Below are 57671 nucleotides of genomic sequence, written 5' to 3' on the forward strand. Positions count from 1 at the left end.
TGAGATTCCGTAAACTTGATTCTTTTCATATTACCAATTAAAATTAATAGTTTTTTCTAATAGCCTCGCTGCGCTCGGTCTAGAATTATACTTTTAACTGGTCTGAATTTTGGGAAGTGCACACTATTATTAAAAACATGCGTTAAAATTATATTAGGCAATTAAATTCTCTATGATGTTCCATGGGGACATGCATGATTTAGAATATTGTTAAAAACATGCGTTAAAATTATATTAGGCAATTAAATTCTCTATGATGTTCCTACGGGACATCTATGATTTAGACTATTGTTAAAAACATGCGCTAAAATTATATTAGGTAATTAAATTTCCTAAATGTCCCATGGGGACATTTCCTAGGTAGAAAAAAATATAGCATGTTTTTTATGTTCCGTTAGGAACATTTGGTGATTGCCGTAATTACAGCTCGCCGCTTAAGATCATCAATTTTGTTTTTAATATGGCGGCAACGCTCATCGAATCGGTAATTTTCCCATCTTGTACCATCTGAAAGGCTTCATCAAAAGGGAGTTTTTTAACAATGAGCTGTTCTGTTTCTTCAGGCATGGAAATACCCTCGATTAAATCGGTGGCAATGTAGATAATGCTCAATTCATCGCTTACTGAGTTAGAAAGGTGCATCCGTTGAATTTCTTTCCAGTTTTTGGCACTTAGGCCTGTTTCCTCCAGTAATTCTCGCCGCGCGCTGTCTAGTGTGGCTTCATGAAAAGGACCACCTCCTTCGGGAATTTCCCAACTGTAGGCTTTTATGGCATAACGGTACTGACCAACTAGCCAGGTATTGTAATTTTCATCCAAAGGAAGGATTCCAATAGCCCTGTTTTTAAAGTGAACAGTGCCGTAAATCCCTTTTCCACCCGATGGGTTAATTACCTGGTGTTCGGTTAAACGGATCCAGTTATTGTCATATTTAACCTCACTCTCTAACGTTTTCCAAGGATTGTTCTCTTCCATGCTGCAAGATAAGCAAATCTGATTTATCTTACTGCGGTTTTAAAGGTGCAGGTGGTGGCGGAATTTTATTTACCCTTATTTTGGTAAACCGGTAATTGAGGCTAAAAGTGAAATTCTGCGTATTATTGGTCGAGTAGTTTTCCAATCTAAAATTCTGACCTTCATTAAAAAAGGTATTGGTCCTGTTGCCGAAAACATCATTTACCGTTACCCGGAGGTTGAGCCTGTTGCTAAAAAATACCTTACGGGCAGAAAAATTAGAAGTCATAGAACCCTTATTTCTTCCCTGTGCATTGGTGTTATTGGCATAATTTAAGTTCGATTCGAAGGCCGTTTTCAGCGGTAACTGCATGGATAGGCCAACTGCGGCCCTAAAACTAAGCCCATCGCGGTTTAAAGAGCTGTTTAGCTTCGATTTGTAATTGCTCTGGATAACACTGAAATTCCCATTGGCCGATACTTTACTGGTTGGGCGGTAATTCCCGATTAAGATAAGCGATAGCGAATTATTGGTGCCCACATTATCAAAAGTACTTTCGGAGCGGGCTGTATTAGAGCCCGGAATTAAAATAACAGTACGATAACGTTCTATAACCCCTTGGCTGGTAGAATAAGATAGCCTCGGGTTAAAAGACCACTTCTGGCCAAAGGCGCCAAAATTAATATCGAACTGATGGGTGTAAGCAGGCGATAAATTCGGATTCCCGTACGAAATGTTCAAGGTATCTACGTTGTTTACCTGTGGATTTAAGGTGTTTTCTCTGGGGCGGTTAATACGGATGCTATAAGTAGCCCCAACATTGTATCTTTTGCGGTAAAACCGGTTCAAAGATAAATTGGGGAAAATACTCAAATAGGGTTTTACGTTGTAGTTTTCGCCTGTCGATAAATCAAAAGCCACATCGGTAAGTTCGGCCCTTATACCTGTCTTAACGCCCCAGCCTACATTTCTATAATTGTATGAAGCATAGGCTGCACCTATATTTTCGTTGTACAGAAACTGGTTGGATAGCTTAACGTTTTTAATAAACTGCTGCGTGGCAAAATTAAAATTCTCGATTAACAGATCGTTATCATTTTTCCGGTAGTTAAAAGCCAGACCAGCTTCAATCCGGTCGCGTTTTTTAAAAATGGGCTTTTCGTAATCTAAAGTTACATTTAAACCCCGGTTGCCGGTATTGTTGTTGTTTTGCTGCAGGGTAGGTTTAGAGGTGCTGGGCAGGGCATAAGTTGTGCTGTAATCGCGGAAATCGATATTCTTGCTGGTGTTAAAATTTAACCCGATAGATATTTTACCGCCACTGGTATCGGTCTGCAGGTCGTAGTCGGCGTTAAAAACAAAATTATTGCTGTTGCCCTTTCCGGTGTTGAGCTGATTCCGTAGTCGGCTTTCGATGCGGTTTTCGTTTAAATAATGCAGGTCGGTAGCCGAATTTGTATTTGAATTGTTGAGGTTGTAATTGCTAGATAGGCGTAAACTCTGTTTCGGACTGATGGTCCAATCTAAACCCAGCCTAAAATTCCCCCCATTATTGTGATTTTTATACGCGCCGTACTGATCGTAATAAAAAGTTGTATCGGGGAAAAAGTTTTCGCGGAAATTATGGCTATCGCCCCTGCTTACGTTGTAGCGGTAAGCTGCACTGCCATTCAGGGCATAAGATTTTCCACGGTAAGATGCATTTGCATTGGTATTTCCGTTGCCCTGTAAACCGCTCGAAATGCCAACATTGCCATTAAAACCCACTTTGAAACCCTTCTTCATTACGATGTTGATGATCCCTTCGCCATCGCCACTGTATTTGGAAGGTGGATTGGTGAGTACTTCAATTTTATCAATAGCATCGGATGGAAGTACGTTTAGCAGATCGGCAATATTCGAAGTCATGTAATCGGAAGGTTTACCATCAATAAAAATCCTGGTATTTCTTTTTCCGGCTATAGTGGCGTTCCCATCAATATCTACCTGTACCATGGGCACATTTTTTAGCACATCGGTTGCGGTGCTCCCTTCGGCCAAAAGGGTGGCACCAACGTTGTAGGTAACGCCATCTGCACCAAATTCGATAGGTGGTTTTTGAACGGTAATGGTAACTTCCTGGAGTGAATTTTGCTCTGAAGCCAGTTTTAACAGCCCCAGGTTTTTATCGTAATCCTTTTCGGTAATGGCTATCCCGTTTACCCTTAACGGAGCGTAACCAACAAAGCTTACCCTAATGCTATAATTGCCCGGTTTTAGGTTTTTGATACTGAAACGGCCATCTTCGTCGGTAGCAGAAGTAATGATGGGCTGCTCTGAGCCATCGGTATACACAGCTATTATTGCCGAAGGGATGGTTAATCCGCCGACTTCCTCAACCACTTTTCCGCTAATTGTACCTTTTTCTACAGCAAATATGCTGAGGGCGTTGAGTAAAATAAAAAAGGTAAAGCAAAGCTTAGGTAAAATTTTTTCCAATAGCTGATTAGTTAAAAAAAAAGGTGCTTAGAAATAATTTCTAAACACCTTGTATTGTTAAAATGATCCTTCATCAGGACGGTTATCCTGCTGATCGTCTTTCTTCTTTTTGGTACCGGTAAAAGTTGTTTTTCCGAAGCGGTAAGAGAAGGTTAAGTTCCCCATTGTTCCCTGCATCTGCCTTTCAAAATCAACAATAGTGGCTTTGTCTTCAGTTGTCATGCTCCATCTTCTGGTGTTAAAAACATCTCTAACATTGAAGCTTAAAGATGCTTTTTTATTAGGGAAATCGTATTTGGCACCGCCATCTATTCCATACATCGCATTGCGTTTTCCCTGTGCCATTACCTCTGGTGCCCTGTAATCGCCACGTACCTGCAGCGATACGTTTTTGGCAACCGTTAAGTTTCCGGTTAGGTTCGCATTCCAGCTAAAGCCACTGCTCGATGGAATATCAAATCTGGTATCGCCAGCAAATTTAGCCTGATACAAGTTTACGTTTGTGGTAAAATTTAAAGCTTTAATCAGATCAAAACGGCCAATTAACTCCAATCCGCTGTTAATCTGGTTGGTTAAGTTTTGTGGTGTAGAAGTAATAATGCCATTAACCGGGGTACTTCTAACCCTTTGTATTACATCGTTAGTTTGGCGGAAATATAAGCTCGAGGTTAAAGTTACCTTTTTCCAGTATTTGCTGTAACCCAATTCGAAAGAGTGTACATCCTCTGGTAACAGGTTCGGGTTACCGCCCCTGTAGTTTAGTGGGTCCGAAACATCTAAAAATGGATTGGTATCCCATGGGCGTGGACGGTTTACACGGCGGGTATAACTCAATTGAAGCTGGTTATCACCTTTTAGTTTCTGGGTTAAGAAAATACTTGGGTATAACCTTTTATAATGGATGTTTCCTTCACTTGGCGTTAAAACATTATTGGTATATCCTTCCAAATAGGTGTCAAGGCGGGCATCTTCAGCCCTTAATCCCAATTGGTATCCAAAATCTTTAATTTGATTCTGGTAATTGAAATAAAGTGCATGAACTTGGTCTTTACTGTCAAAATTATTAATCAGCTTGTTGTTGCGGATGTAAATAGAGGTGTTGGTTGGAATAGAATCTGCATATTGATCGTTGTTTCCTAAACGGATCTGGCTGCGGTAACCAACCTCAATTTTTCCAGCTTTACCAACGGGAAGCGCATAATCCGTTTGGATATTATAATTGGTATTGTCGCCGGTGTTAAAAACGCGCTGTAAGCTTAAGGTTTCATTAATCGGTACACCATTTCTATTGGTTGTAGTGGTAACATAGTTCTGATCGTTGTTGTTAGTACCATGCGAGTAACCAAAATTGAAAGTTAATTCTTCTTTAGGCTTTTTAAACTTTTGCACATAATCAAGGTTAAGGTCGTAACTCTTTCCATAACCGTCGTTTGTGTTCGTTCTGTTGCTTAACAGCACTGGCGATCCGGCAGCAGTTAATTGTTTAATATCAAGTTGTTCGTTCCGGTCATTATCCCTGGAGTTGAAGCCTCCTGATAAGCTGATTACACTTTTAGGGGCCAAATAATAATCTATACCTGCTTTGGCGTTGTGGCCTTTATCTAATGAAGAAGAAACGGTATTTTGGTTGGCAAAAGCGGTTTGGCCTACATTTGCTTTATAGGTAATATCCTGAAAACCCCCACCAATGCGGTTGCCATAACGGTAACCGTAATTGCCATAAATATTTACCTTGCTGTTTTGGAAACTTAAATTGGTGTTAGCGTTGTAGTTATCGCGGTTACCTGCGGTTAAAGCTACTGAACCATTAAAGCCAAGTTTGGTGTTTTTCTTTAACACAATGTTGATAATGCCCGATTGGCCCTCTGCATCGTATTTTGCAGATGGATTGGTAATTACCTCAACACTTTCTATGGAGCTGGCCGGGATAGACTGAAGGATCTGTGCTACGTTACCACCTGCAATTAAAGATGGTTTACCATCAATTAAAACCTTTACCCCGGTTGATCCGCGCAAACTCACATTGCCATCCATATCAGTAGAAACGGAAGGAACGTTCTGCAATAAATCGCCTGCAGAACCACCTTCGCTGATCAGACTTTGATCTACCGCGAAAATCTTTTTATCGATGCCCATCTGCATGGCTGCTTTTTGTCCGGTTACGGTAATTTCGCTCAGCACATTGCCTTTTGCGGCATTCATTTTAATTTCACCAAAATTTAAGGTGGTTGTTGCGGCCGTAATGGCTACATTATCCCTCACCATGGTTTGGTAACCTACAAAGCTTATTTTAAAGGTAAAAGTTCCGTTAGGGATATCGGCCATTACAAATGCGCCATTTACATCCGTTTGGGCTATTTTAGCATTTTTGCCTGTTGCTTTGTTAATTAAAACAGCAGTTGCAAACGGAATGGTTTCTTGTGTTTTGGCATCTTTTAGGATACCGCTAATTTTCGCTTTCCCGCCGGTTTGGGCAAAAAGACTAAATGATAGGCTTAAGAGTATTAAGATAATTTGTATTGTTCTTGTTTTGAAAAGTCTCATTAAATAATAAAGTTTCGTGTATTTTTATAAAGGGAGACAAAGTAACGGCAACTAAGTTTAATTAAGGAGCCGTAACTATTTTATTACAGCCATTTTATAGTAATATTTTTGTGGGCTAGCTTCCGGTTTACAGTTAACAATACCAGTTTTCAGTTTAGAGAAAAACAATAAACGAATATTACAATTGAACAATCTGCAAAATGTTACTTTTGTTCATCATGAAAAAAATATTAATTGTTGACGATCTGCACCCTGTATTTAAAGAACAGGCCATTGCGATGGGCTACGCGGTTGACGATGAACCACAGATTACACGTGAGCAAACATTAAATAGGATAAAAGATTATACCGGTATTGCGGTTAGGACAAAATTTAGGATAGATGCCGAGATTTTTGCTGCTGCCCCAAATTTAAAGTTTGTGGCCAGGGCTGGTGCCGGACTGGATAACATTGATGATAAAATTGCTTTTGAAAGAAACATAGCGCTGATTAATGCGCCAGAGGGAAACTGCGATGCCGTAGGTGAACATGCTACGGGCCTGCTTTTATCATTGATGAACAATTTCCGCAGGGCGGATATCGAAATCAGGAACGGGGTTTGGGACAGGGAAGGTAACCGAGGTTACGAATTGAAAGGTAAAAAAGTAGGTATTATAGGCTACGGTTTTATGGGGCAGGCCTTTGCCAAAAAACTCGCTGGCTTTGAAGTGGATGTAATGGCCTACGATAAATATAAAACCGGCTTTAGCGATGCTTTTGCACGTGAGGTGAGCATGGAAGAAATTGTAAAGCACAGCGATGTGCTGAGCTTGCATATTCCACTAACAGCCGAAACCAAACAGATGGTTGATGATGAATATTTCTTCCATTTTAAGAAACCGATTTTCTTTATCAATACGGCAAGGGGAGAAATAGTTAAGGTTAAAGCCGTTTTAAACGCAATTGAAAATGGTAAAATTTTGGGCGCCGGTTTAGATGTGCTGCAAACAGAAAAATTCCCAGCATTGGGTGAACAGGATTGGTATAATGAATTGAAACAGAACAATCAGGTAGTTTTGACCCCGCACGTGGGTGGTTGGACATTTGATTCGTACCGTAAAATATCTGAAGTTTTGGCTGAGAAGTTAAGCGGACTTACTTTTTAAAAGCTGTAAGGTCTGTAACCCAATAACTGGAAGCATTATAAATTAACCCTGTAGCAAAAAAACAGATGATATTTTGCCTCATTTCAATCATAATGTTTAAATTGAGTTACAAAATCTAACCAATTTTATCATGCCGAAAGATCATTTATATTCAACTACAGTTACTTGGACGGGCAATAAAGGCTCGGGTACAATGGATTACCGCTCGTACGACCGCGATTATGTAATCTCAGTAAAAGGTAAAGCAGATATTTCAGGTTCTTCTGATTCTGCCTTTCTTGGTGATAAATCTAAATACAACCCCGAAGATCTGCTGTTGGCGTCGATTTCCAGCTGCCACATGTTATGGTACCTGCATTTATGTTCCAAAAACGAAATTGTGGTAATTGATTATAAAGATGAAGCGGTAGGTACGATGGAGGAATCGGCTGATGGGAGCGGAAGGTTTAGAGAAGTAACATTGCATCCCCAGGTACTGATTGCGGATAAGGCGCATTATGAACTCGCTGCATCATTGCATCATGAGGCAAATAAGATGTGTTTTATCGCCAATTCGTTAAACTTTCCGGTTAAACACGAGGCGAGCTGTAAAGCAGAAAATGCTTAATTTTTACCGTCTTCGTTTATAATGAGGATGTGAGAAAGACGATTCTATCGCCATTGATCAAAAAAACAATCCTTTATAAAGTTAATTTTTCAGTTGGCAGTTATGGGTAACCGCCAACTGAAAATTGTGAACTGCCAACTATTTAGCCAACCAAAGGTTATCTTTTGGCGTGGCATCCATATAAATGCCGTTATCCAACGAAACCGATTTTATCTTTTTAGTGGCGTTAAGGGTTACATTAACTTCCTTTTGATTTGCTTTCCAAACTGCCGGGGTTTTGTGGATGGTATCCGTTTTGCCATCGGTATAGGTAACAATTACATCAAATGGGATTGCAAATCCGCCTACGTTTTTAATGCTTACCGTAGTTTTGCCTTTTGCCGGAGTAACCTTGGCAATGGCTAAATCAAGGTAATTGTTGGTGAAGAACCAGTTTTGGAAAAACCAGTTTAAGTTTTGACCTGCACCCGCATTCATGGAGTTGAAATAATCCCAAGGAATAGGGTGTTTGCCATTCCAGTTGCTCATATAGGTGTGCAGTGCTTTTTTAAACAGCTCATCGCCAAGCATATCTTTTAAGGCCAGGTAAGATAAAGATGCTTTTCCGTAAGAGTTGTTGCCGTAACCTGCACCAGAAACCTGGTCGGACATCGAAATTACCGGTTGATCTTCTTCTGTTGATTTATCGTTGATATACTGATTAACCCTAAAGTTTTTGTAAAATTTATCGGCAGCTTCTTTACCATGTTCGGCAATGCCGATTAAATATTCGAATGTGGTGGCCCAGCCCTCATCCATGTAAGCATAGCGTGTTTCGTTAATGCCCATGTAAAATGGAAAATAAGTATGCGCTACTTCATGATCCTGAACCAACTGTGCAAAAACCGGATCGCCAAACTGCGAATCGTTAACCATCATTGGGTATTCCATATCGGCAAAACCCTGAAAAGCAATGGTTTTTACGTAAGGATAAGGGATGCCAGGCCAGTTGTTAGAAAACCAGTCTAAGGCATTAAGGTTATATTTTACCGAATTTACAAAGTCTTTGCCGGTTGTTGGGTTATAAGCCGCCTGGGCACTGGCCCTGCGGTTGGTTTTTTTATCTACAATTACACTGGCACCATCCCATACATAATGGTTGCTTAACGCAAAAGTAACATCTGTAATGTGGTTTACGGCAAATTTCCAGGTGTTCCAATCTTTTTGCAGGGTTACCTTACCATCTTTCATTTCCTGCTCTGTAGCAATATGGATAACTTCATCGCCATTATAGGATTTTTTTAAACGGGCAGAAATTTCCGGCTGTAAAACTTCATCAGGATTTAAGAAATCGCCGGTGGCATACACTACATAGTTTTTGGGCGCTTTAATCGCAAATTCATAATCGTTAAAATCGTTGTAAAACTCGGCCCTATCGGTATGTGGAATGCGGTCCCAGCCATTATAATCGTCAAAAACCGAAATGCGCGGATAACTGTAGGCTACAAAAAAAGAATTGGGGTCAATCTGTCCCTCGCGGCCACTTTCTTTTGATAGAGGATAATCCCATTCTATTTTAACCGTAATTTTTGATTTGGGCGCCAAAGGTTTTTTCAGTTTTACATTTCCAACCGTTCCCCAGTTTTTGCTGTCTACCTTATAGGTTTCGCCATCAACAGAGAAAGCGCTGATATATAAGCCTGTACTCAAAAAATCTTCGCTTACCGCCCCACCCCTGGGCGAGGTTGGCTTGTGCAGGTTGTTTACAAAACGGATGACCAATGTTTTTAAAGTATCGCTACTGTTGTTGCTGTACAGGATTTCTTCCTTCCCGCTAACAACTTTGGTTTCGGCATCTACCTTAATATCCATGTTGTATTTGCCATGGTTCTGCCAATAATTAGGTCCGGGTTTTCCGCTGGCCGAGCGCGTTCCTTTAGCGTATGCTGCTTTGATGTTTCGGGGCATATAAAGCTCTTGAGCAGAAACCGTATAGCCACCTAAACCGATAAGTAGAACAATCGATAATAGCTTTTTCATTTTTTACGAATAATTTTAAGCTAAAATAGAATTAATGATCGGATTTTGAATGCGTGTAGGATTGAATGTTAATTTATGGTGGGAATTGCACATCATATCAATTGCTTGATATAAAAAAGGCATCCTGAACCTAAAATCAGTTAAATGTTAATCTTTTATTTGCTTTTGTAATTTCCACATTTTATCTTCGTTATAATTGAAGCAAGACTATGTAGCAAACCAACTATATAGTCTTGTTTGTTTTTTATAGCGTTTGATTAAAAATTAATAGAGCAATGACAGAGGTAACATACTATACCCAAGAGGGGTTAGATAAATTAAAAGAGGAAGTTCATTATTTAACTACCACCGGTCGTCAGCTTATATCTAAAGCAATTGCAGAAGCAAGGGATAAAGGTGATTTATCGGAGAATGCAGAGTACGACGCCGCAAAAGAGGCGCAGGGATTACATGAGGCAAAAATATCCAAATTAAAGAATACGTTGGCAAATGCACGTTTAATTGATGAGTCGAAATTAGATTTATCAAAAGTGCTGGCGTTATCTATCGTTAAAATAAAAAATGTTAAAAACGGTGCCACTATGACTTACCAGTTGGTGGCCGAGAGTGAAGCGGATTTGAAAACAGGAAAAATTTCTGTTAAATCGCCAATTGCACAGGGCCTCTTGGGCAAATCGGTAGGCGAATTTGCCGAAATTGAAGTGCCTGCAGGTAAGATGCAGTTTGAAGTGCTCGAAATATCGAGATAAGGTAAAAGGTGGAGGGTATAAGGCTTAAGGCATATCCTCCACCATAAAAACCCTAAGCCTTTACACCTTTAACCCTCCACCTTAATGACAATCTTTTCAAAAATCGTTGCAGGCGAAATCCCTGCACATGTTGTTGCCGAAACGGTAGAATATTTGGCTTTTTTAGATGTACAGCCTTTAACGGCCGGACATGTTCTGGTGATCCCTAAAATTGAGGTGGATTATATTTTCGATGCGGATGAAGACCTATACGTTGGACTCTGGATGTTTGCTAAAATTGTAGCCAAAGGATTGAAAGTGGCTTTCCCCTGCAAAAAAGTAGGCGTTTCGGTAATCGGACTGGAAGTGCCCCATGCACATATTCATTTAATACCAATGAACAATGTGAGCGATATGAACTTTAGCAAAGAAAAGCTTAAACCCACACAGGAAGAGCTGGCCGAAGCAGCAGAAAAAATTAAACAGGCTTTACTAGAAGTATAAAAAAAGGCCGGCTGTGACAACATCAGCCGACCATGCTTACCCCCCTAAACCCAATCGTTTTATTATGGCGCCGGAGCAACAGCTGTTGTTGTAGCAACATACGGCCAAACGGTACCAATACCACCTATGGTAATTCCCTTGTTATCACCTCTTTTTGCATCCGAAGCAAAATAATACAGCGGCCATCCTTTATACGTAAGTTGTTTTTTGCCGATTGCAGCTACAGTAATTACGCCAAGATCGGTTTTTGCAATAACAGAAGGTGCAATAAGCACTTCAGATTGATAAACAGGCCATATTCCTTCCTGCGTAGCACCCTTGGTATAATTGTTAACGCCATTTTTATCCGGGGCAAAGGCATAGAGAGTTCTGCCAAATGCATCAGTAAAATATTTGGTATTGCCGGTTCCTTCTACATAGGCGCTGGTGTAGCTTTTAGTATTTGCGCCAATCAGCTGTGCATTGGCCAGCATTAACGAATAATCGGGCTTGGCCACAAACCAGATTCCGCCAACACCATCGCCTTTGGTTTCGCCGGCAGCTGCATCACTGGCATAATAATAGAGTGGATAACCACGGTAAGTACTCTGTTTACGGCCATCGGCACGTGTAACCTCGCCAACTTCTGCTTTGTTCAGGTTTAAATCTGTACTGGCATCAGCAGAGTAGTACAATGGCCAAATGGCTTCGCAACCATTTACACAGGTTGGAGTTCCAGCAGCATCAGAAGCAAAAAAGTATAAGGTTTTTCCGTCTTTATCTGTAAGTACTACGCCAAATTTGGCATCGGTGCTCAACTGAATGCCTTTTTTTTCTGGTGTTGTGGGCTCATCGGCAGTGTTTTTTTTGCAAGCGGTAAATACCAGGGCCATACATACAACAGCCACCAGGTTTCTTTTTAAGTAGATTAGCATAAGATTTCGTTTTATTTTTAACTTTAATAAATGAATATGCTGCTATTACGCCGCTGTAGGCTAAATGGTTGCTTGTGGAAAATGGATTTTAGCGCAAACCAACGAAATAAAAATTTTTTCAAAAAAAATATATTTTTCAGGCAACCTTTTATCATTTGCTACCGTAATGTGCTTTGAAAGGAGAACTTGTGGCCGCTAATAGCGAAACCGAACATATTATACAAAAGCACATTGAGGGCTGTGTTAGAAATGAAAGAGATAGTCAGAAAGCACTATACAAACATTTCTATAGCTTTGCTATGGGCATCTGTTTGCGCTACACAAACGACCGTTTAGATGCTGCTGGGATATTGAATGATGGTTTTTTTAAGGCTTTCAAAAATATTGATAAGTATGAAGCTTCCAAATCATTTATGCCTTGGCTTGGCCGGATTATTACCAATACGGCAATAGATCATTACCGTGCCAATTTAAAATTTGCAGATCATGCCGATATTCTGGATCACGAAAATATTGTTCAACTGAGCTCGGTGTACGATAAACTTGCCTACAATGATCTGCTGGCCTTGATCCAGGATTTGAGCCCGGCCTACCGAACGGTTTTTAATCTTTTTGCAATAGATGGCTACAGCCATGAAGAAATTGCCGAAATGCTGGGTATATCGGTAGGTACATCAAAATCGAACCTGTTTAAAGCCAGGCAGAAGTTACAGGAAATGTTAAAAGCTACAGAAGCGAAAACTTACCAGGTAAGAAATTCGGAAGTAGACAGAAACCTTTTACAAGTAAGGTTAAATACAAATATGCAATGAAAGAGGGAAAAGATATAGATAAATTATTTAAGGATGGATTGGAAAACCCCGATCTGCCTTTTAATGATTTAGATTGGGATGATCTGGAGGAAAGATTGCATCCAAAGCCAAAAAGCAGAATTGTGCCATTGGTTTGGCTTAGCGCTGCGGCAGGAATTGCAGCAATGTTATTCATCGTATTTTTATTGATTAAACCAGCAGGCCTAAAAACAGGTGTTAAGGATATAGTAAAAACTGATAAGGCGGATAAAATCAACACACCTTTAAATAATGGTATCGGAAATTTAAAGCCAGTACCTGCACCAGAGACTGGTGGTGAAATACATCCCAATTCTTTGACCGTAAACCCAGGGGGGATTATGGCCAATCAGAAAGCACAAAAAAATGAGCAGGAGCTGAACATAGAAGCTCAGCAAAAAACAATCGAAATTGGGCTTAGCAACACCAATAGCTTAGCCAATGTGGTGTACAAACCACAATTACCTGCAGAAATCAATCCTGTAGCATTTAAAGATCAGCCATTAACAGCCAGTATTGCCTTAGGCAAACCTGAGCGGGTTAAAGCGCCGGTTATAAAGCAAAAATCGAGGTTTGTGCTCAGTATTTTGGCCGCCCCTGATTTAACAAGTGTTCAAAAATCGGGTAAAAGCAGTTTAAGTGGTGGCTTTGGACTAGAAGCCACGGTAAGCTTAACCAAAAGATTAAGCATAACCACAGGAGCGGCTTATGCTAAGAAAATTTACGATTCGGATTTTAACCTGTATAAACCCAATTCGAGCTATGTTTTTAAGGTTCAGCCTACAAATGTTCATGCCAACTGCGATGTAATCGATATTCCATTAAATGTCAATTATAAGATTTTCGACAACAAAAGAAACGCTATATCTGTAAGCACAGGCTTATCGAGTTATTTAATGCTAAAAGAAAACTACAGTTATAACTATGCCGGCGATTACCAAGGGCCGCAGAGTTTTGAAGTAAGAAACCAGAACCAGCATTATTTGGGTATTGCGAATGTGGGCGTTGAGTTTCAGCATAAAATAAACAACAATTTGAGTATCAGTGCTAAACCTTTTATGAAAATCCCATTAACGGATATTGGTTATGGCAATTCCAAATTATCATCAACAGGTGTGGCTGTTTCGCTCAATATGAACCTGTTTAAAAAGGATTAACCCGGGGCAAAAATCAGCTCAAAATTTCCTTTAATGTTTATTATTTTTTGATCGGATCGGGCAGTGGCACAAAACCGGTTTCGCCCGGTACAGGTTTGAAACTTTGATCGATCCATTTTTGCTTGGCCTTTTCTATCAGTTCTTTATCTGAGGCCACAAAATTCCAGTAAATAAAGCGTTCTTCGGGAAATGGTTCGCCTCCAAAAATATAAACGCTGGTATTTTCGTGCATAGTAAATTCGCAGAGTTTGGCATCATTGGCAATTAAAATCTGCCTTGGTTCAAAAATGTGCCCATCGCTCTCTATAGCACCATCTAAAATGTAAAGCGCACTTTCGCCGAAAAGGAAATCGCCAATATTTACTTTTTTACGGTCGGTACTTTTTAATTCAAGAAAATACAGCGGACTGTAAACCGGAACTGGCGATTTACGGCCGAATGCTTCGCCTGCGATTAATTTAATGGCAACGCCATCTTGTTCCCAGGCCGGGATGTCGGCTTCTTCTGCATGGAAAAATTCTGGATCCATTTGCTCTAAATGTTTGGGCAGGGCTACCCAGATTTGTAAACCATGGAGCATTTTATCCGAATGGCGCAGATACTCGGGAGTTCTTTCTGAGTGCACAATGCCACTGCCAGAAGTCATCCAGTTTACCTGCCCGGGTTTAATTACCACATCAGAGCCCAGGCTATCTTTATGGGTAATTTCTCCTTCGAAAAGAAAAGTCAAGGTAGATAGCCCGATATGCGGGTGGGGAGGAACATCCAGGTTTTCATGATCGTTCAGTGCTGCCGGTCCCATATGATCGATGAAAGAAAATGGCCCAACCATACGTTTCTCTCTGAATGGCAATAACCTGCCAACCATAAAATTGCCAATATTGGCTGGACGTTCTTCGATTATGAGTTTAATGTTCGACATGGAATGATCAATTTTAATGAGGTGAATTTACGGAAAAATATTGTCACCTTCCCACGGATCTTTTTATAAGTAGTGTCAGATTGTAACATCTGATGCCAGCGAAAACCACGGAAAGAAAAGTATTGACCATAAAAAAAAGGCATCCTTGCGGATGCCTCTTCAACTAAACAAAAAAGAAAAATTATACGAGTTGCATTAATGCTTCTTTACTGAAACCTTTTAAATCTTCAGTACGGTTGTTTTTTATTTTTTCAACCCAGTTTGGATCGGCTAAAAGCGGGCGGCCAACTGCTGCAAGGTCAAAATCACCACGGTCCATTCTGCGTACCAGTTCATCTAAAGAACTTGGCTGCGAGCTCTGTCCGGCAAAGGCGCCAAAGAAATCGCCATCCAAACCGATAGAGCCTACAGAAATGGTTGCTTTACCGGTTATTTTTTTAGCCCAACCGGCAAAGTTTAAATCAGATCCTTCAAATTCAGGCTCCCAGAAACGGCGTTGCGAGCAGTGGAAAATATCAATTCCGGCATCGGCCAACGGCGTTAACCATTGTTCCATTTCCTGCTCATTTTTAGCCAGTTTAAAATCGTATGCAGCTGGTTTAAATTGCGATAAGCGGATAATCAATGCGAAATCTTCACCAACTCTTTTCCGTACTTCTTTAATAACTTCTACGCCAAAACGGGTACGTTCTCCCAAGGTTTTGCCACCGTAAATATCGGTACGGTTGTTTGTAGCATCCCAAAAAAACTGATCGATAAGGTATTGGTGCGCACCATGAATTTCGACAGTATCGAAACCCAGAGCCTTTGCATCTGCGGCAGCCTGACCAAAAGCGGCAATGGTATCAGCAATGGCAGCATCAGTCATCGGTACGCCGTTTTCAAAACCAGGACTGTTTAAAGATGACGGGCCTTCAAACGGAGCACTTGGTAACCAACCAGAAGCATGATTTGCATGAATGCCCTGGTGCCAGATCTGTGGCCCCATTTGCCCACCTGCAGCATGAACGTCGGTAATTACCTTTTGCCAGCCAGCCAAAGCCTGATCTCCATAAAAATGCGGAATGTTTGGATCGGCAGATGATGATGGGCGGTTAATTACCGTACCCTCCGAAAGGATTAGGCCAACCTCACCAGCTGCTCTTTTTGCATAATATGCAGCAACGTCTGGTGTGGGTATGCCATCTGGCGAGAAAGACCTCGTCATCGGGGCCATTACTATTCTATTTTTGGTATTTAATGTTTTAAGGCTAAAAGGCCTAAATAAACTATCTGTATTCATTGTATCTTAAATTATAATGCTGTATTAATGATTTCGCTTAGTTTTTCTAAGCCTTCTTTATTGCGTTTATAGTAAGTCCATTGGCCAACACGGGTTGCACAAACCAGATCGGCCCGCTGCAAAATGGAAAGGTATTCGGAAATTGTACTTTGGGATAGGCCAGCCTTGATCTGGATTTGGCCTACACATACCCCGATATTATCGAAATCGGCATTCGGTTGTTCAGGGAAATTTTTTTCGGGCTCCTTAAGCCAGCTCAAAATCTGTAAACGTGTTTTATTGGAAAGGGCTTTAAATACTTCTACTTGATCCATGATGCAAATGTATATCGACTTTTCCCGATATGCCAATTAAATATTCGAAGTTTACAATTGGATGTTTGATTTTGCTATTACAGCCTACTAAAACGCTTTAATGTTTCGAGGTTGTGAAAATTGTTAGGATTTAGATTAAACTATTTCTTACATTCGTTTAATCATTCTAACCAAATGTCTAATTATAAATCATTAACTGATCACGAACTTTTTGTCCTGATGCAGGATGGCGATAAATGTGCGTTCGAAGAAATTTACGCACGTTTTAACGGTCTGTTATATATTTATGCCTGCAAAATGATACCCGACCGCGAAGATGCGAAAGATATTGTGCAGGAGATATTCGTTTACCTTTGGAGCAATCCTAACATTAAGGTCAAAACCCAGTTATCTGCTTATTTATACACTGCAGTTCGGTATAAGATTTTCGATTGGCTGGATAAAAATAAATCGCGCTCCAATTATCTCCAATCGCTGACCGAATTTGCCGATCAGGGCGATTACGTTACCGATAATTACATCCGCGAACGTGAATTTGCCTCGCTGATTGAGAAGGAAGTAAGTTTGCTGCCTCCAAAAATGCGGGTTATTTTTGAGATGAGCCGTTTGCAGCACCTCACACAAAAGGAAATTGCCGAGGTTTTGCATTTATCGGATAAAACGGTAAAGAAGCAGATGAGCAATGCCCTAAAGGTTTTGAGGTTAAAGTTAACCTCGTTTTTGCTCTTGGCTATCATTTTTATAATCAGCTGATTTTTAGCTTCAACACGTAATTGTAAAACCCAGACCTGGCAGGTTTCCAAAACCTGCCAGGTGTATAGGCTTTGTTAAATAAACCTGATAGAACGGAAAGCCCGGAGCGAAGTATGAGTGAGGACTTGAAGGGATAGCAGGACTACCGTAACCGAAAGGTGCTGAACCCTGCTTTTCAAAATAATATGACACACCAAATAGCTTTTATGAGCCAAGCGGTGTGAGGTGAGAAGTATAGTTTTTCCATCCACGAAAAAAAATAAAAATATTTTCTTTTGATCTACTACCTAGGCCGCTGTTAACCTACATGTATTTAATTAGCCAAATATTTTGAAGTAATGAATAAAGCAGAAGTTGAAAAACTTTTAGAAAGATACAGAGATGGTCTTTGTACCGAAGCTGAAAAAGCTTTGGTAGAATCGTGGCATTTGTCAGAAATGGCCAAAACACCATCCGATCTTGATCATGCCGATCTAATTGATGCCAGGAAACAGATCTGGAGCGCAATTGAAGAGGAAACCGAAATCCGCTCAGGCAATAAATATACGCTTTGGTTAAAGCTTGCTGCCGCTGCGGTGGTTCTTTTCTTTATCGCGTTTGTGATTAGGCAACAACTTCAAAATCAAATTACCAATTCTGCACAAATTACTAAAACCACCGAAAAAATAATCGAACCGGGTGGCAATAAAGCCACTTTAATTTTAAGTGATGGTAAAAAAATATCGCTTACCGATGCTACAAATGGCGTAATTGCCAAACAGGCCGGAATAAATATTACCAAAACCAGTCAGGGGGCATTAATTTATACCATTGCTGCGGCAACCTCGGAAAAAGCTCAAAATAATATCTACAATACCATAGAAACGCCTAGGGGCGGCCAGTACCAGATTAACCTGCCCGATGGGACCAAGGTGTGGCTTAATGCTGAATCATCTTTAAAATATCCGGCAGTTTTTAACGGTGGGGAAAGAAAGGTTGAGTTAAAGGGCGAAGCTTATTTTGAGGTGGCCAAACTGGCCAACAAAAAAGGAGCAAGGGTTCCATTTAAAGTGAAAAGCGATATTGGCAATGTTCGGGTACAGGAGGTTGAGGTTTTGGGTACCCACTTTAACATTAACGCCTATGTGAACGAGCCGAGCAATAAAACAACTTTGCTTGAAGGAAGCGTACGCATCAAGAACCTGCAATCTAACGTATCGCAGCTTTTAAAGCCCGGGCAGCAATCGGTTATTAACGCGGCATCGCCAATGGTTGTGGTTAAAGATGTAGATGCCGAAGAAGCCGTTACCTGGAAAGACGGTTATTTTAGTTTTAATGAAGAAAACCTGGAAACGATTATGAATAAGATTGCAAGGTGGTACAACGTAGAAATTGATTACCGCGGCAATAAGATAAACAAAACTTTCGGTGGGCGCATATCGCGCTTTAACAGTGTAAACGAAGTGTTGGATATGCTGCAGATTACCGGAGCCGTACATTTTAAAATTGAAGAGAGGAGGATTTTAGTTATGCCTTAACCTATACCTTTTTTCATCGGAGAATGATGATCTGGGATAGCCTATAACTAAAAAAACCGGAAGCGCGGCAACGCTCCCGGCCATACTGAAGGCTTTTTCCAATTGTAAAATTGTGAGATACAACTATTCTAAACCTAATAACCAAATATATGAATTTTTATACTGAATGGTTGCCCAAACCTAAGGGGCGCCTGTTTAAAATTTTGTTGATTATGAAATTGACTTTTGTCTTGCTAATCACCACCTTTCTACAGTTCAGTTACGCGGCTGTACATGCCCAGAATGTAACTTTATCTGAAAAAAATACTACGCTGCTCAAGGTTTTCCGCAAGTTGAACAAAAGTGTAGGCTATAGTTTTTTATATGATCTGGACCTGTTAAAAGAGGCTAAGCCGGTAACCATTGATATCAGAAATGCAGATATTAAAGAAGCCTTGCGCCGCATTTTTATCGAACAGCCATTGGGTTATACGATAAAAAACAATACCATTATTATCCACCGCAAACCGGCAGAGGGCTCGCCTTTAATGATCAGGTCTTTTGTTGATATAAGGGGTAAAGTGGTTGATGAGAAAGGGCAGGCTATGGCAGGTGCCAGTGTAAAAGTAAAAGGCACAAACCAGGGTACGGTAACCGACGAAACCGGAACTTTCGTACTTAAGGATGTTGCCGAAGGAGCAACTTTGGTTGTTTCTTACATTGGCTACGAAAATAAAGAAGTGGCTGCCAGCAATGGTTTAACCATAAAACTCGATCCACAGGCCGGTTTATTGGCCGATGCCGTGGTAATTGGTTACGGTACACAAAAGAAAAGTGTGGTAACTGGGGCAATTGCTTCGGTTAAAGCTGCCGATTTAGAAAATACCCCGGTCCTCCGCCTCGAGCAGTCGTTACAGGGAAGGGCATCTGGTGTAAATGTAACCACAAGCTCTGGTCAACCTGGCGATGGCGGTACCATCAGGATCCGCGGTACGGCCAACATTAACAATGCAAACCCTTTGTTTGTAGTAGATGGGGTAGTAATTGGTGGAGGTATCGAATATCTTAATCAATCGGATATCGAATCTATCGAGGTTTTAAAAGATGCAGCATCAGCCGCCATTTATGGTACACGTGCCGCCAATGGGGTAATTATTGTGACCACGAAAAAAGGCGCCAATACCGGAAGAATCAGGCTGGAGTACAATAATTACATTGGTACACAGGCACCTTCTACCAAGCTAGACCTGTTAAATGCCACACAGTATGCAACCATTTACAATGAAGGCCAACTGGCCGATGGCATTACGGCTGTCCGTTTTCCAAATCCGGCACAATATGGCGAAGGTACTGATTGGCAGGCTGCGGTTTTTAACAACAGCGCAAAAATCCAGAACCACGATTTAAACCTGAGCGGGGGCAACGATAAATCTATTTATTATGGCTCGTTCAGTTATTTCGATCAGGATGGTATTGTGGCTACTTCAAATTCGCAGTTTAAAAGATTTACTGCAAGGTTTAATTTCGAACATAAAATTACCAAAAACATCAAATTTGGAAACTCTATCGGCTATACCCGCATAAATTCTATCGGTGTAAGTACAAATACCGAATATGGTTCGCCATTAAGCAGGGCCATTAATATGGATCCGATAACGCCTATTGTGGAAACCGATCCTGCTAAATATGGTGCATCAAAATACCTGAATAACCCGGTGGTGAGAAATGAGGCTGGTTTTCCTTACGGAATTTCAGATTACGCACAATCGGAAGTTTTGAACCCGGTTGCAGCCTTAAAGGTGGCTCAGGGCGATAACTGGAGCGATAAAGTAGTAGGAAATGCCTTTGCAGAAATAGAATTTATCAAGGGTTTGAAATTGAGGAGTACAGGTGGCGTGGATCTTGCCTTTTGGGGTGGTCAAACTTTCCGCCCGATTTATTACCTGAATTCGATCAACCAATCTACCTTAACAGCCTATACCAGAGATAACAACCGTGGTTTGTTCTGGTCTTTAGAAAATACCTTAAGCTACGATAAAACCATTGGTAAACATGTATTTACCGCGTTATTGGGTTATTCGGCACAGAAAAACAAAGGCGAAACACAGGGAGGCATTAAAGAAGGTATCCCAGTTGATAATATAAAGGATGCTTCATTACAGTTCCCGGTGGCCAGAACCAATTCTGACTTTTATGGCGGCGAATACCTCAACACCTTAAACTCTATATTTGGTAGGGTAATTTACAACTATGATGAGAAATATCTGTTCACGGGTATTATCCGTAGAGATGGTTCATCACGTTTCGGTCCGAACAATAAGTATGGTTATTTTCCTTCTGCATCAGCAGGTTGGGTAGCCTCACGCGAAGATTTCTGGCCTAAAAATGATATCATCACCTTTTTAAAGTTTAGGGGTTCGTATGGTATTAATGGTAACGATAATATTCCCGATTTCAGATACCTGGCAACTGTAAGCGGTGGCCGTAATTACTCCCTCGGTACGGCTTCTGGCCAGGCGCTTGTTAATGGTGTTAGTCCGAATGCGCTTTCAAACCCTGATTTAAAATGGGAAGAAACCTCTTCATTCGATTTAGGTTTTGACGCCACATTGTTTGAAGGCATTACTTTAAGTACCAGTTATTTTAACAAAAAAACCTATGGGATGCTTTTGCAGCAGGTTGTGCCATCGTACGTGGGCAATACCGGTCCTTATGCCAATACCGCCGATTTATTTAACAAAGGTTTCGAAATTGAACTGGGCTGGAACAAAAGGATAGGCGAATTTAGTTTCCATGTGGCCGGTAATGCTTCTTTTATCAAAAATGAGGTAACACTTTTAGGTGCCGATAAAGATTATATTCCAAGCAGACAGACCATTACGCCACAGGGTTTAGAGGTAACACGCGTAGCAGTTGGCCAACCGGTTGATGCTTTCTTTGGGTACCAAACTGCCGGGCTTTTCCAAAACCAGGCAGAAATAAACAACTATAAAAACAATGCAGGTACTTTGATCCAGCCGAATGCAAAACCTGGCGACATTAAATTTTTAGACCTGAACGGTGATGGTGTGATCAGCGATGCCGATAGAACTTTCCTTGGCCGTTCTAACCCGAATTTTACTTATGGTTTAACCTTTTCTGCAAAATATAAAGGCTTCGATATCTCGCTATTCGGACAAGGGGTTTCTGGAAACATGATCTTTAACGGATTAAGGAGATTCGATTTAACCCCATCTAATTATACCACCGATATTTTAAACAGATGGACAGGCGAGGGAACAAGCAACACGGTGCCAAGGGTAACCCTGCAGGATGACAATAAAAACTATAGCCGGGTATCGAGCCTGTTTTTAGAAAGCGGTGCATATTTCAGGTTAAAGAACGTGCAGTTGGGATACACATTGCCTAAGCAACTGGTAAACAAAGTTGGTTTAGATAAGCTGAAGGTTTATGTAATGGGCAACAACCTATTTACCTTAACCAAGTACACAGGCTACGATCCGGAAATTGGTGGTGGAAGTTTAGGGGTAGACCGTGGTTTCTATCCACAGGCCAGATCGTTCTTTGTAGGTGTAAATGTTGGATTTTAACAAGAGCTATATGAAAATTAGATATATAAAATATTCAATTGCCATTGTGGCGATGATGCAATTATTGGTTTCCTGCAAAAAAGATTTTTTGGAGCTGGTGCCAAAAGGAACCGCAACAGAAGAAAATTTCTACCGCAACGAAACCGAAGTTTACCAGGGCCTGATATCTGTTTATGATGTAATGCAATGGGGAACAACCGGAGGTTATACCATGAAACAGCCTTTGCTAAGTGCTGCTTCTGATGATTGTTTTGCCGGTGGGGGTAATGCTTCCGATCAACCGGGTTGGGTAGCCTACGATAACTTTAACATGGATTCGAGGCTAGGGCCACAGGTGGGCTTATGGAGCAAAAATTTTACCGGAATTAACCGTGCCAATATCATTTTAGAAAAAATAGATAAGGCAAGCGCGCTAAGTGCAGGTTTTAAAACCAGGGTAACTGCCGAAGCTAAATTTTTAAGGGCATACTTTTATTTCGATCTGGTAAGGTTTTTTGGTAATGTTCCATTAATAACCGCCACCATTCCAACAGGAGAGCTGTACACCAAAACACAATCTGCTCCAGCTGCAATTTATGCGCAGATAGAGAAAGATCTGCGTGAAGCTTATCCTGCTTTACCTGCTACTGTAGCTACAAACGAAAAAGGCAGAATTTCGATGGGTGCTGCAAAAGCACTTCTGGGAAAAGTACTATTGTTTCAAAACGACAATGCCAAGCTTCAGGAAGCTTCTACTTTATTTAATGATGTAAACAAAGTGGGCAATGCTTATGGCTATTCGCTGCTGCCTAAATATGCGGATATTTTTAGGCCGGATAACAAGTTTAACGCAGAGGTTATTTTAGAAATTCCACATTCTACCTTAGCTGCGTGGGGCGATTGGGGCTGGGTTAACGGTGGTGAAGGTAACGTAGGTACACAGTTTATTGGTATGGACAGTTACAATGGCGATACTTACTCTGCTGGATGGGGCTTTTGTCCGGTAACATTGAGTTTGGTAAATGCAATGAAAACCGATCCCCGTTTTGAAACTTCCATTATTGATGGTGCAGCTTTAAAAGCGGCAGGGGCAACCTATAATGCCCGTTATCAGAATACCGATTACTTTATTAAAAAATACGCACCATTAAAAGCCTATCGCTCAAATAGCGGTACTGCCGAATTAAACTGGCCTATTGATGAAATAGAAATGCGTTTGGCCGATACTTATTTAATGGAGGCAGAGGCTTTGGTAAGGTTAAACAGCAACCCAACGCGAGCCTTAGAGTTACTAACGGCTGTGCGCGCAAGGGTTGGTTTAGCGGCGGTACCTGCAACTTTAGATAATATTTACAACGAACGCCGTTTAGAACTAGCCTTTGAAGGCCATCGTTTCTTCGATCTGGTGCGTACCGGCCGTGCAGTGGCCACGTTGGGGGCTTCTGGCTTTAAAGCTGGTAAAAGCGAACTTTTGCCAATCCCTCAACAGGAAATAGACCTTACCAAAGGGGTAATTAAACAAAATCCAGGTTATAATTAATTAAATATATCATGAAATTAAATTATATCATTAAACATACAGCTGGGTTTTTGGCCTTGCTGCTTTTGCTGAGCATTGGTGCCTGCAAAAAAGAAAATACAGATAAGGATCTGGGAGTTGCGCCAACAGCCGATCAGGTTAAGTTTACCGTAACGCCAAGCGCAAGCAATGCCAATGTACTTACACTGGTTAATCAATCGCCGGGCTTTAAAGCCCTTTGGGATTTTGGCAACGGCGCAACCGCCGATGGCAATACCGTTACAGCCTCTTATCCCCTGGCCGGAACTTATAACGTAAAACTTACCATTGTAACCGATGGTGGTTCGGTTTCGAGCACAAAGACTGTAACAATTGCAGCTACCAATCCGGCTATGCTAACCGATCCCGCTTTTACCACACTGTCTGGCGGTTTATCAAACGCTGCCGGTTTTACCTGGGTAATCGATCAAAAATCAGCAGGGCATTTAGGTGTAGGCCCTGTTACTTCGCAAACGCCAGATTGGTACCAGGCTGGCCCCGATGAAAAAGCAGGCACAGGTTTTTACGATGATGAAATGACCTTTAATATGAATGCGTTAAAATATACGTACGATAATAAAGGTACTACTTTTGCCAATGCGTCTAACGCGCCCGGTATTGGTGGGCCAACAGGTTCAAATGATCCAACGGTAAATTACACCCCACCAACCAATTTAACCTGGCTGGTAACAGAAAATAACGGGGCAAAATACATCACCATTTCAGGTGGAGGATTTATATCGTATTATTTAGGTGTTTCGCAATATCAGATTTTATCGTTAAACGATAATGAAATGTGGCTGCGCTGCTTAGATAAAGCCAATAGCGGAAATGCCTGGTATTTAAAACTGGTTAAAAAAGGATATGTAAGGCCTGTGGTACAGAAACCCATACAGGCTGCGAACTTAAGCGACGATTTTCAGGCCACAGCCAACTTTACCTGGACAGCCGAAAACATAGATTTTGTTAGACCTTACGATAATCCGGCAAAATTTCCAGCCAATACCTCAGCCAAAGTGGGTTACTACGAAAAAAGAACAGGTAACGACGGTCAGTATGGCAATTTGAACGTTACACTTCCATACCGTTTTGATCTTGCCGCAAAAAATAAGATCCGCTTAAAGGTTTTTATGCCAAGCGGTAACGATTTTACCAAAACACCGGCAACGGTTTCGGTAAAGCTGCAAAATTCATTATTGGGCGGTAATGCATGGCAAACACAGATCGAAATTGTTAAACCCATTGCCCTAACAGATTACAATAAATGGGTGCAGTTGGAGTTCGATTATTCCGCTTCAGCAGCCCAAACACTTTACGATAAAATTGTTGTTCAGCTCGGTGGCGAAGGCCATCCAAATCCGGGTATATTTTATTTGGATGATTTTGAGTTTAAATAATTAAGCCTACCAGGGCAGTTTAATATAAGCTGCCCTTTTAAAATTGATATGATGATAATTTCAGAAAAGCACATTCGAAGTATTTTTTTTACCGCAATGGCCGTTGGCATGATGGGCTTGAATTCCTGCTCCAAAAAAACAGACGATGGCGGACCGGTGTATGTACCCCCTGTGGTAACGCCTATAGTAGATAAGGGCTGGACTTTTGAAGCCAGCCCATCGTGGAGCGATGAGTTTACCAATACCGGTGCACCGCTAAGCAGTAACTGGGATTACGATACAGGGGGCAGTGGCTGGGGAAACAACGAACTGGAGTATTATACCAACACCACCAATAATGCCAGCGTAGCCAATGGCTTGTTAACCATTACGGCCAAAAAAGAAAATATGGGCGGTATGGCCTATACTTCTTCGCGTATGGTAACCAGAAATAAGTTAGATGCCCTGTATGGCCGCTTTGAAATTAAGGCAAAACTGCCAACAGGCAAAGGCACCTGGCCTGCCATTTGGATGCTGCCCACCGACCGCTTTTACGGCGACTGGCCAAAATCTGGTGAAATTGATATTATGGAGCATGTAGGTTACGATCAGGATATGGTGCATTTTAGTACCCATACCGAAGCGTACTATTTTAAAATTAACACGCAGAAAACCATTACCAAAAAAATTGATGGTGCTAGTACATCATTTCACATATACCGGGTAGATTGGACACCTTTTGCCGTTCGCGGTTATTACGATGATGTGAAGGTTTTTGAATTTACGAATGAAGGAACGGGTTATAAGGTATGGCCATTTGATAAACGCTTTCACCTGCTGCTCAATGTGGCCGTTGGCGGCGATTGGGGAGGAGCACAGGGCGTAGATGCCAATATTTGGCCCCAAAAAATGGAAGTAGATTATGTACGCTATTATAAAATGATAGATAAATAAGATACGTTAGTTAGTTTGATTGTAAAAGTCGTTGAGGATTCAACGGCTTTTTCTGTTTAAGCCCTGTTTTATATAGCAAAATTTGGGGCAAAAAAGAACGGGGATAAATCATACCGACCTATCCCCGTCATCTAAATTAACGCTCTCATATATATAAACAACCAAAAAGTTGATTTATTATATATCGGTGAAAATATTTTTATTTTTTTGCTGCAGGTTTTTTTGCTGCGGCTTTTGGCTTCTTCGTTTCAACGCTGCTTTCCTCCGCAACTTCAGTTTTTTTCTTTGCAGGTGCTTTAGCTTTCTTCACTTCAGCCACAGGCTCGTCGGCTTTTTCGGCTTTCTTTTTTGCCGGTGCCTTAACTTTTTTAAGCTCAGCTGCTGGTTCTTCGGTTTTTTCCTTTGCTGGCGCTTTAGTTTTTTTAACTGCTACAGTCGGTACCTCAATCACTTCTTCCTTTACCTCATCGGCCTTCGGTGCGGCGGCATTTTGTAGGTAAATGGCCAATACCTGTTTCAGATAAACATCTGGCTTAGGCATATTAATTATGGTGCCAGGCTCTTTATCCTGCGATTGTTTAATATAAGCCGATTTGATTTTACCCCAATCCTTAGAATAAAGCCTAATGAACATTTCTAAAAACTGTTCTTCTGTATATTTTTTAGGCAACCTACCCAGCACTGCCTGAATTTTTTCTTCTTTTTTATGTAATACCGCCATCGAATTTATTTTCAGCAAAGATAGCCGAATTTTATCATAATCGGTTTTTTGGTTTTTTCGGTAAAAAGAGTGTTCAAAACAATGCTGTAAATCTGCTAGCCAATTAAAATTTATGTATTTTTAAGCAATGAATAACTTAACATTTCGCAGGGCCTTATGCTGTGGCCTGTTCGTATTAATGGGTTTTATATTCCCTTATCATGCAAATGCACAACGCTTTGCCAAAGTAGATGCCTGGCTTGCTGCACACACCGAAGCAATGGGCGGAAGATTATACTTATTGATATATAAAGACGGTAAAATAGTATACAACCACGGCGAAAGCAAAATGGATCTGAAAAACAAAGTTATTGCAAGGAACCTTGGAAGATTAAAGGGGAGAATAGTGGATCTGGAACCTTACACCGAAAATACACAACAAAAGATTGCAAGTTGCAGCAAATGGTTAAGTGCAGCCTTGGTAATGACATTTATCGATGAAAAGAAATTAAAATTAACCGATACCGTAGGTAAATTTTTGCCCGTATTAAGCAAAGCAGGAAAGGGAAATATTACCATTAGCCAGTGCCTTTCGCATACAACAGCCATTAAAGCGCCGCCAATAAAAGAAAGTGCGAGAGAAATGCGGAATACCAATAGCATGGATGAAGCAATAACGAAAATTGCCGAAATGCCTATGGAAGGCAAACCCGGAAAGGTTTTCCGCTACAGCAATACTGGGCTGCAGATAGCCGGAGCCGTTATGGAAAAAATAAGTGGCAAAAGTTTCGAAACCTTATTTGCCGAAAGGATTGCCAAGCCTCTGGAAATGAAAAATACCGATTTTGGTAAAGGGAAAGTTGCACTGCCTGCAGGTGGTGCCAGTAGTACACCCAGCGATTATATGAACCTGCTAACCATGTTGCTCAACAAAGGGATGTTTAAAGGCAAAAGAATTTTATCAGAAAATAGTGTAAAAGAAATGCAGGTTAACCGGATTACGCCCGATGTAACCGTGGCCTATTCGCCAACAGAAGCCGGCAATTTTGGTTATGGTTATGGAGAATGGGTAATGGAAAAAAACGCCGCAAATAACCTTACCACGGCGGTAACCAGTCCAGGCTTATTCGGCAGTTTTCCGTGGATTGACAATCAAAAGAAAACCGCAGGATTTTTAATGGCCTTTTATTTAAATAACAAAGGGCGTAATGCCAATTATATCGAACTGAAACGATTGGTAGATGAGGCCTTAAAATAATAAGGTTTCAATAAATAACTTAATGCGCCGCAGGTACGGCTTCCAAAACCAGGTTTTTATCAGCCTGAACGCTTTTTCGGTGTTTTACCAGCCTTTCCCGGTGTTTTAAGCCCCAGTCTCTCAGTTCGTCGATTACTTTGTCGAGCGATTCACTGTATGGCGTTAATTCGTAGGTTACTGTAACGGGGGTAGTAGAGAAAACTTTGCGCACCACAAATTCGTTAAGCTCTAAATCCTTTAATTCTTTCGATAAGATTTTTGGGGTAATTTCGCCCAGCGATTTCTGGATTTCGTTAAAACGTAAGGGGCCTTCCTGCAATGATATAATTAGCGGAAGTTTCCATTTTCCATTAAGCACATAAAGCGCGTCCTTCACGGCATTTAAACTTGCCGTACAGGTTTCTTTATTCCGGTCGTCTCTTGTTAATCCCATTGTACAAAGGTACGAGCTTTCGCAAAGGATAGCACTATCCTTTTGGATACTGATATCTAAAAGATAGTTGATTTGCGCAGTTAATAATCCGGGAGAAATAAAATCTGTGGTTTTTCTGAAAGCATGAGGTTACCACCACACATAAAACGATTTAGTTTGTTTGCAACAAATTAATTGAAACAATACCATCTCTCATTTTTTTATTTTAATTTGGGATTGTATGAAAACCTATACCAAATATTCTGCAATAGTGTTACTCGCCTCAATGGCTATTTTAACTGCTTTTAGGGATGAAAATCAACCTCAACAAACCCCAGCTCGGGCAGATAAGCGACCGAATATTATCGTTATTTTGGCAGATGATCTGGGCTTCTCCGATATAGGCTGTTATGGTGGTGAAATTAAAACACCCAATATCGATTACCTCGCCAGTCAGGGTGTTAGGTTTAAAAATTTTTACAACACCTCTCGCTGCTGTCCAACAAGAGCTGCCTTGCTAACCAGCCTTTACAACCACAATGCAGGTATTGGCGAAATGACGGCCGACCGCAATTTAGAAGGTTACCGTGGAGCAATTACCAAAAATACCGTAACGCTTGCCGAGGTTTTAAAAGATGCAGGTTATCGCACCGCCATGTCGGGTAAATGGCATGTTTCCAATACCGTAGAGCAGCCAAGCCCACAGGCGCAGCAAGATTGGTTAAACCATAAAACCACTTTTCCATACTTTTCTCCGGTTGAGCAGTATCCAACCAACAGGGGTTTCGAAAAATTTTTCGGTACCTTATGGGGGGTAGTCGATTTCTTTGATCCCTTTAGCTTAGTGAGCGGTACAACACCTATTAACGAGGTGCCCAAAGATTATTACCACACCGATGCCATTAACGATACCGCGGCCACTTACATACGAGAATTCAGCAAGGGAGATAAGCCATTCTTTTTATACGTAGCCGAAAATGCGCCGCACTGGCCTTTGCAGGCAAAACCAGAGGATATTGCCAAATATAAAGATACGTATAAAGTAGGCTGGGATGCCATTCGCGAAGCGCGCTATAAAAGAATGGTGGCTATGGGGCTGATTGATCCAAAAACAACACCTATTTCGCCAAGAAAAAGTAACGATAACTGGGAAAAAAATCCAACCAAGCAGTTTGACGAAATGGCTATGGCTGTGCATGCGGCTATGATTGATAGAATGGATCAGGGAATTGGCCGGATGATTAAAGCATTAAAGGAAACCAACCAGTTGGATAACACATTGATTATTTTCTTGAGCGATAATGGTGCAAGCCCCGAAGATGCCATGCGCTACGGACCAGGGTTTGACCGCCCCAGCGAAACAAGGGCCGGAGAAAAAATTGCCTATCCCATTTTTAAAAAGGTAATGCCTGGGCCACAAACCAGTTATACCTCAATCGGACCAATTTGGGCCAATGTTGCCAATACCCCATATCAACTCGCAAAATCGCAATCGTACGAAGGTGGTGTGCATACCCCAATGGTTGCTTTCTGGCCAAAGGGCATCAGTGCTAAAAAAGGGGGCTACACCGATCAGGTTGGACACGTAATGGATTTCATGACCACCTTTGTCGAACTCGCCAAAGCGAAATACCCTAGTCAGTATAAAGGCAATACCATTAAACCTATGCAGGGTTTGAGCTTAGTTCCGGCGCTACAGGGTAAAAATTACGCTGGGCACGACGAACTTTTTAACGAGCATTACAATGCCCGCTACGTGCGTTCTGGCGACTGGAAACTCGTTAGTCTGGCTGGAGATTCTACCTGGCACCTGTACAATCTTAAAAAAGATAAAACCGAACTGGAAGATCTGGCTGTTCAAAATCCGGGCAAGGTAAAAGAATTAGCAGGTAAGTGGCAGCTATGGGCCAAAGAAAACCATGTGCTGCCTAAAAAATAATGTAAATGTAGCCGGTAAGATGGCGAATGTGCAGGATTATTTCCTATGTACCTCTTCCATCTTACCTCATTCATCTTAAATTTTACTTCTCACATCTTCCATTCCCTAACTACTTTTTCCAGCCTTTTTGCATTTTTTTGTATGCTTTTTTGCTGATTTTCGATTTCTTTTTTGATCGCGATTTTCCCTTTTTCTTACGGGCATTGATATTGTTTACCAGAGAGTTTTTAACGCCTAATTTGTTCTTTTTCTTGGTCTTGCCTTTCTTTTTTGACTTTTTCTTTTCCTTCGCCATAATAAATTTTATCCTTTAACCTCTTGTTTAAACAACAGATGGCTTGAAAAGGTTCGGTTAAAAGCAAATGAGCTTTTTAACAAAGTATATTGAGCCTTTTAACAAAGCGTCAGCCTATTATCTGGGCTACCTTTGAATAAAAAAGAAGAATATGAAAATTTGGTTTATTACAGGTAGCGCCCGTGGTTTGGGCCGCAGCCTAACAGAAGCAGTTTTAGCTAAAGGCGATAAAGTTGCCGCAACTGCAAGAAATACAAATGCATTAAAAGAGCTGGAAGCACAGTATCCCGGTCAGGTTTTTCCGATCCAGTTGGATGTAACCGATTACGATCAGGTTCATTTAGCAGTAGAAGCTGCGGTAGAGCATTTCGGAAGGATTGACGTTTTGGTAAATAATGCCGGCTTTGGAATAGTAGGTGCTGCCGAAGCCTTTACCGATGAGCAGGTGAGAAGCCAATTGGAAACCAATTTATATGCACCCATCGAAATTACCAGGGCCGTTTTACCTTTTATGCGTAAGCAGCGCTCAGGGCGTATTTTGCAGATCAGTTCCATAGGTGGAAGGGTTGGTAATGCTGGCGTGAGTATTTATCAAGCTGCAAAATTTGGCTTAAGTGGCTTCAGTGAAGTTATAGCTAAAGAAGTAGCCGATTTGGGTATTTACGTAACCAGTGTAGAGCCTGGCGGTTTCAGAACGGATTGGGCGGGCGATTCTATGACTTATGCCCCTCAGGTTGAAGGATATGAAAACACGGTAGATAAACGTTCCGAATATTTTAAAAGTGGAAGTTTTGTGCCAATGGGCGATCCTGTTAAGGCTGCGAAGGTGATGTTAGATCTGGTAGAAAGTACTGAACCGCCTGTGCATTTGGTTTTGGGCAGCGAAGCCATTGGCATGCTAAAACATGCAGATGAGACACGTAAGGCAGAAATGGAAAAATGGCTGCCCGTAAGTATCTCAACCGACCATGATGAAGCCGAAAATTTTCTGAATACAGCACTCGGAAAATCTTTTACAAAAAGATAATCAACTGTTTTTTGTTTAAAAATCAAACTAAAGATCGCATTGCGCAATCTTTAGTTTGTAAATTTGATTACATGCAAGAAAAGAAACCCAATATTTTATATTCCTGCTATTCTCACAAAAGTAGCGAGGGCGAGCAGTTTATTGCAGCGCATAATTTTGGCTATATGATTTCTGGCACATCCGAACATTTTGTTGGCGGAGAGAAATTTGTTTTCGCCCCTGGCAATTTCCGGTTTTTTAGGCGGAACCAATTGACCAAGTGGACCAAATTCCCTCCAGTAGGTGGCGAGTACCGCTCTATTTCAATTACTATAGATCAAGATACCCTGCAAAGCATCAGCGAAGAGTATAAACTTAAAACCACTACACCAAATACCGATTTAAAAGCCCTGCTTTTGCCTTCCAGCCCGCTGTTAAAGAATTATATCGATTCTTTGGGACCATATATGGATGGCAATAGTGAATTTAATAAAGGTTTAACCAATTTAAAAGTTAAGGAGGCGGTAATGGTTTTGCTCGAAACCAATCCATTGCTTAAAGATGTACTGTTTGATTTTTCCGAACCGGGAAAAATAGACCTTGAGGCTTACATGAATGAGCATTACCGGTTTAATGTAGATATTAACCGCTTTGCCTACTTAACCGGGAGAAGCCTCGCTGCATTTAAACGCGATTTTGATAAGATCTTTAATACCTCGCCAAACCGTTGGCTACAGCAAAAGCGGCTTGCCGATGCCCATTATCTGATTAAGGAAAAAGGGTGGAAGTCATCAGACGTTTATATGGAAGTTGGTTTTAAAGATCTTTCCCACTTTTCTTTTGCCTTTAAAAAAGCCTATGGTGTTGCGCCATCGCGCGTTGCACTTACCTGATAATGGTTATACTGCCCGATAGTTTTTTTGTTCCACCTGCGGCATTTACGATGTAATAATAAGTGCCAACGGGAACAGGTTTTCCATTTAGTGTCCCGTCCCAGGGTTTTGCATAACCTTTGGATTGGAATAGGATGGAGCCATTTCTATTAAATACTTTTATTAAATCGGTATCCGCAATGGCTTTAATCTGCCATGCATCATTTATACCATCACCATTGGGGCTAAAAGAATTGGGAACTACAATTTCACAATCATTCCGAATAGCTACATCAATGCTGTTCGAATAGGCTACGGTATTGCTTAGGCAGGCGCTTCTACCATTTGCTTCGCAGTTTATCACATCACCATCATTTAAGGTACTGCTGGTAAAAGTATCGCCGGTGCTATTGGTATACTTCCCATTTACAAACCACTTGATATTTGGCGGGGTATTGGTGTTGCCTGTGGTGCTTGCATTGAAGGTAATGGCGGTACCCGCGCATATCGCTGAACTTTTAGTGGTCGAAATTTCTACAGTAAACGGGGTAAATGGGCTAACACTAACCCTAATGCTGTTTGATGCGAACGATGAAATCGGGCTGCAATAATCATTGTTAATTACCACTATCGAAATACGGTCATTGTCTTTCAAAGCGTTTGTGGTATAAGTATCGCTGTTGTTTGAAACATCTGCGCCGTTAACCAGCCATAAAAAACTGGGATTTTTTCCAGCATTATCTACTGCTGCCCTGAAAGATACCGTAGCGCCTTCACAAATATCGATAATTGGTGTGCTGATAATTGCATACGGTTTTTGGATATCAGATACCGATATGCGCTGTGTCGCTGTTTCTACACCATTGCTGGCGGTAATGGTGGCTGTACCAGGGCCATAAATGTGAATCAGGCCGTCAATGATATCAGCTACATCGGGTTCGCTACTGGTGTAGGTAATGGGCAGGTTGCTGGTTGCCTTAGGATCAAAATCGGGATCGCAAATGGTTTTGGCTGGAATGGCCGGGAATGCAATTGCATAAACGGCCTCATTCAGGTTTGGAATCAGGTAATGCAGTTGATCAATTGCCGTATCCTGTGCCAAAGAAGAAGTGCATATGCATAAAACTGCAATTAAACATTTTATAAAATTGGAGAGATGGAGTGGAGCGGTCACGTAATTTAAATAAGCAAATTAAGGGCCCAAAATTAGGTAATTAATTGATATTGAACGTTAAGCTAGTGTTAAGCAAAAGGCGCCAGTAGTTTAAAATTGATACTTTTTTTCAGGTTTGAAGGGCGCGGTTAACTGCAAAAATAAAAAGCCCCGATAAAACCGGGGCTCTTTAAAAATCTAAAATCCTTTTCTATACCGTTTTAGTATAATCCCAGTTCAGCAAGTGCGGCGAATTGAAGACCATCGTAGGCCGAATTTGCTATTAATTTAAAATACCTTAACGATATGGCCGAGCCAAAGCTAAAATATTGAGCACCATTGGCATTTTGCGCTACGTAATTATTTACCGAGGTAAAATTGATTCCATCGGTACTGGTAAGCAGCTGGAAATTTTTAACAGCCCTTGATAGGCCACTGCGCTGCGTTAAACTTAATCCGTTGGCCGTTTTAACCGAGCCGAGATCGATTACAAGGGTATGCGGATAGCTGGTGGCAGAACTCGACCACCTAGAGTGCCAATAGGTTGATGAATTGCCATCGATTAATTTACTTGCACGCCCGTTAACTGCACCTTCGCCACTGGTTTCTTCCGAACTGAACGAGGCGATAGACCAGCCGGTTTTGCTCAGCTCATCTTTGGTGCTAAAGGTTAAAACAGGTATGCCGCTGGCAAAAGTATAATTGTAAATGGTTTCGGTTACCGTTCCGTTATCGTGTACCAGTTTTACTTTCAGCTCATACGGAATCCCGTCAGTTTTATACTGGAGATCAGCAATAGGCATTTCTACATAGAAACTATCCAGTCCGATTGATTTTGATTCCCAAGTAGTGGCATTATAATCGTGGTTTACGCCCGTACCTTCGTTATTAACATTCGGATCGTTGTAATACACAATACTGTTTACCTTACCGCTGGTGGTATATTTACCCGAAACAACAATAGCTGCTTTGGTTGATGAATAGCTGGCATGTATTTTATTTATACCCGCCGTTACCGAGCCATAATAGGTCTTATTATCGTTATTAAAAATCGAATTCACATTTAAAATCGCTGCATCAGTTGCCGTTAAAAATGTTGGAGATTTGCCCAAGGTTCCATTTCCTGCCCACATCAGAGCCATGCCCAAAGTAGCATTTTCTGAAACTTTTTGGCAGTTGTGCGGTAGGTTTAAGCCATGGCCCAGCTCATGCATCATGCCGCCAAACCAAACACTGAAACGGTTACCGTCTGCATCAGTTTTTCCCAGGTTCTGAATATCCATCCCCTCATAATCGAGGGCATAGCACCACCTGCCCGTGCCGTAAAATGGACCACCGCTTGGCGTTCCATTGGCTTGAAAGCTATAACGGGGAATAATTACCAATGTATGTTCGCTGGTTTTATCGCCGGGGTGAGCAGCAAAATAAGCGTTAATTTCGCTGGCCACAGCACCGCTTCCGCCCGAGTATGGATAGCTGCTCTTCGGTAAGCTGCCCCTGATCAGGATGATTTTTACATAGCCTGCGGTGGTATCTGGCAATAATCCAAAGGTTTTTGCGCCATAACCATTTCGCTGCATCTCATCTTTATACCAGTTTTGTCCCCAGATCATTAACTCACTTAGCCTTTTTCTATATCCGGGCAAAGTATCCAGATCATTCGGTACAAAATAAATAAGATTGAGGTTATGTGTTTGTGTAACCAGATTGGCCGTGTTGGCGAGCACCAGTTTAGACTTTGAAGCTGTTGTGCCGTCCTGATTTTCTGCCAATTGATTTTTCTTACAGGCACCGATCAATCCTGCAAGTAATATGCAGAAATAAGGAATAAGTTTTTTCATAGTTTTTAATGGTTTAGGTTGATTAATATTGGTTAGATAGTATTGGGTTAGTTATAAAATGGAGTTTAGATGTTTAAGGTTGTTGCGTAAAATGTAAGTAGAACTGAAAAAGGAAATAGGACAATGCTTTGCCTATATTTAAGCATGGTGAAATGATAAATAAGCGTATCAAGAGTGCTTTATTTAGGCTAAATAAAACCATAAATGCTTGTGTATTATTGGGTTGGTTGATTATTGAAGATAAAGACATTTGGCACAAGCCAGAGAAAATAACTCCACGCAAACGTTTGTTTAGGTTTGCAAATAAAATGTTCTGCAATAGGCAAATTAATGCCGTTTCGATTGGTGTTCGGTAAGTTTCTCTTTAAGATTTGAAGTGTTGCGGCGCTTTTACCACGAAACCTTACAAGGGCAGAACTGATTTTTGAAAATTAATTGTCGATTCGACAAGTGTTCTGTTCAGAATTGATTGTATTGCTAAATAGGCAAACGTTTGTGCGGAGTTTTACAAATGAGAAAGATTTGTCTAACTAAAGAAGGTAGGGAATAGAAAAAAAGCACCAATCTTTTTTGGATTGATGCTTTTGAATCGTGTTGATTAAACTTTTTTCGGTGGAAGATCGAAAGCAATTGCCTCGTGCTCAAAATGGCCATTGTGTGCACCATCGCAAAATGGTTTATTTTTGGATAAACCACAACGGCAGATCGAAAGTACATTTCTGCCCTGTAAGCCATAAGTATTTCCGTTTCTATCCACAATTTCGAAATCGCCCTCTATTTTAACCGAGCCGTTATTGTTAATGGTAAGTTTTGTTTTAGACATGTATCTTGTTAGTTTGCTGCAAAAATAAAACTTACTTTCAGCAATCTCCCATCCGATTTCTATTTAGAAACATTCTCTTTTCACTTACGCCGCCTCTTTTTTGATCACGTAGGCAATCATATCCGTGCGGATGGTGAAACCCAGTTTTTGATAGAGTTTAACCGCTGCTTCATTATCATTTCTAACATGTAAAAAAGGTATTTCCGAACGGCGCATTATCCTGCTAATCTGCTCCTGTAATAGCCTAAAGGCATAACCTTTGCCCAAATGATCAGGGTGCGTACAAACTGCACTAATTTCTCTGTACGGGCTGGGGTAAAAACGGTGGCCGGCCATTGCTACCAATTCATTGTCCGAAAAAAAACCGGTGTAATTACCCAGTTCAATGGTTTTGGCCAAAAAAGGTCCCGGTTTGGTGAGTTCAACCAACTCGATCATTTCTGCTACATGGCTTTCATCGAGGTTGGTTATTCCATCAGGATTGTTTAAAGGGAGTTCCGTGCCATTAAAAACCAATTGGACCATGTTAATCTGCGTCAGTAGTTTCCAGGGCGAGGAAATGGGAACCGGTGTTTTAGAGAAAAAAACAAACAGGCTATCTGGTCCGCTGACCTGATAAAGCGTAGCGAGGTTCTCTTGCGAATTATCCTTTAGCCCTGCAAAAGCGGCTACATCTTCTGTGTAATATTTTACTTCATCAATGCCTTTGGCAATATGGCCATGTCCGGATGTTAGTGCATGGTAAATAGGATTATCCAATATGTGCTCCATTTGGCAAAGATATTAAAAGCCTTAATTTCTTTTCAACGGATTGCTTTAAGCGGAATGACCCTTTAAAAAAGTTTCGACCAAATGTGCTGTAAATGCTATGCTTTTATCGCTCACATCAGGATTCAGGTTTTCGCCGATCATGCTCCCGTGCAAGCCCGGTAAAACAGTCAATCGCGCACCGGCAATCAATTTCGACATTTTTACCACATGATCAACCTTGATCACATCGCGGTCGGCCAGCATCAGTAAGGTAGCGCATTTAATCCCTTTTAAATCATCATCGCTCAGGTCGGTAAAATCGAGCATGCGCTGCTTGTCTTTTTCGAACATGTTCTGTAATGCTTTTTGATCGGGATTTACCGCTAAAAATGCAGTTTTAAGTGGCGCAGGCATATGTTCAATAGTGGCATCGCCGAAACCGTTGTAAAAGCCATCTATCAAGCCTTCTTTTTGATAATTGGCCGAAACCACAATAATTTTATTTACCACATCGGGGTAGTGTGAAGCGATGTGCAGTGTAGTGGTTCCGCCGTTGCTAAAACCCAAAAAATCTGCTTTGTGGATATCGAGCTGACCGAGCAAAGTAACCACATCTTTGGCGTCTTGGGCAAAAGATTCGGGCGCATTGCGGTCACTGGTTCTGCCGTGGGCCTGCAGTTCAACCGCAACTAATTTATTGCTTTTAGCCAAAAAAGGAATAAGCCTACCAAAAGTAGATTGTATGGTAGAACCACCACCATGGATCAACACCAGGGGGATTTTACCTTCACCGTAAATTTCGTAATACATTTCTATGCCATTTACGCTTTGATGCCCAGATTTTTGATAGGTTTCCATGGGTTAAGTTTTAATTTGATATACAAAACTAGGTTAAGTTAAGTAAAATGGAGGCGAAATTGAAACGATTTAAGTCCAATAATTTCTCCATAATTTGAAATGTTATGTGAGAAATCTGTGCATCATCTCTTTCTTCCCATTCTTTAATTTGCATGGAGGCTATCCTTGTTATATGAAGTATTTGGCTACAAGGTTAAAAATTTAGAAGTTATGGCCGGAGCTGGGGAAGTTTTATACCAATGAAATTACGGGTGAAACACCGATCATTATCTATTTTCGGATTTGGTGGCCCCGGTAAATAAAAAACCCTGCAAATGTTTGATTTGCAGGGTTTTGACATCATTTGACATTGATTTCTGTAGCCCGTAGGGGAATCGAACCCCTGTTTCCAGAATGAAAATCTGGCGTCCTCACCCCTAGACGAACGGGCCATTAAATATTAGAGTGTCTTTCAACTCTTTTGGTAGCGGGGACACGACTCGAACGTGCGACCTTCGGGTTATGAGCCCGACGAGCTACCAACTGCTCCACCCCGCACTCTATATCTTCAAAAGATTCTTCGTTTGAAGGAGTGCAAAGGTATATAATATTTTCGCTTTTCAAAAGGCTACGCAAACTTTTATTTGATATTTAAATTATCTGCTTGATTTTTAGTGAATTATTTTTGTTGAAGCTGATTTTTTATCGGTCTTGGAAAAAGGGGGAAGATATAGGGGAAGCAAAACTCCCGATAGGCACGATACCAAACGATACCCGTAAACGAAAAAAAGTTGATCGTCAGCGGTATCGCTTTAAATCAACTTTTTGTTATTAGTGTAGCCCGTAGGGGAATCGAACCCCTGTTTCCAGAATGAAAATCTGGCGTCCTCACCCCTAGACGAACGGGCCTTTTATCAGTTTCTACTTTCCAATTTCCAGTAAGCAGTTAAAACTGCCAACTGAGAATTACCAACTGAATTGGTAGCGGGGACACGACTCGAACGTGCGACCTTCGGGTTATGAGCCCGACGAGCTACCAACTGCTCCACCCCGCACTATATACAACTCGTTTTTCTTTTGAATTAAATCCTTAACTCTGTTTCCGAATTGGAATGCAAAGATATAATTCGTTTCTTTGTACTGCAAATTTTTTTTAAAAAATATTTTAATGGCGCATAAAGCAGGTTTTGTTAGTATAATAGGTAAACCGAATGTAGGTAAATCCACCCTCATGAATGTGCTTGTAGGCGAGCGACTTAGTATTATAACTCCAAAGGCGCAAACCACGAGGCATCGTATTTTAGGTATCGTAAATGAAGAAGAATATCAGATTGTTTTTTCTGATACTCCAGGTATAATTAAGCCAAAGTACAGCTTGCAAGAAAGTATGATGAGCTTTGTTAATGGATCTTTAACCGATGCCGATGTACTTTTATTCGTAACTGATATTAATGAGGAGCACGATGAGGAAGATGTTTTGGAGAAAATCCTTAACCGCGATATTCCGACTATCGTACTCATCAATAAAATAGATAAGGCCCTGCAGGAGCAGGTAGATGAAAAGATTGTCTATTGGCAGAACAAGTTAAATCCGGTTGCCATTTATGCAATTTCGGCGCTGCATAACCACAATGTTAGCGGATTGTTGGAGCGTGTGCTCGAAATGCTCCCTGAACACCCACCATATTACGATAAAGAAGATTTAACTGACCGCTCTGAGCGCTTTTTCGTTTCGGAGATTATCCGCGAGAAAATTTTTCTCAACTATCAAAAAGAAATTCCTTACAGTACAGAAGTAATTGTTAAGAGTTTTAAGGAAGAAGAACTGAAAAACGGCAAAGGCGCTATGATCCGCATTACGGCTGAGATTATTGTGGAGCGCGACTCTCAAAAAAATATCCTGATCGGTACCGGAGGCAGCATGTTAAAGAAAGTTGGTACCGAAGCCCGTTTAGAAGTAGAGAAATTTTTGGACAGCAAGGTTTTCCTGGAAATGTTTGTAAAGGTGATCCCAGACTGGAGAAGTAAAAAGAACTACCTAAAAAGTTTTGGTTACGATAATTAATTTCGATTTTTAAGGAAAAAGATTGCAGATGAAAAAAAGTGTAACCATTCTCCTATTGTTGATCAGCACGGCTGTTTTTGCACAGGAATCGAATAACGGCAAAAAACTTTGGGCAAAATCTATTCTGAATGAAAAAGCTCCAGAACTGGTGGTCGAAAAATGGATCTCCAAACAGCCTGATACCAAGGCTAAATTTGTACTGATCGATTTTTGGGCAACCTGGTGCGGGCCATGCCGGGCCTATATCCCAACCTTAAACGATATCCAGAAAAAATATGCGGATAAGATAGTGATCATCGGGGTTTCGGATGAGACTGCTGAAAAAGTAGAAGCTTTTAATAATCCTAAAATTAATTATGCCGAAGCCATTGATACCAAAGGCACTGTGAAAAACTTATTGGAGGTAAAGGGTATTCCGCATGCTATACTTATCGATCCGAAAGGCATTGTGCGCTGGGAAGGCTTCCCCTTATTGCAGGGAAACCAGCTTACCGAAGAAGTAATAAAAGGGCTTTTAGATAAGTATAAAAATTAATATTAACTGAGGTTACAAAAAATAACCGTACCTTTGCAGCCCGAAATAAATCGGTTAGTAGTTGATAGTCAATGGCTGATAGCCAAATAGTTTGAGCAGCTTGCTCAAGCACCACGACCATTAACTATAAGCCATTAACTATCAATAGAACACCCATGAGTAATATTATCGCCATCGTAGGCAGGCCAAACGTAGGCAAGAGCACCCTTTTTAATAGATTAACCGAAAGCCGTAAAGCCATTGTAGATGATATGAGCGGGGTAACCCGTGATAGACACTATGGAGTAGGCGAGTGGACTGATAAACAGTTTACCGTAATTGATACTGGTGGTTATGTAGCCAATTCAGAAGATGTATACGAAGCTGCAATCCGTGAGCAGGTAATGATTGCCATTGAAGAAGCCAGTGTATTGATCTTTATGGTTGATGTAACTACCGGCATTACTGATTTGGATGATGATATTGCACAGGTACTCCGCAGAAGCAATAAGCCTGTTTTTGTTGCCGCAAACAAAGTGGATAACACCGCTTTATATAACGAAATACATACTTTTTACGGTTTTGGTTTAGGCGAAGTTTATCCATTGTCGTCAATGACAGGTTCTGGAACAGGAGAATTGTTGGATGAGATTATTAAAAATTTCGAAGATATTCCTGAAGAAGAAAATCAACTGCCTAAAATTACCATTGCCGGTCGCCCAAATGTGGGTAAATCATCTTTGGTTAATGCATTAATTGGTAAGGAACGTAATATCGTTACAGCCAATGCAGGTACTACCCGCGATTCGATTAAAATCCATTACAACCAGTTTGGTCACGAATTTATGCTGATTGATACTGCCGGACTGCGTAAAAAAACCAAGGTTAAAGAAAACCTGGAATTTTATTCGGTAATGCGTACCATTAAAGCTTTAGAAGAAGCTGATGTTGTGGTATTGATGATTGATGCGGTTGAAGGAATCGAAAGCCAGGATATCAATATTTTCCATTTGGCCGAGAAAAACAAAAAAGGTATCGTTATCCTGATCAATAAATGGGATTTGATCGAGAAGAATACGCAAACGATGAAAGCTTTTGAAGAGCAGATCCACGAGCGTATCCGTCCTTTTACTGATGTGCCGATTATTTTTACTTCAGTGCTGAACAAACAGCGTATTTTTAAAGCAATTGAAGCTGCGTTGGATGTATATAAAAAGCGTAGCAAAAAAATCCCAACTTCTAAGTTGAACGATGTAATGCTGCCTTTGATAGAGAAATTTCCACCTCCAGCATTAAAAGGGAAACACATCAAGATCAAATATATTACTCAAATTAATGGTACTTCGCCAATGTTTGCCTTTTTCTGCAACTTGCCACAGTACATTAAAGATCCGTACAAACGTTTCATTGAAAATAAACTGAGAGAAAACTTTGATTTTTCAGGTGCTCCGATCCAGATTTATTTCAGACAGAAATAATTAAGGTTGAGGGTTTAAAGGCGAAAGCTCGAGGGCCTAATTGCCTATATCAAATATTATAATTAACAGGGCTGTTTCTTTTGAGGAAGCAGCCTTTTTGCTTTTTGTCATTCTGAACGCCTTCTGAAATTTATTGCGAAGTCATCCTTGTCTCCGTGGCAAAATAAACTAAGACTTGTCATCCTGAGCCTGTCGATGGATATTACATTGCCATGTTTAGGCGTTTCGAGTACTTGTCCCGATTTTTCATCGGGAAGCTCAACGTGACAAATCTTATAAGCGATTTATCTTTATCCTTATCTTTGCCTCATGCAACTACAAGTACAGAATAGCCAGCCAACCGACATCGATACTATTTTCGGGTTTTACGATATGGCTATTGCCCATCAAAAGAAAGTATTTAACAAACACTGGCAGGGTTTCAGCAGGGAATTGGTACAGACCGAAATAGCAGAAAACCGCCAATATAAAATTTTGGTTGATGGTGAAGTAGCTTGCGTATTTGCCGTTACTTTTAACGATCGGCTAATCTGGGGCGATCGCGATCAGGATGCCATCTACATCCACCGCATTGTAACACATCCCGACTTTAGGGGCTATTCTTTCGTAAAAGAAATTATTAAATGGGCGAAAGTATATGCTGCAGAAAATCAACTGAAATTTATCAGGATGGATACCTGGGCCGACAATCAAAAACTGCTTGAATATTATACCAGTTGTGGTTTTGAATATGTAGGCGTTGTAACCATGGAGAAAACTGATGGTTTGCCCAAGCATTACGAGGGCATTAGTTTAAGCCTATTCGAAATTGTGGTTTAATTACGCCTGTTTTATTTCTTGCTTAATAACTTTTGGGTATAATCTAACGCTTCTGTATTGCCCCAGGCCTGGTGGCCTGTAATTACAAATTTGCTGTCAGGGTATTTCTGTTTTAGCTTTCCGATACTTTTTGGCCATGCCTCCAAGTCTGCTTCTCCGATATAGCCTAAATCTGTAGCTTCGGTGCTTTTAACCAGGCAACCACCAAACAGAACTTTATCCTGTCCAAACCAAATAACCAGATTATCTTTTGTGTGCCCTTTGCCTGCGTAGTAGGTGCTAAGTTTATAGTTTCCAACGGTAAAAGTGGTGTCATTATTAAAGGTATAGGCTGCCCTTGGCTCTTTGTTGGCGCGAAGGATTTCATCCGTTAACTTGCTGGTATAGGTTTTTATGCCTTTGCTTTTAAAAAATGCCAGTCCGGCGGCGCGGTCGCCATGCGAATGGGTAGCAATGGCAAGCACTACTTTTTGGTGGTGTTTTGCCTGGATGGAATCTAAAAATGGCTCAAACTGTGCCGGGTCCCAAGGCGCATCAATTACAACCACACCTTTATTGGTAACCAGGTACACGGCATTGGCATCGGTTAAAACACCTTTGTAATTGTTGTAAGTGGTATACACATATAGATTTCCGGTTAAATGCTTAATTTTTATTTTTGGGTTTTGTGCAAAAGCTGTAAAAAAAGATAAACTGAGCAAAATTGAAAATACCTGGCGCATGAATATAAAATTTAAGGATTATCGGATCGCAAATAACTTATATCAAAAACGAAGGCATTTGATTTAAATTACTTCAGCTCTATTTTCCAGCTTAACATATCATCTACTTCTCCAACATGGATAAAATGATTTTTTTCTAATATGGAGTAAGAGGCAATATTATCTTTAGTGGTTGAGGCAAAAACTGATTTCACTTTGGGCTGTTCTTTGGCCCATTGCAGTAAGCGGCCTACAGCTTCGGTCATAAAACCTCTTCCGCGAAATTCCTCATAGGTGCCATAGCCTATTTCAATTTCTCCATTAGGATCGGGTTCGCCAACAAAACAGATATCACCAACCATCCGGTTATCAGGTTTGGAAACAATCGTCCATAGGGTATTGTACAGATAGTCTTTATCCTTGTCGAAAACATTGGGCAAAATGGTTTGCTGCAAGGCTTCCTGTAGCTCTGGTGAGATGTTTTTCTTGGTTGGTAAAAGTTGAAATTCTTTTTCTAACGAATGGTCATCTTTAATGTATTTTAACAGTTGGTTATGGGTTAAGGGCTTTAAAATGAGGCGTTCAGTTTCTATCATAATTGAGATTGTTATGCAGACTAATATAAACCTTTAGCGATTAAATATCCAAGTTTTTGGGAACAAGCTTTTGTTAATAAAGCACAAATCGCTTGGTGAAAATGGGGCTATGAATATGTAGTGTGGCTTAATACACCTTAATTATCTGCCCGGTAATAATGCCTAAAGTACTTTTTTCGTAGGCTTTTACCACTTTATCCATCGTAACAGGAATTTCGCCAGGAAATGAATCGAAATAAGCCGGAGAATCTTCTACCACATTAGGGCTTACTGCATTTATTCGGATGCCATTTTCGAGTTCAGGTGCAGCGGCAATCGCAAAAGAATTTAGTCCTCCATTTACTGCGCTTAACGCAGCGCCTGCGGCTACCGGCTGGTCGGCCAATATGCCCGATGTTAAAGTAAAAGAACCGCCTTTATTGATGTAGTGCTGGCCAATGAGTACCAGGTTAACCTGACCCAATAGCTTATCCAGTAGCCCACTTTTAAAAACTTCTCCCGTCATTTGCTTAATCGGTGCAAAAGGCCCTTTACCGCTGGTACTGATCAGTGCATCAAAAGAACCTGCTTTTTCAAACATCGCCCTGATCGAGTCTTCGTTGGTAATGTCTACCTGGATATCGCCCTTGGTATTTCCTACGCGGATAACTTCGTGCTTTTTAGCAAAAGCATCACTAACTTTTTTGCCCAGTGTACCTGTGGCACCTACAATGATGATCTTCATATCTGTTTATTTTAAACGAACGGTATGCCCGAATTTACTATTGCTAATAAACATCACAGTTATTTAAAAGTTTCAATAAGATCAGCCTTCCATCACCATTTCGGCAGTTAAATCGGTAATAAAAAGATCAATGTGGGCTTTGGTTACATTGGGCATGCAAATGAGGTGCGAATTGCCCTGCTCGGCGGCCAATTGCCATTTTTGACATAAGACTTTGGGCGGGGCAGGGAAATTAACGGTAATGGCATTTGTGTTTCGCCAGGCTGCAATGCCCAATGCTTTAAGCCTTTGTTCTGCGTAGGCCGCAGTTTCTAAACTGTGCATGGCCCTCTTTTTTAAGCCCGTTATTCCTAAGCGCTTAATGGTATGCCATAAAAAAAGTGGACTGTGCCCATTCCTTGATCCAGTTATTGTGGTATCTATACTCCCAATGTATGCCACCGAACGCGCAATTCTGTCGCGGTTCGATTTTTTGGCTACCACGACTCCGCAGGGCATTGGCGAACCAAAAAATTTATGGCCGCTAATGGCAATGCTATCTGCGCCATCTTCAAAATCGAAAGCTGGCCTGGGTTCTATAAGGGCACTGTAAGTTCCGGAAAGGGCTGCATCTGCATGGATATAGTAGTGCTGTATGGCTAGTTTTTTTAAAATCGCCTTAATTTTCGCTACATCATCACGGGCTTCGGTCATGGTTGTGCCAATATTGGCCATAATGATTACGGGCATATGGCGGTTCATCATGATGGTGTGTTCTAGGTCATCGTAATCAATTTCGCCATTTTGCTGGGTGCGGATAACAATGTTAGACATGTTGAGGAGATGGAGGTTTTTCTGGACGCTGTAATGCGTAGCTTCCGAATAATAGACCATTCCTTTTGGGTGCAGCTCGCGGGCTAGATAGAGCCCGTATAAATTACCTTCCGAGCCCCCGTTGGTTACATAACCCCACCAATTATCTTCTGGTGCGCGGAACAGTGAAGCAAAAAACTGAACTACCTCTTTTTCAAGCTCACGCGATCCGACTCCATAGGTTGAATTTACAAAGGGATCTCCCAAATTGTTCATCGGGTATTTTAAGAAATCGATCAGATCCTGATAATTGAAATCTTTGGCAACCGGATAACCTAAAAATAGATCGGTTTGGGTTTTTATTGTTTCCAATAAATCGCTTAATATTTTTTGATCTTCTGCCGACAAATGCTGCGCTTCCATAATTGATAGATTTGCAGGCAAAATTAATAAAGCGAAATAAAGTATCGATTGTTTATTTTAAATAAAAATATAATTTCTTTTTAATCTGTTATTATAGAATTATATTTTAACGTTGGCGTAATAAAAACAGCCGAAAGATATAAAATATGGCTATTGAAGGTTAACAAGGGCCTGCCTTACCGCATTGTCTGTTTGATTGGCTGCTTTATAGTAGCCCACATCGCCCAGGTAATAGCGGCACAACAATGCTTTAAGGTCATTTTGGATAATTGTTTTCGAATTATACAGTTGAAAGCGGTCTATCGGTACGTTTTTGCGTTGGATAAAGCCGATAAAATCTTTAAAGTCGTTATCGTTTATAGTAAAGATATTAATGTTCTGCTCTACAAAACTAGCGCTATATCTATTGGTTAACACATTAAAAACATAATCGGAAAGTACCTTTTTGCTGACCAGATTGCTGTAAAACTTATTATACCCATTGGTGTCCAGCTTTACAAAAACATCAGGTTGTATACCGCCGCTTCTTTTTAACTTTCGGGCTGGCTGTACATTTACCCCTTCGGTTTTCTCAATAGAATCCTGAAACGAAGTACGGTCGCCGGTTAGCTCGCCATCTGTCATCCTTTCATCCAGCTCATGCTTGTAGGCATCATAACCTTTTTTATACGATTTTTGAATGCTACGGCCTGATGGCGTATAATACCGGGCAATGGTTAAGTTAAGTGCAGAGCCATCGCCAAAAGCAAATTGCTCTTGTACCAGGCCTTTGCCAAAAGAACGGCGGCCAACAATAATCCCACGGCCTAGATCTTGTATCGCTCCTGCTACGATTTCACTCGCCGAAGCTGTATTTTCATTAATCAGAATGGCCAATTTGCCGTTTTGAAAAGCCCCGGTGCCTGTAGAAAAATAATCGGTGCGGGGTTCGTGTTTGCCCTGCGTATAAACAATGAGCTTATTTTCTGGCAAAAACTGATCGGCCAGGCCCGTTGCTGCCGTAAAATAGCCTCCGCCATTGTCACGCAGATCGAGGATCAGCTTTTTCATGCCCTTTGCTTTCAGGTTGTTTGCTGCCGTAGCGAAATCGTTATCCGTGTTGGCCCCAAATTTACTGATGCGCACATAACCTGTTTCGCTGTTCATCATATAGGCGGCATCAATACTGCTGATGTTTACTTTGCCACGTGTAACCATAATGCGGTTGCCCTGCGCAGCGCCCGGATGCAATAAAACTACGCTCACCCCAGTGCCAGCTTTACCTTTAAAACGGCCGGTAAGCTGTTCTTTCGGTAGGTTTCTGCCACTTACCACGGCAGTATCGATGCTTAAAATTTTATCGCCCAGTTTTATCCCAGCCTGGTAGGCCGGTCCATCTTTAACCACACCGGTAACCATCATGGTATCGTTAAGCATATAATACTCAATACCTACGCCCTCAAAGTTACCTTCCAGGTTATCTGTCATATCCTGTGCATCGGTTGGGGGTAAATAAACACTGTGCGGATCTAGCTGATGTAAAACACTATCAATCGGTAAATTCTGAAGCGAATCGGTATTAATTTCATCAACATAATTGCCGTTGATGATGTGGAGGATCTCATTTAGTTTCTCGTCGCTGTTGCTGGCCAGCTGCGGACTTTTTTTAACGCCAAATCCTTGGTCTTTAATGAACTTTATGCCCAAAAACATACCAACTATTAAAATTACAGAATAGCTTACAGCGATTAGTATATTATTGCGGGTATTTTTTTTCATTAGCGTTTTGCAAATTTATGAAAATTAGCGGGTTGATATATTTTTTAACTGCATTTTCTTGCCTTTTGTTTACATTTTTTCATATAATTTAAATATAAGAAGAGCCCCCCTAAATTTTATCACAGATATTTTTGAATTTTTAGGGCAGTTTTTAGAAAGAATTTACCGAATTTTATCAAAATTAAATTTATGAACAGAGTTACCGAGCAAGAATCTAACTACAACCACATCGATCAGATGTCGGTGTTGGAGGTTTTGCAGGGCATTAATAACGAAGATAAAACTGTAGCCTTTGCAGTAGAAAAATCTTTGCCTCAGATCGAAAAGTTAACTTCGGCAGTTGCCGAAAGAATGAAAAAAGGCGGTCGCCTTTTTTATATTGGTGCAGGCACAAGTGGCCGTTTAGGTGTGGTAGATGCATCAGAGTGTCCCCCTACTTACGGTGTGCCTTTTGATTGGGTAGTGGGTATTATTGCCGGTGGAGATACCGCGATTAGAAAAGCAGTAGAATTTGCCGAAGATGATGCTGAGCAGGCCTGGAAAGATCTGCAGGAATTTAACATTAACGAAAAAGATTGCCTGGTTGGTTTAGCGGCTTCGGGTACTACACCATACGTAATTGGCGGATTAAATACCGCACGCAAGCACGGTGTTTTAACAGGCTGTATTGTTTGTAACACAGGTGGGCCTATTGCTGCTGAATCGGATTTTCCGGTTGAGGTGGTTGTTGGACCAGAGTTTATAACAGGTTCTACCCGCATGAAATCCGGAACTGCCCAAAAATTGGTTTTAAATATGCTGAGCACTACCGTTATGGTGCAATTGGGACGTGTAGTTGGCAATAAAATGGTCGATATGCAGTTAACCAATCATAAGCTGGTAGATCGCGGTACACAAATGGTGGCCGATGAGCTGAGCATTGGTTATGATGAAGCTGCTGAATTACTAAACCGTTACGGGAGCGTACGTAAAGCGGTAGAAGCAGGACAACATTAACAAATGATTGAAGGATAGAATGACTGAATGATTGATTGACTGAATAATTGAATGAGAGAAGGATTGAAGGATAGAACGGATGATGTTGGAGAAGAAAGAAACATTCACGCATTCAAAGTTTAATCCATTAATAATTAAGATAATTGATTGAGAGAATGTATGATGGTGGAAGGGAAAACATTCACTCATTCAAAATTCACTCATTCAATAATTAAAACTGAAAGAATGAACGATTGATGGAATGATAATGGGGATATGGAAAAACATTCACTCATTCAAAATTCACTCATTCAATAATTAAAAATGCATGCACGAGATTGAGCCTTATTACCAGTGGAGAGATGATTATATTTCGGCAGAGGATGAGCGTTCGCCATTTTACAACACCGAATATTCAGAGCTTTATTTCGATAAGCAGATTTACAACTTTTTATTGCACCCACAGTGGGATGAATTCGGTTCAAGCACACTTTACCTCAAGGTGCTGTATGCCGATTACGACCGCAGTTATGCCATTATAGAGTTTATCGGCGAGTGGAACGATGCCATTAACAACGATATTATGCTGTTAAAAAGGGATATTTTAGAGCTGATGATGGATGAGGGGATCAATAAATTTATCCTGATTGGTGAAAATGTGCTGAATTTTCATGCTTCTGATGATAGTTACTACGAAGAATGGTTTCAGGAAGTAGAAGATGGCTGGATTGTTGGTGTCAATTTTCAGCAACATGTAATTACCGAATTCAGGGATAATAACATCGATTATTACATTAACTTTGGTGGAGCTTTTGATAACCTGCCCTGGCGTACATTAAAACCTTTACAGTTCTTTAAAAAAGTTGAAGAACTACTGACAAAAAGATTGAACTAAATATTTATTTTTATATAGTTAAATACACAAAATTTAAAATGGAACAACAAAATTATCAATATCAAGACAACAGTGTTTTTGTACAGGAAAACACCATTTCTAAGAAATTTTTTGCAAATGTATTCTTATGGATGTTTGTTGCATTAAGTTTATCAACACTTGCTGCCTTTTACATTTCTAACAGTGAACCAGCTTTACGTGCTTTGATCAATTTCGAAACCGGACAAAGAACAGGTTTAGGTTATGTTGCCATGTTTGCACCGCTGGGCCTTGTTTTATTAATGGGCGCCGGTTTCAATAAATTATCTTACGGTGCGCTTCTGGGCGTATTTGTACTTTTCTCATTGCTTTTAGGCGTGAGTTTAAGCTTTATTCTCTTGATTTATACCGGTGCATCTGTAATTACGTGTTTTGCTGCAGCTGCCGGTATTTTTGGTATTATGGCCGTTATGGGTTATACCACAAGTATCGATTTAAGTAAATTTGGCCCAATCTTAATGGTAGGTGTAGCAGGTTTATTTATTGCCGGTATCTTAAACATGTTTATCAAAAGCGAACAGTTTAGCTTAATCATGGCTTTTATCGGCATTGCTGTATTTACGGCACTAACCGCTTACGATGTACAGAAAATCAAAAGAATTGGTATGGGCATCCAAGAAAGTGGAGAAGCCATTCCAGAAGCAGATACCAAGAAATTGGCCATCATGGCTGCGCTAAATCTGTACTTAGATTTCATCAATATCTTCCTTTTCTTATTGCGTATCTTCGGAAGCAGAAAATAAGCAATTTAAACAGAACAATATTCTTAAGGCTGTGCAGTTTTGCATGGCCTTTGTAATTTTATTTGGCAGCAAAGCGATAATTTTTGGAATTGATGTTGCTTTGTTGCATTTTTGTATGCTTATTAAGAAAGACGGAGGGATTAGACCCAACGAAGTCTTAGCAACCTGTAACCTACAAGGTGCTAAATTCTATTCTGCAAATAGCGGGAAAAGATAAGTTTAGGATTACGATTCACGTACCAACTTTTTAAATAAGCCTTTTAGGATGTAAAATGTATAACGGAAGATGTATAATACGTCTTGCCATATTCCATTTTACATCCACATTTTACAAAACAAATGGGTATAAGAGAAGAATTAGAAAAACGTATTTTGGTGATTGATGGCGCTATGGGCACCATGATTCAGCGATATACCTTAACAGAAGAAGATTTTAGGGGGGAGCGATTTAAAAACCATCCCTGTGATGTAAAAGGCAATAACGATTTGCTTAACATTACACGCCCGGATATTATAAAAACGATACACCTGGAGTATCTGGCGTCTGGTGCCGATATTATCGAAACCAATACGTTCAGTACACAGCGCATTTCCATGGCCGATTACCAGATGGAAGACCTTTCTTACGAGATGAGTTTTGAAGGTGCGCGGGTAGCTAAAGAAGCTGTTAACGAGTTTATGGCTGCCAATCCCGACCGTAAGTGTTTTGTAGCCGGTGCAATTGGGCCAACCAACCGTACCCTATCTATGTCGCCAAATGTAAACGACCCAGGTTTTAGAGCTGTTTATTTTGACGAATTAGAGGCTGCCTACTACGAACAGGTACGCGGTTTGGTAGATGGTGGTTCGGACGTATTACTGATTGAAACCATTTTTGATACCTTAAACGCTAAAGTGGCTATTGTAGCCATTAAAAAATATGAAGAGGTTATTGGGCGTAAGCTGGAAATCATGATTTCCGGTACCATTACCGATGCCTCAGGCCGAACGCTTTCTGGTCAAACCGCCGAAGCTTTCTTAAACTCGGTAATGCATGCAAAACCATTAAGTATCGGTTTTAACTGTGCTTTGGGTGCTAAAGAAATGCGCCCGCACATCGAAGAGCTGGCCGCAAAAGCAGGCTGTTATGTTTCGGCTTATCCAAACGCCGGTTTACCTAACGAGTTTGGTGCTTATGATGAGCAACCGCACGAAACCGCGCACTTGGTTGATGATTTTATCGCATCGGGCTTTGTGAATATTGTTGGTGGCTGCTGCGGTACCACACCCGAGCATATTGGCTGTATTGCCAAAAATGCCAGGAAAGCTGCCCCGCGTAAACTTCCTGTACTCGAACCTTACATGCGTTTAAGCGGATTAGAGCCGGTAACCATTACGCCCGAGAGTATTTTTGTAAATATAGGGGAGCGGACCAATATCACCGGATCTCCAAAGTTTTCTAAACTCATTTTAGGTGGCGATTACGAAGCTGCATTGGCCGTGGCCTTACAACAGGTTGAAGGCGGTGCGCAGGTAATCGACGTGAATATGGACGAGGGGATGTTGGATTCGGAGGCGGCAATGACAAAATTCTTAAACCTCATTGCTTCTGAACCCGATATAGCCAAACTGCCGATCATGGTCGATTCATCTAAATGGTCGGTTATTGAAAATGGCTTAAAATGCCTGCAGGGCAAAGGGATTGTAAATTCCATTTCTTTGAAAGAAGGAGAAGATAAATTCCGCGAAAGTGCACGCAAAATTATGCAGTACGGTGCCGCGGTTGTGGTAATGGCTTTTGATGAGCAGGGGCAGGCCGATAATTACGAACGCAGAAAAGAAATCTGTAAAAGAAGTTACGATATCCTGGTGAACGAAATCGGTTTTCCACCTGAAGATATTATTTTCGATCCGAATATTTTAACCGTAGCAACCGGTTTGGAAGAGCATAACAACTATGCAGTCGATTTTATAAATGCCACCCGATGGATCAAAGAAAATCTGCCCTATGCAAAAGTAAGCGGTGGTGTATCTAACATCTCATTCTCTTTTAGGGGCAATAACGTGGTCCGCGAAGCCATGCACTCTGCATTCCTTTACCACGCTATTCAGGCAGGTTTAGATATGGGTATTGTAAACGCCGGTATGCTCGAGGTTTATCAGGAAATTCCGCCCGAATTATTGGAAAGGGTAGAAGATGTACTCTTAAACCGTAGGGAGGATGCCACTGAGCGCCTGGTAGAATACGCCGATACCGTAAAATCGAAGGGTAAGGAAATTGTTAAAGATGAGGAGTGGAGAAAGGGATCAGTAGAAGAAAGGCTATCCCATTCTTTGGTAAAGGGTATTGTCGAATATCTGGACGATGATGTGGAAGAGGCAAGGCAAAAATATGCCCGTCCGATACAGGTAATTGAAGGCCCGTTGATGGATGGGATGAATATTGTGGGCGATTTATTTGGAGCCGGAAAAATGTTCCTGCCCCAGGTAGTAAAATCGGCCAGGGTAATGAAAAAGGCAGTGGCTTATTTATTGCCATTTATTGAGCAGGAAAAACTCGATAACCCTGATCAGGATCAGAACTCATCAGCAGGAAAGGTATTAATGGCCACGGTAAAAGGCGATGTTCATGATATTGGAAAAAATATTGTTGGCGTTGTACTGGCCTGCAATAACTTCGAAATTGTAGATATGGGCGTAATGGTTCCTGCACAGGATATCATCAAAAAAGCCAAAGAAATAAACGCCGATATTATTGGCTTAAGTGGTTTGATTACGCCTTCGCTGGATGAAATGGTTCACTTTGCCAAAGAAATGGAGCGCGAAGGTTTTACCATTCCATTGATTATCGGTGGCGCTACAACTTCACGGATCCATGCTGCAGTAAAAGTGGCGCCAAACTATTCTGGTCCTGCCATCCACGTCCTCGATGCATCGAGGAGTGTTACGGTTTGCAGTACTTTAATGAATCCTGATGCAAAAGACGAGTATGTTGCAGGTATTAGGGCAGAATACGATAAAGCACGCGAAGCACATTTAAACAAGCGCTCGGATAAAAGGTTTAAAACGTTGGAAGAGGCCCGTAAAAATAAATTTAAGATAGATTTTCAGCCCAACCTGCCTGTTCCTGAATTTACCGGTACCAGGGTGTTCGATAATTATCCATTAGAAGAACTGGTTCCTTATATCGATTGGACGCCGTTTTTCCATACTTGGGAACTCCGCGGCAGTTATCCGAAAATTTTCGACGATAAAAATGTTGGCGATGAGGCCAAGAAACTTTTTGATGATGCCCAAACCTTATTGAAACGTATCCTTGATGAAAAATTATTAACCGCAAGAGGTGTAATCGGTTTCTGGCCGGCAAATTCGGTTGAAGATGATATTCAGTTGAGCGTTGAGCGTTCGGAGTTCGGAGACTCCAAACTGCAAGCTGAAAACTCCAAACCGGTAACCATACATACCCTCCGCCAGCAGGCCGAAAAAGTATATGGGCAGCCATATTACGCCTTATCTGATTTTATTGCGCCCAAAGAAAGCGGAATCCAGGATTATTTTGGGGGCTTCGCTGTAACTACCGGTATTGGGATAGATGAACTGGTAAACGAATTTGAAGCCAACCACGATGACTACAACAGTATTATGGCCAAAGCCCTGGCCGATCGTTTGGCCGAAGCTTTTGCCGAGCGCATGCACGAACGTGTGCGTAAAGAATACTGGGGTTATGCAAAAGATGAAAATTTGAGCAATCAAGAGCTGATCAAAGAAGAATATGCAGGTATCCGTCCGGCGCCGGGTTATCCGGCATGCCCTGAGCATACCGAAAAAGGAACTTTGTTCGAATTGCTTGATGCCGAAAACAAAATCGGGCTGCGCTTAACAGAAAGCTATGCCATGTATCCAACGGCAGCAGTAAGTGGATTTTATTTTGCACATCCCGATTCGAGGTACTTCGGATTAGGTAAAATTACCAAAGATCAGATAGAAGATTACGCCATCAGAAAAGATATGCCGATTGAAGAAGTAGAACGGTGGTTAAGTCCTAATTTAGCTTATTAACCCACTTTGTCATCCTGAGTGCAACGAAGGATCTCTAAGTGACGAACATATAATTTTGATGTAGCATTCGTCAAAAAATAAAAACTGATATTGTGTTTGAGCTGCTTCATTAGCATTCAGCATGACAACTAAACCAGGGTATGAAGATTATAGACCACATAAAAAACGCAAAGGGTAAAACCTTATTCTCTTTTGAATTATTACCACCTGTAAAAGGGCAAAGCATCCAATGGATTTACGATGCAATAGAACCATTGCTGGAATTTAATCCGCCCTTTATTGATGTAACCTCACTCCGCGAAGATTATATTTACAAGGAGCAGGCAAACGGTTTGCTGCAAAAGGTATCTTACCGTAAACGTCCGGGTACCATTGCCATTTGTGCAGCCATTATCCATAAATATAAAGTTGATGCGGTTCCACACTTGATCTGTGGTGGATTTACCAAAGAAGAAACTGAAAATGCCCTTATCGATTTACAGTTTTTAGGTATCGATAACGTTTTGGCTTTGCGTGGAGATGCACGTAAGGCAGATGGGAATTTTGTTCCTACTCCAGGCGGACACTGTTATGCTACTGATCTGATTGAACACATTAAAAACCATAATGAAGGTAAATTCCTCCATGAAGACGTAGAAACTTTTAAAAGTGATTTTTGCATCGGCGTGGCGGGTTATCCTGAAAAACACTTTGAAGCACCTAACATGAATACCGATTTCAAATATTTGAAAAAGAAGGTAGATGCAGGTGCAGAGTTTATTGTTACCCAGATGTTTTTCGATAACCAGAAGTATTTCGATTTCGTAAAGAAATGCAGAGAAAATGATATTAATGTGCCTATTATACCAGGTTTGAAACCGATCAGTACTTTATCGCAATTGAATGTGCTACCTAAGATTTTTCATATCGATTTACCTGATGAGTTGACCGATGCCCTATCACATGCTAAAAACAATAATGAGGCAAAAGAAATTGGTACAGAAGCGATGATCAAACAATGTAAGGAACTGATTGATTTCGGCGCTCCGGTTTTACATTTTTACACTATGGGCAGGCCAGAACAGACTAAGCAGATTGCAAAGGCTATCTTTTAATCGAGTTTAGTAATTGTAAAATAACACATCAATGCGGGCATAACATGTTCCGCATTTTTGCTTTTAGGCTTTAATGAAACTCGTCAATTTCCAACGTAGCTATTGAACTGCTAATTTGGAAATGGTTAAAATTCTTACAGAACTTTAACCATCAATTTGTTGTTTTAAAACTATAGGGCTTATATTTGCAACAATGAAGTTTTTCACCCTCAAATACATATTGATTGCATGCATTGCGGTAACTTTTTGCTTAAAAGTTAGCGAGGCAATTTCGTATTTGAGCTATTCTTCTGATCATGTTGAGTTTTTATCCGACAATGATGATGCAACAGAAAAAGAAGAAAAGAAGGCAGAAACTGAATATGTAGTACATCAGCTTGCCTTTCAGGTAGAAATGAACTTTACGCTTCAAACTTCCAAAAAAGTAATCATTCCCGATCACGCTTTTCAGTTGGCTTACTTTCCTGAGGTTTTAACGCCTCCACCTTCCGTATAAAACAATCCTTTTCGATGTTTATACTGTTCTGCAAAACCTGCAGGATAAATGGTTTATTTTAAAAATTACAAATAATAATATATGAAACGAGCAATTTCATTTGCAGTGTTGTTAATCGCTGCTTCGTTAAAATTAAGTGCGCAAGAAATTGTGCAAAACAATGTTAAACCCGTAAATAATTCTTTAGAAATGGTTTCTAAGCTTAATCCTGTAAGTTTTAATTACGATAAAGCTTGGGCCGAAAAACTAAAACTCTCTGCCAAGCCACAATATGGATTTGTAGCATCTGAAGCAAAAACTGCTGTTCCGAGCTTGATTACGGTATGGCCAAAAGACTATGCTTCGGGTAAAAATGCTTTTAAAACAGCTACAGTAACTAAAGTGGATTATGAAAGTTTAGTTCCGCTCCTAGTGGGCAGCATAAAAGAACAGCAACAGCAAATAGACGAATTGCGGCGCGAAATTAAGGCGCTGAAATCGCAAAATGCTAAATAATTGCTTTAAGAGGCCAGGTTTTAAATCTGGCCTCTTTTATTCTAAGGCAAATGGTTACTGAAAGTAAAAAAACAGTAACTAATCTGTGGTTAAACCATCCAGTGGCATTATTGGACTAGCTTTGCCGCATTAAATAATTTAAATAAATAATGAACAACAAAATTGCTGAAAGCCAGTCTAGATCAAATTACGCCGTTCCCTTAGTTACCATTACCCTTTTATTTTTTATGTGGGGCTTTATTACCTGCATGAATGATATTTTGATCCCATATTTGAAGCAGCTTTTTAATTTGAGCTTTTTTGAATCTATGCTGGTGCAGTTTTGCTTCTTTGGCGCTTATTTCGTTGGATCGTTAATCTACTTTTTAATTTCATATACCAGTGGCGACCCAATTAATAAAGTAGGCTATAAAAAGGGTATCCTTTTCGGAATTGTATTGGCTGCTGTTGGCTGTGTTTTATTTTTCCCGGCTGCAACCTATTCTATCTACCCATTGTTTTTAGGGGCACTGTTTGTTTTGGGGCTTGGTTTTACCGTATTACAGATTACTGCCAACGCCTATGTTTCTTTGCTTGGTCCCGAAGATAGTGCATCGAGCCGCTTAAACTTAACCCAGGCCTTTAACGCATTTGGAACTACAATAGCCCCAATTTTAGGCGGGCATCTTATTTTTGAGTTCTTTTCAGAAGCAGATGGAAGTTTTAGTGCATCTGCAACGCGTATACCTTATTTAATTTTTGCTGGTATACTGTTGCTGGTAGGCTTGCTTATTTTTTATGTTAAACTGCCCTCATTTCAGCCTGAAGCAGAAGAGCAGGTAAAAGGATTGGGTGTACTTAAATTCCCGCATTTAACAAGGGGAATAGTAGCCCTGTTCTGTTATGTTGGTGCAGAGGTTGCTGTTGGTAGCTTTATCATCAGTTTTTTAAGGCTGCCCGAAATTACAGGTTTAGAAGAGGCTGTTAGTAAAAATTATCTGTCGCTATATTGGGGCGGGGCAATGATTGGCCGTTTTGTAGGCGCTATTTCACTTA

General features: G+C 40.8%; 49 protein-coding genes, 4 tRNA genes and 1 riboswitch (1 of these 54 running past the window's edge). Of the genes, 28 read left to right on the top strand and 25 right to left on the bottom strand.

Annotated elements, in window-relative coordinates; genetic code table 11:
* Positions 1-420: 420 nt before the first annotated feature.
* From ACS5PU_RS14090 to ACS5PU_RS14100, 3 genes are read right to left on the bottom strand one after another with little or no spacing between them, the layout of a single operon-like run.
* Positions 421-975: an NUDIX domain-containing protein gene (locus tag ACS5PU_RS14090; RefSeq protein WP_439459800.1), complete on the bottom strand. Its 555-nt coding sequence runs from the start codon at positions 973-975 to the stop codon at positions 421-423.
* A 28-nt stretch (positions 976-1003) separates the two neighbouring features.
* Positions 1004-3433: an outer membrane beta-barrel protein gene (locus ACS5PU_RS14095; protein ID WP_439459801.1), complete on the bottom strand. Its 2430-nt coding sequence runs from the start codon at positions 3431-3433 to the stop codon at positions 1004-1006.
* Positions 3434-3490: 57 nt separating this feature from the next.
* Positions 3491-5977, bottom strand: a complete 2487-nt coding sequence (locus tag ACS5PU_RS14100) for a TonB-dependent receptor domain-containing protein (RefSeq protein WP_439459802.1) — start codon at positions 5975-5977, stop codon at positions 3491-3493.
* Between the two features lie 218 nt (positions 5978-6195).
* On the opposite strand from ACS5PU_RS14100, the gene ACS5PU_RS14105 reads away from it, so the two are divergent.
* The gene (locus ACS5PU_RS14105) at positions 6196-7122 is read left to right on the top strand and encodes an NAD(P)-dependent oxidoreductase (RefSeq protein ID WP_439459803.1); all 927 of its coding nucleotides are present in this window, start codon (positions 6196-6198) and stop codon (positions 7120-7122) included.
* A gap of 130 nt (positions 7123-7252) precedes the next feature.
* On the top strand, positions 7253-7729 hold the full coding sequence (locus ACS5PU_RS14110; RefSeq protein ID WP_439459804.1) for an OsmC family protein: 477 nt from the start codon (positions 7253-7255) through the stop codon (positions 7727-7729).
* 138 nt (positions 7730-7867) lie between these two features.
* Here ACS5PU_RS14110 and ACS5PU_RS14115 read toward each other — a convergent pair whose 3' ends face one another.
* Positions 7868-9748: a M1 family metallopeptidase gene (locus ACS5PU_RS14115; RefSeq protein WP_439459805.1), complete on the bottom strand. Its 1881-nt coding sequence runs from the start codon at positions 9746-9748 to the stop codon at positions 7868-7870.
* A 275-nt stretch (positions 9749-10023) separates the two neighbouring features.
* On the opposite strand from ACS5PU_RS14115, the gene greA reads away from it, so the two are divergent.
* Complete coding sequence (gene greA, locus ACS5PU_RS14120; RefSeq protein WP_047798983.1) at positions 10024-10497, top strand: transcription elongation factor GreA; 474 nt, start codon at positions 10024-10026, stop codon at positions 10495-10497.
* Positions 10498-10581: 84 nt separating this feature from the next.
* Positions 10582-10980 (top strand): HIT family protein, encoded by a 399-nt coding sequence (locus ACS5PU_RS14125; RefSeq protein WP_439459806.1) that lies wholly within the window; start codon positions 10582-10584, stop codon positions 10978-10980.
* A gap of 62 nt (positions 10981-11042) precedes the next feature.
* Here ACS5PU_RS14125 and ACS5PU_RS14130 read toward each other — a convergent pair whose 3' ends face one another.
* A complete protein-coding gene (locus ACS5PU_RS14130; protein WP_439459807.1) occupies positions 11043-11894 on the bottom strand; it encodes a hypothetical protein in 852 nt (283 codons plus the stop codon).
* A 173-nt stretch (positions 11895-12067) separates the two neighbouring features.
* Here ACS5PU_RS14130 and ACS5PU_RS14135 point away from each other — a divergent pair, with 173 nt between their 5' ends.
* Both ACS5PU_RS14135 and ACS5PU_RS14140 read left to right on the top strand, forming a co-directional pair.
* Positions 12068-12706, top strand: a complete 639-nt coding sequence (locus tag ACS5PU_RS14135) for an RNA polymerase sigma factor (RefSeq protein WP_439459808.1) — start codon at positions 12068-12070, stop codon at positions 12704-12706.
* On the top strand, positions 12703-13881 hold the full coding sequence (locus tag ACS5PU_RS14140) for a hypothetical protein (protein ID WP_439459809.1): 1179 nt from the start codon (positions 12703-12705) through the stop codon (positions 13879-13881). The genes ACS5PU_RS14135 and ACS5PU_RS14140 overlap by 4 nt, the downstream gene beginning before the upstream one ends.
* A 40-nt stretch (positions 13882-13921) precedes the next feature.
* On the opposite strand, the gene ACS5PU_RS14145 is transcribed toward ACS5PU_RS14140, so the two are convergent.
* From ACS5PU_RS14145 to ACS5PU_RS14155, 3 genes are all read right to left on the bottom strand, one after another.
* Positions 13922-14803, bottom strand: a complete 882-nt coding sequence (locus tag ACS5PU_RS14145) for a pirin family protein (protein WP_439459810.1) — start codon at positions 14801-14803, stop codon at positions 13922-13924.
* A 181-nt stretch (positions 14804-14984) separates the two neighbouring features.
* Positions 14985-16085: an NADH:flavin oxidoreductase gene (locus tag ACS5PU_RS14150; protein WP_439459811.1), complete on the bottom strand. Its 1101-nt coding sequence runs from the start codon at positions 16083-16085 to the stop codon at positions 14985-14987.
* An 11-nt stretch (positions 16086-16096) separates the two neighbouring features.
* Positions 16097-16399 carry an ArsR/SmtB family transcription factor gene (locus ACS5PU_RS14155; protein ID WP_439459812.1) on the bottom strand — a complete coding sequence of 101 codons (303 nt, stop codon included), beginning with the start codon at positions 16397-16399 and terminating at the stop codon, positions 16097-16099.
* A 174-nt stretch (positions 16400-16573) separates the two neighbouring features.
* Between ACS5PU_RS14155 and ACS5PU_RS14160 the strand changes: the two genes are divergently transcribed.
* The 6 genes from ACS5PU_RS14160 to ACS5PU_RS14185 all read left to right on the top strand — a co-directional run bounded on the left by ACS5PU_RS14160 (position 16574) and on the right by ACS5PU_RS14185 (position 26105).
* Complete coding sequence (locus ACS5PU_RS14160; protein WP_439459813.1) at positions 16574-17152, top strand: RNA polymerase sigma factor; 579 nt, start codon at positions 16574-16576, stop codon at positions 17150-17152.
* 338 nt (positions 17153-17490) lie between these two features.
* Positions 17491-18669, top strand: a complete 1179-nt coding sequence (locus ACS5PU_RS14165; RefSeq protein ID WP_439459814.1) for a FecR domain-containing protein — start codon at positions 17491-17493, stop codon at positions 18667-18669.
* A gap of 212 nt (positions 18670-18881) precedes the next feature.
* Positions 18882-22238 carry a TonB-dependent receptor gene (locus ACS5PU_RS14170; protein WP_439459815.1) on the top strand — a complete coding sequence of 1119 codons (3357 nt, stop codon included), beginning with the start codon at positions 18882-18884 and terminating at the stop codon, positions 22236-22238.
* Positions 22239-22248: 10 nt separating this feature from the next.
* Positions 22249-23757 carry a RagB/SusD family nutrient uptake outer membrane protein gene (locus tag ACS5PU_RS14175; protein WP_439459816.1) on the top strand — a complete coding sequence of 503 codons (1509 nt, stop codon included), beginning with the start codon at positions 22249-22251 and terminating at the stop codon, positions 23755-23757.
* Positions 23758-23768: 11 nt separating this feature from the next.
* Entirely contained in the window at positions 23769-25172 is a 1404-nt protein-coding gene (locus tag ACS5PU_RS14180; protein ID WP_439459817.1) for a PKD domain-containing protein, read from the top strand.
* A gap of 48 nt (positions 25173-25220) precedes the next feature.
* Positions 25221-26105, top strand: a complete 885-nt coding sequence (locus ACS5PU_RS14185; protein WP_439459818.1) for a glycoside hydrolase family 16 protein — start codon at positions 25221-25223, stop codon at positions 26103-26105.
* A 199-nt stretch (positions 26106-26304) separates the two neighbouring features.
* Here ACS5PU_RS14185 and ACS5PU_RS14190 read toward each other — a convergent pair whose 3' ends face one another.
* Positions 26305-26826 carry a hypothetical protein gene (locus ACS5PU_RS14190; RefSeq protein WP_439459819.1) on the bottom strand — a complete coding sequence of 174 codons (522 nt, stop codon included), beginning with the start codon at positions 26824-26826 and terminating at the stop codon, positions 26305-26307.
* 127 nt (positions 26827-26953) lie between these two features.
* Between ACS5PU_RS14190 and ACS5PU_RS14195 the strand changes: the two genes are divergently transcribed.
* Positions 26954-28063 (top strand): serine hydrolase domain-containing protein, encoded by a 1110-nt coding sequence (locus ACS5PU_RS14195; protein ID WP_439459820.1) that lies wholly within the window; start codon positions 26954-26956, stop codon positions 28061-28063.
* Positions 28064-28082: 19 nt separating this feature from the next.
* Here ACS5PU_RS14195 and ACS5PU_RS14200 read toward each other — a convergent pair whose 3' ends face one another.
* On the bottom strand, positions 28083-28496 hold the full coding sequence (locus ACS5PU_RS14200; RefSeq protein WP_439459821.1) for a winged helix-turn-helix transcriptional regulator: 414 nt from the start codon (positions 28494-28496) through the stop codon (positions 28083-28085).
* 220 nt (positions 28497-28716) lie between these two features.
* Between ACS5PU_RS14200 and ACS5PU_RS14205 the strand changes: the two genes are divergently transcribed.
* Positions 28717-30414 (top strand): arylsulfatase, encoded by a 1698-nt coding sequence (locus ACS5PU_RS14205; RefSeq protein ID WP_439459822.1) that lies wholly within the window; start codon positions 28717-28719, stop codon positions 30412-30414.
* Positions 30415-30523: 109 nt separating this feature from the next.
* On the opposite strand, the gene ACS5PU_RS14210 is transcribed toward ACS5PU_RS14205, so the two are convergent.
* Positions 30524-30709 carry a hypothetical protein gene (locus ACS5PU_RS14210; protein WP_439459823.1) on the bottom strand — a complete coding sequence of 62 codons (186 nt, stop codon included), beginning with the start codon at positions 30707-30709 and terminating at the stop codon, positions 30524-30526.
* A 151-nt stretch (positions 30710-30860) separates the two neighbouring features.
* Here ACS5PU_RS14210 and ACS5PU_RS14215 point away from each other — a divergent pair, with 151 nt between their 5' ends.
* Together ACS5PU_RS14215 and ACS5PU_RS14220 are read left to right on the top strand one after the other, a co-directional pair.
* A complete protein-coding gene (locus ACS5PU_RS14215) occupies positions 30861-31736 on the top strand; it encodes an oxidoreductase (RefSeq protein WP_439459824.1) in 876 nt (291 codons plus the stop codon).
* A gap of 71 nt (positions 31737-31807) precedes the next feature.
* Positions 31808-32608: a helix-turn-helix domain-containing protein gene (locus tag ACS5PU_RS14220; RefSeq protein WP_439459825.1), complete on the top strand. Its 801-nt coding sequence runs from the start codon at positions 31808-31810 to the stop codon at positions 32606-32608.
* Here ACS5PU_RS14220 and ACS5PU_RS14225 read toward each other — a convergent pair.
* The 9 genes from ACS5PU_RS14225 to ACS5PU_RS14265 all read right to left on the bottom strand — a co-directional run bounded on the left by ACS5PU_RS14225 (position 32601) and on the right by ACS5PU_RS14265 (position 39046).
* Complete coding sequence (locus tag ACS5PU_RS14225) at positions 32601-33761, bottom strand: gliding motility-associated C-terminal domain-containing protein (protein ID WP_439459826.1); 1161 nt, start codon at positions 33759-33761, stop codon at positions 32601-32603. The genes ACS5PU_RS14220 and ACS5PU_RS14225 overlap by 8 nt on opposite strands.
* 200 nt (positions 33762-33961) lie before the next feature.
* The gene (locus ACS5PU_RS14230; RefSeq protein ID WP_439459827.1) at positions 33962-35581 is read right to left on the bottom strand and encodes a discoidin domain-containing protein; all 1620 of its coding nucleotides are present in this window, start codon (positions 35579-35581) and stop codon (positions 33962-33964) included.
* Between the two features lie 598 nt (positions 35582-36179).
* Positions 36180-36404: a CDGSH iron-sulfur domain-containing protein gene (locus ACS5PU_RS14235; RefSeq protein WP_439459828.1), complete on the bottom strand. Its 225-nt coding sequence runs from the start codon at positions 36402-36404 to the stop codon at positions 36180-36182.
* An 84-nt stretch (positions 36405-36488) separates the two neighbouring features.
* The gene (locus tag ACS5PU_RS14240) at positions 36489-37175 is read right to left on the bottom strand and encodes a GNAT family N-acetyltransferase (protein WP_439459829.1); all 687 of its coding nucleotides are present in this window, start codon (positions 37173-37175) and stop codon (positions 36489-36491) included.
* 45 nt (positions 37176-37220) lie between these two features.
* Positions 37221-38012: an alpha/beta fold hydrolase gene (locus tag ACS5PU_RS14245; RefSeq protein WP_439459830.1), complete on the bottom strand. Its 792-nt coding sequence runs from the start codon at positions 38010-38012 to the stop codon at positions 37221-37223.
* 359 nt (positions 38013-38371) lie between these two features.
* Positions 38372-38443, bottom strand: a tRNA-Glu gene (locus ACS5PU_RS14250).
* Between the two features lie 30 nt (positions 38444-38473).
* A tRNA-Met gene (locus ACS5PU_RS14255) sits at positions 38474-38549 on the bottom strand.
* 279 nt (positions 38550-38828) lie between these two features.
* A tRNA-Glu gene (locus ACS5PU_RS14260) sits at positions 38829-38900 on the bottom strand.
* Positions 38901-38970: 70 nt separating this feature from the next.
* Positions 38971-39046 (bottom strand) — tRNA-Met (locus tag ACS5PU_RS14265).
* 113 nt (positions 39047-39159) lie between these two features.
* Between ACS5PU_RS14265 and era the strand changes: the two genes are divergently transcribed.
* The 4 genes from era (at position 39160) to ACS5PU_RS14285 (ending at position 42867) form a co-directional block, all read left to right on the top strand.
* Positions 39160-40056, top strand: a complete 897-nt coding sequence (era, locus tag ACS5PU_RS14270; protein ID WP_439459831.1) for a GTPase Era — start codon at positions 39160-39162, stop codon at positions 40054-40056.
* 28 nt (positions 40057-40084) lie between these two features.
* Entirely contained in the window at positions 40085-40591 is a 507-nt protein-coding gene (locus ACS5PU_RS14275; RefSeq protein ID WP_439459832.1) for a TlpA family protein disulfide reductase, read from the top strand.
* Between the two features lie 155 nt (positions 40592-40746).
* On the top strand, positions 40747-42048 hold the full coding sequence (gene der, locus ACS5PU_RS14280; protein WP_439459833.1) for a ribosome biogenesis GTPase Der: 1302 nt from the start codon (positions 40747-40749) through the stop codon (positions 42046-42048).
* A gap of 309 nt (positions 42049-42357) precedes the next feature.
* Positions 42358-42867, top strand: a complete 510-nt coding sequence (locus ACS5PU_RS14285) for a GNAT family N-acetyltransferase (RefSeq protein ID WP_439459834.1) — start codon at positions 42358-42360, stop codon at positions 42865-42867.
* A gap of 11 nt (positions 42868-42878) precedes the next feature.
* On the opposite strand, the gene blaB1PEDO is transcribed toward ACS5PU_RS14285, so the two are convergent.
* From blaB1PEDO to ACS5PU_RS14310, 5 genes are all read right to left on the bottom strand, one after another.
* Entirely contained in the window at positions 42879-43589 is a 711-nt protein-coding gene (gene blaB1PEDO, locus ACS5PU_RS14290) for a PEDO-3 family subclass B1 metallo-beta-lactamase (protein ID WP_439459835.1), read from the bottom strand.
* Between the two features lie 68 nt (positions 43590-43657).
* Positions 43658-44164, bottom strand: a complete 507-nt coding sequence (locus ACS5PU_RS14295) for a GNAT family N-acetyltransferase (protein WP_439459836.1) — start codon at positions 44162-44164, stop codon at positions 43658-43660.
* A gap of 127 nt (positions 44165-44291) precedes the next feature.
* Positions 44292-44888 (bottom strand): short chain dehydrogenase, encoded by a 597-nt coding sequence (locus ACS5PU_RS14300; protein WP_439459837.1) that lies wholly within the window; start codon positions 44886-44888, stop codon positions 44292-44294.
* Positions 44889-44969: 81 nt separating this feature from the next.
* Positions 44970-46103, bottom strand: coding sequence for a histidine decarboxylase (locus tag ACS5PU_RS14305; protein WP_439459838.1), 1134 nt, complete (start codon positions 46101-46103; stop codon positions 44970-44972).
* A gap of 150 nt (positions 46104-46253) precedes the next feature.
* Positions 46254-47861: a S41 family peptidase gene (locus ACS5PU_RS14310; RefSeq protein WP_439459839.1), complete on the bottom strand. Its 1608-nt coding sequence runs from the start codon at positions 47859-47861 to the stop codon at positions 46254-46256.
* A 189-nt stretch (positions 47862-48050) separates the two neighbouring features.
* Between ACS5PU_RS14310 and murQ the strand changes: the two genes are divergently transcribed.
* The 8 genes from murQ to ACS5PU_RS14350 all read left to right on the top strand — a co-directional run.
* Positions 48051-48857 carry an N-acetylmuramic acid 6-phosphate etherase gene (gene murQ, locus ACS5PU_RS14315; protein ID WP_439459840.1) on the top strand — a complete coding sequence of 269 codons (807 nt, stop codon included), beginning with the start codon at positions 48051-48053 and terminating at the stop codon, positions 48855-48857.
* Between the two features lie 307 nt (positions 48858-49164).
* Positions 49165-49731: a hypothetical protein gene (locus tag ACS5PU_RS14320; RefSeq protein WP_439459841.1), complete on the top strand. Its 567-nt coding sequence runs from the start codon at positions 49165-49167 to the stop codon at positions 49729-49731.
* Between the two features lie 38 nt (positions 49732-49769).
* Entirely contained in the window at positions 49770-50513 is a 744-nt protein-coding gene (locus ACS5PU_RS14325) for a Bax inhibitor-1/YccA family protein (RefSeq protein WP_439459842.1), read from the top strand.
* Positions 50514-50629: 116 nt separating this feature from the next.
* Positions 50630-50733: riboswitch (SAM riboswitch) on the top strand.
* A 119-nt stretch (positions 50734-50852) separates the two neighbouring features.
* On the top strand, positions 50853-54551 hold the full coding sequence (metH, locus tag ACS5PU_RS14330) for a methionine synthase (RefSeq protein WP_439459843.1): 3699 nt from the start codon (positions 50853-50855) through the stop codon (positions 54549-54551).
* Between the two features lie 140 nt (positions 54552-54691).
* Positions 54692-55645 carry a methylenetetrahydrofolate reductase [NAD(P)H] gene (metF, locus tag ACS5PU_RS14335; RefSeq protein WP_439459844.1) on the top strand — a complete coding sequence of 318 codons (954 nt, stop codon included), beginning with the start codon at positions 54692-54694 and terminating at the stop codon, positions 55643-55645.
* Positions 55646-55838: 193 nt separating this feature from the next.
* Positions 55839-56141 carry a hypothetical protein gene (locus ACS5PU_RS14340; RefSeq protein ID WP_439459845.1) on the top strand — a complete coding sequence of 101 codons (303 nt, stop codon included), beginning with the start codon at positions 55839-55841 and terminating at the stop codon, positions 56139-56141.
* 81 nt (positions 56142-56222) lie between these two features.
* Positions 56223-56636: a tail fiber domain-containing protein gene (locus ACS5PU_RS14345; RefSeq protein WP_439459846.1), complete on the top strand. Its 414-nt coding sequence runs from the start codon at positions 56223-56225 to the stop codon at positions 56634-56636.
* Positions 56637-56785: 149 nt separating this feature from the next.
* Positions 56786-57671, top strand: partial view of a sugar MFS transporter gene (locus ACS5PU_RS14350; protein ID WP_439459847.1) — the 5' portion only. Its footprint extends 539 nt past the window's final position; 886 of the gene's 1425 nt are visible here — the first part of the coding sequence; its start codon is at positions 56786-56788; its stop codon lies beyond the right edge, outside the window.

Origin of the sequence: Pedobacter sp. GSP4 (genome assembly GCF_051857575.1) — a bacterium.
Classification (GTDB): Bacteria; Bacteroidota; Bacteroidia; order Sphingobacteriales; family Sphingobacteriaceae; genus Pedobacter.

Excerpts from the sequence above, each read along its gene's own strand:
- ACS5PU_RS14090 (WP_439459800.1), bottom strand. The coding sequence starts at position 975 with ATGGAAGAGAACAATCCTTGGAAAACGTTAGAGAGTGAGGTTAAATAT.
- ACS5PU_RS14100 (WP_439459802.1), bottom strand. The coding sequence starts at position 5,977 with ATGAGACTTTTCAAAACAAGAACAATACAAATTATCTTAATACTCTTA.
- ACS5PU_RS14105 (WP_439459803.1), top strand. The coding sequence starts at position 6,196 with ATGAAAAAAATATTAATTGTTGACGATCTGCACCCTGTATTTAAAGAA.
- ACS5PU_RS14110 (WP_439459804.1), top strand. The coding sequence starts at position 7,253 with ATGCCGAAAGATCATTTATATTCAACTACAGTTACTTGGACGGGCAAT.
- ACS5PU_RS14115 (WP_439459805.1), bottom strand. The coding sequence starts at position 9,748 with ATGAAAAAGCTATTATCGATTGTTCTACTTATCGGTTTAGGTGGCTAT.
- greA (WP_047798983.1), top strand. The coding sequence starts at position 10,024 with ATGACAGAGGTAACATACTATACCCAAGAGGGGTTAGATAAATTAAAA.
- ACS5PU_RS14125 (WP_439459806.1), top strand. The coding sequence starts at position 10,582 with ATGACAATCTTTTCAAAAATCGTTGCAGGCGAAATCCCTGCACATGTT.
- ACS5PU_RS14130 (WP_439459807.1), bottom strand. The coding sequence starts at position 11,894 with ATGCTAATCTACTTAAAAAGAAACCTGGTGGCTGTTGTATGTATGGCC.
- ACS5PU_RS14140 (WP_439459809.1), top strand. The coding sequence starts at position 12,703 with ATGAAAGAGGGAAAAGATATAGATAAATTATTTAAGGATGGATTGGAA.
- ACS5PU_RS14145 (WP_439459810.1), bottom strand. The coding sequence starts at position 14,803 with ATGTCGAACATTAAACTCATAATCGAAGAACGTCCAGCCAATATTGGC.
- ACS5PU_RS14150 (WP_439459811.1), bottom strand. The coding sequence starts at position 16,085 with ATGAATACAGATAGTTTATTTAGGCCTTTTAGCCTTAAAACATTAAAT.
- ACS5PU_RS14155 (WP_439459812.1), bottom strand. The coding sequence starts at position 16,399 with ATGGATCAAGTAGAAGTATTTAAAGCCCTTTCCAATAAAACACGTTTA.
- ACS5PU_RS14160 (WP_439459813.1), top strand. The coding sequence starts at position 16,574 with ATGTCTAATTATAAATCATTAACTGATCACGAACTTTTTGTCCTGATG.
- ACS5PU_RS14165 (WP_439459814.1), top strand. The coding sequence starts at position 17,491 with ATGAATAAAGCAGAAGTTGAAAAACTTTTAGAAAGATACAGAGATGGT.
- ACS5PU_RS14170 (WP_439459815.1), top strand. The coding sequence starts at position 18,882 with ATGAAATTGACTTTTGTCTTGCTAATCACCACCTTTCTACAGTTCAGT.
- ACS5PU_RS14175 (WP_439459816.1), top strand. The coding sequence starts at position 22,249 with ATGAAAATTAGATATATAAAATATTCAATTGCCATTGTGGCGATGATG.
- ACS5PU_RS14180 (WP_439459817.1), top strand. The coding sequence starts at position 23,769 with ATGAAATTAAATTATATCATTAAACATACAGCTGGGTTTTTGGCCTTG.
- ACS5PU_RS14185 (WP_439459818.1), top strand. The coding sequence starts at position 25,221 with ATGATGATAATTTCAGAAAAGCACATTCGAAGTATTTTTTTTACCGCA.
- ACS5PU_RS14190 (WP_439459819.1), bottom strand. The coding sequence starts at position 26,826 with ATGGCGGTATTACATAAAAAAGAAGAAAAAATTCAGGCAGTGCTGGGT.
- ACS5PU_RS14195 (WP_439459820.1), top strand. The coding sequence starts at position 26,954 with ATGAATAACTTAACATTTCGCAGGGCCTTATGCTGTGGCCTGTTCGTA.
- ACS5PU_RS14200 (WP_439459821.1), bottom strand. The coding sequence starts at position 28,496 with ATGGGATTAACAAGAGACGACCGGAATAAAGAAACCTGTACGGCAAGT.
- ACS5PU_RS14205 (WP_439459822.1), top strand. The coding sequence starts at position 28,717 with ATGAAAACCTATACCAAATATTCTGCAATAGTGTTACTCGCCTCAATG.
- ACS5PU_RS14210 (WP_439459823.1), bottom strand. The coding sequence starts at position 30,709 with ATGGCGAAGGAAAAGAAAAAGTCAAAAAAGAAAGGCAAGACCAAGAAA.
- ACS5PU_RS14215 (WP_439459824.1), top strand. The coding sequence starts at position 30,861 with ATGAAAATTTGGTTTATTACAGGTAGCGCCCGTGGTTTGGGCCGCAGC.
- ACS5PU_RS14220 (WP_439459825.1), top strand. The coding sequence starts at position 31,808 with ATGCAAGAAAAGAAACCCAATATTTTATATTCCTGCTATTCTCACAAA.
- ACS5PU_RS14230 (WP_439459827.1), bottom strand. The coding sequence starts at position 35,581 with ATGAAAAAACTTATTCCTTATTTCTGCATATTACTTGCAGGATTGATC.
- ACS5PU_RS14235 (WP_439459828.1), bottom strand. The coding sequence starts at position 36,404 with ATGTCTAAAACAAAACTTACCATTAACAATAACGGCTCGGTTAAAATA.
- ACS5PU_RS14240 (WP_439459829.1), bottom strand. The coding sequence starts at position 37,175 with ATGGAGCACATATTGGATAATCCTATTTACCATGCACTAACATCCGGA.
- ACS5PU_RS14245 (WP_439459830.1), bottom strand. The coding sequence starts at position 38,012 with ATGGAAACCTATCAAAAATCTGGGCATCAAAGCGTAAATGGCATAGAA.
- era (WP_439459831.1), top strand. The coding sequence starts at position 39,160 with ATGGCGCATAAAGCAGGTTTTGTTAGTATAATAGGTAAACCGAATGTA.
- ACS5PU_RS14275 (WP_439459832.1), top strand. The coding sequence starts at position 40,085 with ATGAAAAAAAGTGTAACCATTCTCCTATTGTTGATCAGCACGGCTGTT.
- der (WP_439459833.1), top strand. The coding sequence starts at position 40,747 with ATGAGTAATATTATCGCCATCGTAGGCAGGCCAAACGTAGGCAAGAGC.
- ACS5PU_RS14285 (WP_439459834.1), top strand. The coding sequence starts at position 42,358 with ATGCAACTACAAGTACAGAATAGCCAGCCAACCGACATCGATACTATT.
- blaB1PEDO (WP_439459835.1), bottom strand. The coding sequence starts at position 43,589 with ATGCGCCAGGTATTTTCAATTTTGCTCAGTTTATCTTTTTTTACAGCT.
- ACS5PU_RS14295 (WP_439459836.1), bottom strand. The coding sequence starts at position 44,164 with ATGATAGAAACTGAACGCCTCATTTTAAAGCCCTTAACCCATAACCAA.
- ACS5PU_RS14300 (WP_439459837.1), bottom strand. The coding sequence starts at position 44,888 with ATGAAGATCATCATTGTAGGTGCCACAGGTACACTGGGCAAAAAAGTT.
- ACS5PU_RS14305 (WP_439459838.1), bottom strand. The coding sequence starts at position 46,103 with ATGGAAGCGCAGCATTTGTCGGCAGAAGATCAAAAAATATTAAGCGAT.
- ACS5PU_RS14310 (WP_439459839.1), bottom strand. The coding sequence starts at position 47,861 with ATGAAAAAAAATACCCGCAATAATATACTAATCGCTGTAAGCTATTCT.
- murQ (WP_439459840.1), top strand. The coding sequence starts at position 48,051 with ATGAACAGAGTTACCGAGCAAGAATCTAACTACAACCACATCGATCAG.
- ACS5PU_RS14320 (WP_439459841.1), top strand. The coding sequence starts at position 49,165 with ATGCACGAGATTGAGCCTTATTACCAGTGGAGAGATGATTATATTTCG.
- ACS5PU_RS14325 (WP_439459842.1), top strand. The coding sequence starts at position 49,770 with ATGGAACAACAAAATTATCAATATCAAGACAACAGTGTTTTTGTACAG.
- metH (WP_439459843.1), top strand. The coding sequence starts at position 50,853 with ATGGGTATAAGAGAAGAATTAGAAAAACGTATTTTGGTGATTGATGGC.
- metF (WP_439459844.1), top strand. The coding sequence starts at position 54,692 with ATGAAGATTATAGACCACATAAAAAACGCAAAGGGTAAAACCTTATTC.
- ACS5PU_RS14340 (WP_439459845.1), top strand. The coding sequence starts at position 55,839 with ATGAAGTTTTTCACCCTCAAATACATATTGATTGCATGCATTGCGGTA.
- ACS5PU_RS14345 (WP_439459846.1), top strand. The coding sequence starts at position 56,223 with ATGAAACGAGCAATTTCATTTGCAGTGTTGTTAATCGCTGCTTCGTTA.